The sequence below is a fragment of the Bradyrhizobium sp. SZCCHNR1043 genome, assembly GCF_032489675.1.
GTDB lineage: Bacteria > Pseudomonadota > Alphaproteobacteria > Rhizobiales > Xanthobacteraceae > Bradyrhizobium.
Genome location: NZ_JAUEYN010000008.1, coordinates 285,635 through 341,510, shown reverse-complemented (window position 1 = coordinate 341,510; position 55,876 = coordinate 285,635). Strand labels below are relative to the sequence as shown.

The following is a 55,876-nucleotide window of genomic DNA, read 5'->3' as shown; positions in this document are numbered from 1 at the left end:
ATCTCCGAGGTGAGCGCCGTGCGCACCGAGCGGGCATTGAGACGGGCGGCCTCGATGCAGTTCTTGATCGAGGACGGGTTCGACGGATTGAACGAGAGATATTCGACGACGTTCTGCTCGTTGGCCTCGGAGTAGTGCTCGTAGAAGCTGACATTGACGCCGGCGGTCATCAGCGCCGACTCCCACTCGTTGGTCTTGCCGATATAGGCCGCGGGAAGGGCGGTGACGCGCAAGGTGGCGTCGATGGTGCGGGCGAGATACTCGGCGCGCTCGACGTAGCGGGCCAGCCAGTACAGGTTTTCGGCGGTGCGCGACAGCATGGGCAATCTACAAGCTGCGGAGTGATCCCGCCTCGGTGGCGGGAAAGGCAAGTATGGATCGAAAGTTTGTGAGGCGAGGCTTACTCATCCAGCACCCATGTATCCTTGGTGCCGCCGCCCTGGCTGGAATTGACCACCAGCGAGCCCTCCTTCAGTGCCACGCGGGTGAGGCCGCCCGGCACGATGGTGGTGCGGTCGCGTCCGGTGAGCACGAACGGGCGCAGGTCGACATGGCGCGGCGCCAGCCCTGACGTGACGCAGGTCGGGCAGGTCGACAGCGCCAAGGTCGGCTGGGCAATGAAGCCCTCCGGCTCGCGCTTGAGCTTGTCGCGGAACGCCTCGATGGTCGCCTTGGTGGCGGCCGGGCCGATCAGCATGCCGTAGCCACCCGAGCCGTGCACCTCCTTGACCACGAGCTCGCCGAGATGGTCGAGCACGTAGGACAGATCCTGCGGCTCGCGGCAGCGCCAGGTCTGCACGTTCTTCAGGATCGGCTCCTCGCCCAGATAGAACTTCACGACGTCCGGCATGTAGGAGTAGATCGCCTTGTCGTCGGCGATGCCGGTGCCGACCGCGTTGGCGAGCGTGACGTTGCCGGCGACGTAGGCCGACATCAGGCCGGGCACGCCGAGCGCCGAGTCGGGGCGGAAGGTGAGGGGGTCGAGGAAGTCGTCGTCGACGCGGCGGTAGATCACGTCGACCCGCTTCAGCCCCTCGGTGGTGCGCATGAACACCTCATCGTTCTTGACGATGAGGTCACGGCCCTCGACCAGCTCGATGCCGAGCTTGTCGGCGAGAAAGGAGTGCTCGTAGTAGGCGGAGTTGTAGATGCCGGGCGTCATCAGCGCCACCGTCGGCTCGGCCGAGGCGCTGAGCGGCGCGACCGAGCGCAGCGCCGACAGCAACTCGTCCGGATAGCGCTCGACCGGCGCGACGCGGTGGCGCGCGAACAGGTCCGGAAACAGCCGCATCATGATCTCGCGGTTTTCCAGCATGTAGGACACGCCGGACGGCGTGCGCGCGTTGTCCTCGAGCACGATGAAGTCGTTGGCGTCGACGCGGACGATGTCGATGCCGGCAATGTGGACGTAGACGTCGTGCGGCACGTCCTGCCCGTTCATCTCCGGGCGGAACACGGGATTCTGAAAGATCAGGTCATCCGGCACGACGTTGGCGCGCAGGATGTCCCGGCCGTGATAGATGTCGCGCAGGAACATGTTCAGCGCCTTGACGCGCTGCTTCAGCCCCTTTTCCAGCAGCGCCCATTCCTTGCCCGACAGGATGCGCGGAATGACGTCGAACGGGATCAGCCGCTCCTGCGCCTCCGCCTCGCCATAGACCGCGAAGGTGATGCCGATTCGCCGGAACAGCAGCTCCGCCTCGTGGCGGCGATACTCCAGCGCCTCCGGCGGCGTTTCCTTCAGCCACCGCGACAGCTCCTGATAAGCCTGACGGACCTCGCCGCCCGGCTCGTTCATTTCGTCGAACGCAACTGCCATAGATGCCCGTGTGTCCCAGCCTCGCCATACACTGCATGACTCTGCATGACGGTAGCAAGGGCCGGGCCAGCGCGATATGCATTCTCCTGCGGCATTTCGTGGGGGTTGCTGAAGCCATGCCCGAAAAACCGGCTGCGTCGTGCTCAAATCCGCGGCATAGACTGCGACGTTCCGGATGACATTGGCGCCGTGGCGGGCCAAAAGAGACGGCAGATGCGAGGAGAGACCATGAGCGAGATCGTCACCGCGGGGTTGCTGGTCATCGGCGACGAGATCCTGTCCGGCCGGACCAAGGACAAGAACATCGGCTTCATCGCCGAATACCTCACCAATCTCGGCATCGACCTCAAGGAAGTCCGGGTGGTCTCGGACGACGAGCCGGACATCATCGCGGCGCTCGACGCGCTGCGGCATCGCTACACCTATGTGTTCACCACCGGCGGCATCGGTCCGACCCATGACGATATCACCGCGGATGCGATCGCGAAGGCGTTCGGCGTCGGCATCGACCACCATCCCGAGGTGGTGGCGCGCTTCCGAGAGCGCTGGAGCGAGCAGGAGCTCAACGAGGCGCGGCTGCGCATGGCGCGCATCCCCGACGGCGCCGAGCTGATCCAGAGCGCGACCATCCTGGCGCCGGGCTTCAAGCTCGGCAACGTCATCGTCATGGCCGGCGTGCCCTCGATCATGCAGGCGATGATGGACATCGTGGCGCCGAAGCTGAAATCGGGCGTGCGGATGCTGTCCGAGACGGTGCGCGCCAATGCGCGCGAGGGCGACATCGGCGGTCCCTTGCGCGAGATCGCCAAGGTGCACCCGGACACCATCATTGGCAGCTATCCGTTCATCGACGAGGACCAGAAGCCGAATACGCATCTGGTGGTGCGCTCGCGCGACCAGGACAAGCTGTCGGCCGCGATGGCAGCGGTGAAGGAGATGCTCGCCGGGCTTAACGTGACGCGCTAAAGCAGGGACAGCTTTCGAGAACCCACGGACGAGATGAGATGCCAGACAAGACTTTGAGTGCAGAGGAGCGCGCGGGCCGGGCCTTCCCGGTGTCCTGGGACCAGTTTCATCGCGATTGCCGGGCGCTGACCTGGCGGCTGAACGAGATCGGGCCGTTTCATGCCGTGGTGGCCATCACCCGCGGCGGACTGGTGCCGGCGGCGATCGTGGCGCGCGAGCTAGGCGTGCGGGTCATCGATACGATCTGCATCGCGAGCTATGACCACACCAAGCAGGGCGAGCTTCAGGTCCTCAAGGGGATTTCAAACGACACCGCGCAACTCGGTGGCGGCACCGGCAAAGGGCTCCTGATCGTCGATGACCTCGTCGACACCGGCAAGACCGGACGCATGGTCCGCGAGATTCTCCCCGACGCGCATTTCGCCACCGTCTACGCCAAGCCGAAGGGCCGGCCGCTGGTCGACACCTTCATCACCGAGGTGTCGCAGGACACCTGGATCTTCTTCCCCTGGGACACCGCGCTGTCCTTCGCGCCGCCGCTGCGCGACGGGGCGGCGTGAGGAGGGCGCGAATGGCGGATAGGGAGTAGCGAATAGGGAATTCGGGTGGGCGAGGCGTTCGCTATTCGCTACTCCCCATTCGCTATTCGCCAGCCGAAGGCTCGCCATGCCGCTGCAGAACCGCGTCACGCCGATGGGCGATATCGTCGCCGCGCCGCATCGCGGCCTCTTCACCGGAAATCGCGGCATCATCCACGACCCCGCGACGAAGACGCTGCTGAACCGGCGCTGGTCGAGTCCCGCCTGGCTGGTCTGCCTGTGCGAGTTTCGCGGCAAGCGCCGCAAGGTCATGGCAACGCAAAGCTGGACCGAGCTGTTCTTCCTTGACGAGGCGACCGCGCTCGCCGCCGGTCATCGCCCCTGCTTCTACTGCCGCCGCGACGACGCCAAGAGGTTTCGCGCGGCGTGGGAGGAGGGCAACGGCGTCAGATCTCTGCGCGTCTCCGAGATCGATCGGGTGCTCCATCGCGAGCGTCTCGATCGCGGTCGCAAGCGCCTGCATCCGCTGCCGATGCCGCTCGCCGCCTTGCCCGACGGCGCCATGGTGCAGGCGGGCGAGGAGAGCTTTCTGATCCGAAAAGGCTGGGCGCTGCCCTGGTTGGCGGCGGGGTATGACGCTCCACGCGCAGGGATTACCGACGCGTTGCTGCTGACCCCGCCCTCGACGCTGCGCGCGATCAAGGCGGGCTACGCGCCGGTGCTGCATCCGAGCGCGATGACCTGACCGTCGGGTGATCGGGCCGCCGTACGGATGTGCTGCGCGGAGCTCCGCGCGTCACCACGTGTAGCGCACGATGCCCTTGCCGGCGTAGCTGCGGGTCACATCCGAGAACTCACCCTCGAAGCTCGCGCCGGCCGACCAGCCGTTCCGCCACTTCATCTCGGCAGAGACCGTCGTCAGCGCCGAATTCTGCGCCTGCCGCGCGCCGTTGACGACGAAGGATGCGCCCGGAAGGGCCTGGAACGTGGCCCCGGCCGACCGGCTGGGGTTGAAGTCATAGGCCCAAGCGAAGCGGCTGCGCAGCGTGAATACGCCGTCGGACACCGCATAGGATTTGTCGGTGCGCAGGCCCAGCTCCGACCGCGTATCGGTGACGTTCTGTGATCCGAAGCGGAGCGCGAAGGTATTGGCGCCGGCGACCGCATTCTCCGCATAGCCCGGCAGGCTGAACGTCGTGAACTGCGCCGCGGCGTAAGGCGTGATCCCGAACCCCATCCAGGGCGACACGAAGCGATAGCCGCCTTCCAGCCGGCCGGCAAAGGTGTTGGCGTCGAAATTGGCGCGCAGCTGGTCGACGCCGGCCACGGTCACAGTGCGGTTGGTGGTGATGTTCTGCCAGCCATACGCCAGTGCCCCCGAGATATAGCCTGCGCCGATATTGTGCCTGACGAAGGCGCCGGCCTGGAACAGGTCGGACCGGCCGCTGCCGCCATTGGCGACGCTGAACGTGGTGCCGCCGCCGGCCATCGAGAAACCGGCGATGGTGAACGGCGAGAAGCGATAGTCGGCGCCGACGGCCGTGCCGTAGAGGTTGCTGGTCGTGTTGTTCGAGCCCAGCGCGGTGCTGCCGTCGGTGGTCTGCGAGCCGCCAAAGCCGGCCGCCCATACGCTCCAGCCCGGTCTGGCCACGGGCGCGGCCGGCGCCTTGGTGTAGATCGCGGCCAGGGCGTCGTTCGGATTGCGCTTGCTGGCATAAGCGAGCGTCTCCTCCGCATAGCCGATTGCTCCGCCGGGCGCAGATCCCGAGTCGCCGCGACCGGCAACGAACGGGTCGGTCATGACGCCCATGAACTGCGTCATCGCGTTGAACGTCGTCTGCTGCGAGCCGGTCGAGGTCTCGCCGGAGATCTGCGTCAGTCCCGTTGGTGTCAAACCGGTGAAGACTACGGGGATGCTGCCATTCGTGTTGAAGTAGTTGGTGAGCGCGTTGCTGACGTTCTGCTGATTGATGTTCCCCGCCGGCGTGCCCATCGAGAGGTTGAGGAAAACATCGTTGCCATCATAGCTCAGCGTCGAGGTGAACCCGGCTGGGAGGTTGGTGTTGGTAATGCCGCCGAACGTGCCGCTGATGCCGCCGGTCGCGGTCAGAATGGTGTATTGTTTGGAGATGTAGCTGCCGTTCGCGAAGGTCGCGGTGACGGCGGCGCCACCGAGCGTCGCAGTGCCCGTCACGGCCGCGAACGACGCCGTGCTCGGATTCACCTGCACCAGATATTGCGCACCCGACTGGAACGCGAGGTTGCCGGTGATCGCCATGGAGGAGGCCGGGGTGCCATTGCCGGGCGAGAACGTGCCCGAGATCGTCGCGTTGGCGCCGGTGACGGTGCCATCTCCGCTCAGCGTGCCGAACGTCTTGTTGAAGCCGTTGAGATCCAGCGTGGCGCCGGACAGCACGCTGAACACCGTGCTGGCGCCGAACGCGCCGGCCGAGCCCGCGCGCAGCGTACCGGCGTCGACATTGGTCGCGCCGGTGTAGGTGTTGGTGCCCGAGAGCAGCAGGATGCCGCCGCCCGCCTTCACCAGGGTGCCGGCGGAGGCGCCGTCGCCGACGATGCCTTGCAACGTGGTCGTGGTCGCGCTGGCAATGTCGAGCGTCGACAGCCCGGCAATCTTGAAGTCGCGGCCGTTGGCGAACGTCGTCGTGCCGGTGACCGCCAATGTGCCGCCGTTGGAAATGATCACGTCGTTGGCGACGTTGCCGAGATTGGCGGTGGCGCCGACCGAGAGCGTGCCGGCGCTGATGTTGACGTTGCCGGTGAACGTATTGGTCGCCGACAGCACCAGCGTCCCTGCACCGGTCTTGTTGAGTGCCGTGTTGACGCCTCCGGTCGTCAGGCCGGTGCCGCCGATCGAGTCGCCATAGGTCACGGTCCCGCCGGACACGCTGATATTGGCCATCACGCCGCTCAGGAAGATGCCGGCGCCCTGCGCTGCGCCGGCCGCCGCTGAAAATCCGTTGATCGCGCTTGGCCCGATCCCGATGCCGGGGGTGCCGGCGGTGCCACCGGTGACGGTGTTGCCGGAAATCGGCGAGTCGAGAATCGTCAGCGTGCCGCCGGTGGCGACATAGATGGCACCACCATTGGCTGCGCCGCCATTGCCGCCGGCGCCGCCGTCGGAGCCGGGCCCAGGCCCGCCCGAGCCGCTGGCATTCGTAGCGCCGTCGCCGCCGGTGCCGCCGTTGCCGCCATTGGCGTTGCCGGTGCCGCCGCCATTGTTGTTGGTGTAGGTGTTGCTGTTGGTGGTGCCGGAGCCGCCGCCACCACCACCGCCGTCACCGAGCGCGGCGCCCGCGGTGCCGGTCGTGCCTTGCGTGCCGGTATGTCCGCCGGTGCCGCCCGCACCGCCGCCGCCGCTGGCGCCGCCGTTGTTCGCGGCACCGCCCGTGCCGCCATTGCCGCCGTTCACCGGGTCGGCTGCCGCGTTCTGTGCGCTGCCGCCGTTGCCGCCACTGCCGCCGGTGGCGCTGTTGCTGGTGAAGGTCACCGCGGCGATCGTGACGTTGGCGCCGCTGCCGACCAGCAGGCCGCCGCCGGCACCAAGACCACCGCCGCCGCCGCCGCCGGAGCCATAGGCCAAGCCGCCGCTGTAATAGCCGTTCTGTCCGTTCTGACCATTGCCGCCGATCGCTGCCATGTTGGCGATCGACAGGCTGGAGATGTTGACGGTCGGCGCGTTGGCACCGCTGACGACGATGCCTTGAAACGAGGAGGCGCCGTTGATGGTCTGGCCGTTACCGGTGATGTTCACCGTGACGTTGCTGTTGGCGGCCTGCAGTTGCGCAAGCGAGCTCGACAGCGTGAAGCCGCTGGTGATGTTGATGGTGACGGTCGAGTTGGCGCCAGCGGCGGCGACCGCTGCCACCGCCGCATTCCAGTCGGTCTGGTTGGCGACGTCGATCGCCAGGGCCTGGGTGCTCAGGAAAGTGCTTGCGCACAGGATCGATAGGGCCAGCCATCGCCGAGACTTTGATTTCGGCGCAGCAGTAATCGTTCTCGCAATGCAAGTCATCCCCATCCCCAGCAATGAAGGCAAACGTCAGATTTGAAACTGATGCAGGCGGCGGAAGCTCACCGCGTTAACAGGTAGTAACGAGATGAAATTCTCGTACACACATTGTCAAGAACGCGAAAGACACAGTGCTCTGCCAACGATGTTGCTGGGTATTTCGCTACCACGGTTGCCGAAGTTGATCACGACGAGATGTCGTCCCGTCGGCCGAGAGCAGCCCCAAACTAACAGTAAGGTGCACATGAGCGCTGCGCGCAGCGGGCGCAACGCTGCTGCTGATTCATCCGGAGTCTTACCGGCCGGTGCGCTCGCGCGAGCGCTCGTCAGCGTGCGAGAGGAGCCGACCGGGAGACAGACGGTGACCTGTGATGCTCCGGAGGCACCGCGTGAGTGGCGATGGGCGCCAGCATCGGTCGGCGTGCGCCGTCAATCGTGGCCGCTCAAGCGAACCGCTGCCGTGCCAGCTTTGCGCCGGTGCCGAGCGCCATCAGCTTGGCCTCGGCGATCTCGCGCCGCATCGGCGCCATGCCGCAATTGGTCGTGGCGATGATGTTCTCCTTCGGCACCACCTTCATGACGTCCTCGATGGTCTTGCAGACATCCTCGGCGGTCTCGATCGCGTCGCTGGCGACGTCGATGACGCCGGCCTGCACGATCTTGTTCTTGAGCAGGCCGAGCAGCTCGATCGGCACCTTCGAATTGCGGCATTCGACCGCGACCTGCTGGATGGTGCTGGCGTCGATGACCGGGAACGTCTCCTCATACTGCCGCCACTCGCCGCCGAGCGTCTCCTTCCAGTCGGTGTTGGCCTTGATGCCGTAGCCGTAGCAGATGTGCACGGCCGTCGGGCAGGTCAGCCCCTCGGCGGCGCGCTCCAGCGCCTTGATGCCCCAATCGCGCACCTCGTCCATGTAGACGTTGAAGGCGGGCTCGTCGAACTGGATCATGTCGATGCCGTCGTCGTGCAGCGCCTTGGCCTCCTGGTTCAGCAGCTCCGCGAAGGCGAACGCCATCTTGACGCGGTCGCCATAGTAGTTGTCGGCGATGGTGTCGATGATCGTCATCGGCCCCGGCAGGGTGAACTTCACGGCGCGCGTGGTGTGCGTGCGCGCGATCCGCGCCTCGTCACCATGGACGCGGCCCTTCAGCGACAACGGCGCCACGACCTGCGGCACCATCGCCTTGTAGCGATCCTTGCGGATGCCCATCTCGACCTTGTGCGCGAAGTCGATGCCCTCGACCCGCTCGAGGAAGCCGTGCACGAAATGCTGGCGCGACTGCTCGCCCTCGGTGAGGATGTCGATGCCGGAATCCTCCTGCAGCTTCAGCGCGAGAATGGTCGCGTCGCGCTTGGCGCGCGCAAGCTCATCGCCCTTCGACTTCCACGGGGCCCACAGCACGTTCGGCTCGGCCAGCCATTCCGGCTTCGGCAGCGAGCCTGCGATGGTCGATGGAAACAGCATGGTCGAACTCTCCGTCGGCGTATGGGGCGGTCAGGCTTGAGCGCCTGTCTGCCATGGCTTACCCTTCAGGTACAGAAGAACGAAGCCGCCTCGCGTGTTCCGCGGCGCGGCATAATGGTCCGGGGAAGGAATCGGGGAAAGCATGATCGATCTCCATTACGCGCCGACGCCGAACGGCTGGAAGATCTCGATCATGCTCGAGGAACTTGGGCTGCCCTATACCGTCATTCCCGTCGACATCCGCGCCGGCGACCAGTTCAAGCCGGAGTTCCTGGCGATCAGCCCGAACAACCGGATTCCGGCGATCGTCGATCATGCGCCGGCCGATGGCGGCGCGCCGTTCCCGGTGTTCGAGACCGGTGCCATCCTGATCTATCTCGCCGACAAGACCGGCCGTTTCCTGCCGCAGGAGACGCGGGCGCGCTCGCGCGTGATCCAATGGGTGATGTGGCAGATGGCGGGGCTCGGGCCAATGATGGGGCAGCACGGCCATTTCGCTCTGTATGCCGCCGAGAAGATTCCCTATGCGATCCAGCGCTACCGCGACGAGGTCGCACGGTTGTTCCACGTGCTCGAGGTGCAGCTCGGTAAGACCGGCGCCTATGTCGCCGGCGACGACTACACGATCGCCGACGTCGCCTGCTTTCCCTGGATGATGACGCACAAGGCCCAGGGCTTCACGCTCGACGACTACCCCCACACCAAGCGCTGGTACGCGACGTTGCGCGCGCGGCCGCAGCTGCAGGCCGGGCTTGCGATCGGCAAGTTCGTCAAGGAGCCGTTCAACGAGCAGTCGCGTCATGTGATGTTCGGCGCGCGCGCGAAGGAGATGATGGGGAGATCGTGAGCGAGCTCCGCGGCATCGCGAGGAGCATGGGGATAAGCGGGGATAAGCCATCCAGACCGTATGTTGCAGCCCCTGGATTGCTTCGTCGCTACGCTTCTCGCAATGACGGAGAGAGTGATGTGCGCCAACTGCCTCCGCCGTCATTGCGAGCGCAGCGAAGCAATCCAGGGGCGACACTAATGGTCTCAATGACTCCGTGGCGCTCTCGATGACGAACGCATCAAGACCTTGAGGAAACACACATGATCGAATTCTTCTTCGACTGCTCCAGCCCCTGGACCTATCTCGCCTTCCACAATATCCAGCCGCTCGCGCGCGAGTTCGGCGTCGACATCGTCTGGCGGCCCATTCTCGTCGGCGGCATCTTCAACACCGTCAATCCCAGCGTCTATGCGCAACGCGAGAAGCCGGTGCCGGCCAAGGCGGCCTACATGCTGAAGGACCTCGGCGACTGGGCGCGCTCGGCCGGGCTCAAGATCAAGATGCCGCCGACGGTGTTTCCGGTGAACAGCGTCAAGGCGATGCGCGGCTGCATCTGGCTTGGGCAGGACATGGTGCCGTTCGCGCGGACCGTGTTCGAGATCTACTGGGGGGAGGACCAGGACATCTCGCAGGATGCCGTGCTGACGGAGGTGTGCCGGCGTGTCGGCATCGACCCGAAGGCGTTCTTCGATGGGATCGCCCAGCAGGGCGTCAAGGACCAGCTGCGTATCAACACCGAGGAGGTCGTCAAGCGCGGCGGCTTCGGCTCGCCGACGATCTTCGTCAATGTAACCGACATGTATTTCGGCAACGATCGGCTGCCGCTGATCCGCGAGGCGCTGGCGAGGGCGAAGGGGCGCGCCAGCTGATGCCGCGGGCGATCGTCTGCCGCGAGCTCGGCCCGCCGGAGAAGCTGAGGCTGGAAAGCCTGCCGTCTCGTGTGTTGGCTGACGGCGAGGTGCGGGTGAGGATCCGCGCGGCCGGCATCAATTTCCCGGACATCCTCATGGCGGCGGGTGAGTATCAGCTCAAGCCGGAGCTGCCGTTCACGCCCGGCGTGGAGGCGGCCGGCGACGTCATCGCCACCGGCGCGGCCGTGACCGGCCATGCCGTCGGCGACAAGGTCATCGTTCGGATGCGCTTCGGCGCTTACGCCGAGGAGGCGTTGGTGGCAGGGAGCCAGCTCACGCCGCTGCCGTCGACCTTCGACTACGCGGAAGGCGCGACCTATCTCGTCGGCCATGGCACCGCCCATCACGCGCTGGTCGATCGCGGCCAGCTCAAGCCCGGCGAGACTCTGCTGGTGCACGGCGCCGGTGGCGGCGTCGGCCTCGCCGCCGTCGAGATCGGCAAGCTCTTGGGCGCGACGGTCATTGCAGCAGCGTCCTCGGAGGAGAAACTCGCGGTGGCACGCGCGCGTGGCGCCGATCATCTCGTGCTGTATGCGCGCGAGCCGTTCCGCGACGCCGTCAAGCGCATCACGGATGGGCGGGGCGTCGACGTCGTGTTCGACCCGGTGGGCGGCGAGGTGTTCGAGCACAGCGTCCGCTGCATCGCCTGGGGCGCGCGGCTGCTGGTGATCGGCTTCACCGGCGGCATCGGGCTCGCACGCACCAATTTGATCCTGATGAAGGGCGCCAGCGTGCTCGGCGTGCGCGCCGGCGAGGCCGTGCGCAGGGACCCTGAACTCGGAGAGCGACGCATGGCGGCGCTGCTGGCCTTCGCCGAGCAGGGCAGACTGCGGCCGAACGTGTCGCACCGCGTGCCCTTCGACAACTACGCATCGGCGATGCGGCTTTTGATCGAGCGCAGGGCGACCGGACGCGTCGCGCTGGTGATGGATTAGTTTGCAGGCGCCTGCCCAAAAATGTGGCGGACGGGTCTATGTATTTTTTTACCACTGGATTCATAGAATGATCGGACAGGTTGAGGCCGATCATGTTGAAGACGTCGAAGATACTTCACCGCATTGCCCTGTCTGCATTGCTGCCCATCCTCACATTGGCTGCGTTGGCGGCCTACGAGATCTCCACGAAATGGGCGGTGCGCGTCGAGATGACGCGCATGCAGCCGGTGGCGGAAGCCGTCGGCAAGCTCAGCCGTTTCGTTCATGAGCTGCAGCGTGAGCGCGGCATGTCGTCGGCGTTTCTCAGCAGCAAGGGCACGCAGATGCGCGCCGAGCTGGATCAGCAGCGCAGGCTGACCGATGGCGAGCGCGCGCATGCAGTCGCCGCGCTGGACGGGCTGCGCCGGAGCGGCGCGCTGGCCGAGGCGGCGCAGGCGAGCGAGCAGGCGTTGGCGCAGCTCGATCGCCATCGCGGCGACATCGACGCGCAAGCCATAACGCCGGCGGCGGCCGTCAGCGCTCTCACCGAGATTGTCGCCCGGCTGACCAGTCTGATCAGCAGCATGTCGACGCTGAGCGATGATGACGACATCTCCAAGGCGATCATCGCCTATGGCAACCTGACGGAAGGCAAGGAGCGCGCCGGCCTGGAGCGCGCGGTCGTGGCGGGAGGACTTGCCGCCGGTCGCTTCGAGCAGGCCGCCTATGCGCGTGCAATAGGGCTGGCTGCAGCGCAGGACAGTTATTTCGCGGCATTTCGCGCCGCCGCCTCGGCGAGAGGGCGTGCGGCGTTCGATGCGGCGATGACCGGACCGGCGATCGACGGCGTCGTTGCCATGCGCAAGGTGGTGGAGCAGGGCGGCGTCAGCGGTGATTTCAAAGGGCTCGCGAGCAAAGCCTGGTTCGATGCGGCCACGCTGCGGATCGATCTCCTGAAGCAGGTCGAAGACGCTCTGGCCGCCGAGCTGTCGGAGCTGATGGCCGGCAAGCAGGCCGCGGCCACGGCCAGCCTCGCCGCCGTCGGCGTGCTGCTGCTGCTCGCCTTGGCGCTGAGCCTCGCGATCGTCGTCGCGCTGGCGCGCAGCATCACCGGGCCGATCAACGCGCTGGCCGATACGATGACGCGGCTGGCGAAGGGCGATGTGAGCACCGCGATCGATGCGGTCGATCGGCGCGACGAGGTCGGCCTGATGGCGAGGGCAGTGCAGGTCTTCAAGGAGAACATGATTCATGGCGCCGAGCTCGCCGCCAGGGATGCGGAAGCGATGAGCCAGCGCGCCGAAAAAGCCAAGCGCGTCGGCGAGCTGACCGACCGTTTCAGCGGCGATATCGCGGCCGTGATCGATAGCGTGATCTCAGCCTCGGCACAGCTCGAATCGACGGCTGCCGTGATGAACCGGACGGCGAGCCGGACCTGCAGTGAAGCGAGCAGCGTCGCGCAGGCGACCGAGGCCGCATCGAGCAACATGCAGACGATGGCCGCGGCGACGGACCAACTGTCGAGCTCAGTCGCGGGCATCGGCGGTCAGGTGACGCAGTCGGCCGACATGGCGCAGAAGGCGGCCGCGGAAGGGCAGCGGACCAACGAGACCGTGCAGGGCCTTTCCAGCATGGCCGAACGGATCGGCGACATCGTGCGGTTGATCAGCGACATTGCCGGCCAGACCAACCTTCTCGCGCTCAATGCGACCATCGAGGCCGCGCGGGCGGGCGAAGCCGGCCGCGGCTTTGCCGTCGTCGCCGGCGAGGTGAAGCTGCTCGCGGAGCAGACCGCCAAGGCGACGGGCGAGATCCGCGCGCAGATCTCCGGAATGCAGGAGGTGTCGAGCGAGGCCGTGCGGGCCATCCGCGGCATCACCACGACCATCGGCGAGCTGAACGAGATCGCGTCGTCGATCGCGAATGCCGTCGAGGAGCAGGGCGCGGCCACGCGCGAGATGGCGCGCAACGTCCAGCACGCGGCCAAGGGGACCGACGAGATTTCGCAGAACATCCAGCAGGTCACGGCCGCCGCAAACGAGTCCGGCGTCACCGCCAGCCAGGTGCTCGGGGCGTCGGCGGAGCTGCTGCGCCAGTCCGAGAGCATGCGCCGCCATGTCGATGCCTTCATTCGCGGCATCAACGCGGCGTGAGCGATCGCACGCGATGGGATTGGCTGCTCATCGAGCGAAAGCGGCCGAGCGCGTGGCGCCGATGATCGTGGCGCTGATGAAGGAGTGACGCGGGCGCCACTCGCTGTCGTCCCGGCCTCAGCGCCGGGACCCATACCGCGTGATCCATCGTGCGGCACCCTGGACGTCGTTCCTCGCCAAACGGCATCCGGTGGCTGTTGATCCCGGATCGGCGCGCGCGTGCCGCGCGCTTGTCCGGGATGACAGCGTTCTATTTATACTCCCGCTCGTCCCACCACGGGAAATAGTCCGGCATGTCGGCGGTGACGGTGTTCTTGAACTGCGCCGGGCGCTTCTCCAGGAACGACACCACGCCTTCCTTGACGTCGTCGGAGCGGCCGCGCGCGTAGATGCCGCGGCTGTCGACCTTGTGCGCCTCCATCGGATCGTCGGCGCCCATCATGCGCCACATCATCTGACGGATCAGCGCGATCGACACCGGCGCGGTCTTGTCTGCGATCTCGCGCGCCAGGGCGCGCGCGGTGGGCAATAGTTCCTCCGGCGGCACCACCTTGCTGACGAGACGGCCGGCGAGCGCTTCCTGCGCCGGAAACACGCGGCCGGTGTAGCACCATTCCAGCGCCTGCGAGATGCCGACGATGCGCGGCAGGAACCAGCTCGACGCCGCCTCCGGCACGATGCCGCGCTGGGAGAACACGAAGCCGAACCGCGCGCCCTCCGAGGCGATGCGGATGTCCATCGCGAGCTGCATGGTGACACCGATGCCGACGGCCGGGCCGTTCACCGCGGCGATGACCGGCTTCAGCGACTTGAAGATGCGCAACGTCACCTGGCCGCCGCCGTCGCGCACCTGCGGATCAGAATAGTCGACGCGGCCATCGGCGTGGCGCTTCACCGGCCCGCGCTTGGCATCGCGATCGAACGTGTCGGCGCCGGAGGAGAGGTCGGCTCCGGCGCAGAAGGCGCGGCCCGCTCCGGTGACGATGATCGCCCTGACGCCGTCATCCTTGTCGGCGCGGTCGAAGGCGTCGATCAGCTCTTCCATCATGGTGCCGGTGAAGGCGTTGAGCTTCTCCGGCCGGTTCAGCGTGATGGTGAGGATCTTGTCGGCGACGTCGTAGAGAATGGTCTGATACGCCATGGGTGTTTCCTGATGTGTTATTGTTCTCGTTGTTAGAAACGTCATTCCGGACCGATGCGCAAGCATCAGGCCATGCGGCAAGTGCGTATGGTATTCCGTAGGGTGGGCAAAGGCGCGGCGCGCATCGCGCGCGGCGACGTGCCCACCATTTTCACCGATGGTCCGGCGGTGGGCACGGCGCCCGTCAGCAGCGGTGAGCGTGGATAGCGCCGTGTACGCGCCTTTGCCCACCCTACGAATCCGTCAGGGCGCCACCGGCCATGGCCGCTGCTCGCTGCGCAATCCTTCGAACGTCTTCGCCATCCCGAGCACGCCGACATCGTCGAAGCGGCGGCCGATGATCTGCAGGCCGATCGGGAAGCCGTCGGCGTCATAGCCGGCATTGACTGAGATCGCCGGGTTCTCCGACATGTTCCACGGCACGGTGTAGGTGATGTGCTCGAACGGCCTCTCGGGGTCGTTGACCGGCGAGGCGAGCTCGGCGGGGAATTTCACGCCGGGCGAGACCGGTGAGATGACGTAGTCGTAGTCGCAGAACAGTCTTGCTGCGGCGGCGCGCAAGGTCATCGTGACGTTGAAGCCCCTGATGACCTCGACGCCCGATAGTGCGGCGCCGCGCTCGGCCCATTGCAGGATGTAGGGCAGGGTCTTCGCACGCACCTCGGGCGCCAGCCGCGCCAGATCGTCCCACAGCCGCGCACGCCAGAAATTGTCGAGACCATCGAGCATCTCGCGCGTCAGGAAGCCCTTGACCTCGCTGATCACGGCGCCGGCGCCCTCGAACGCTTCGGCTGCCGCCAGCGTCGTCGTACGCACCGGCTCCTCGAGCGCCTGGCCGACGTCGCCGAGATCGAGCATCAGGCCGATGCGCAGCTTGCGCACCGGCTTCTCCGCGACCTTCCAGTGCAGGTCCGAGGGCGGCAGGCTGGTGCCGTCGCGCCTGTCCGGCTTCGACAGCACGCTCATCATCAGCGCAGCATCGTCGACGATGCGCGTCATCGGACCGGCGACGCGGCCGACATAGGGCGGGTCGATCGGCACGCGGCCGAAGCTCGGCTTGAGGCCGACGAGGCCGCACCACGACGCGGGCAGCCGGATCGAGCCGCCGATATCGGTGCCGACATGCAGCGGGCCATAGCCGGCTGCGGCCGCGGCACCCGCGCCGGCGCTGGAGCCGCCGGGGTTCATCCGCAGGTCCCACGGATTGCGCGTCAGCGGATGGAAGCTCGACAAGCCCGACGACAGCATGCCGTAATCGGGCATCGTGGTCTTGGCGAAGATGATCGCGCCGGCCTCGCGCAGCCGCGCCACCGGCGGTGCGTCGGCCGCCAGCGGCGCGCGCGTGACGCTGGCTGCGCCGAGCGGCATCGGCTGGCCCTTGGTGGCGATGTTGTCCTTCACCGTCGCCGGCACGCCGTCGAGGACGCCTGCCGGCTCGTCCTTGGCCCAACGCTCGGTCGAGGCCTTCGCTGCCGCCCGCGCCCCGTCGACATCGAGCAGATACAGCGCCTTGATATGCGGCTCCCACACTGCGACATGCGCCAGCACGTCGTCCATCACCTCGGACGGCGAGAACTGGCGCGCGCGATAGCCGGCGATCAGGTCGACGGCGGAGAGATCGTGCAGCGACGTGATGTCGTCAGAGGCGGGCTTGTGCATGCTGGTGCTCCGTTGCCGAAGTTCATCTCAATTCGCGCCCGCTCATTGACGTAGATCAGCGCTAAGCTGCCGGCAGACGAGTCTCGATGATGCGGGCGAACATGCTGGCGCCGATCGGCAGGATCTTGTCGTCGAGCACGTAGCCGGGATTGTGCACCGGCACCGAGCCGTCATGGCCGACCCAGAAATAGGCGCCCGGAATCGTCTGCAGCATGTCGGCGAAATCCTCGCTGCCCATCTTCGGCGTCGAGCGGGTCAGCACCTTGGACGGCTCGACCACGGTGCGCGCGACCTGCTCGACGACCTTGGACTGCTCCTCCTGGTTCACCAGCACGCTGAACGTGTCGCGGATGTCGACATCGATCTCGCAATTGAACGCCGCCGCCATGCCGGCGCAGATCGCGCGCATGCGCTCGCGCACCAGCGCGCGCACGGGGTCCGAGAACGCGCGCACGGTGCCGCACAGCCAGGCATCGCCGGGAATGACGTTGTAGGCCGAGCCGGCATGGATCTGCGTGATCGAGACAACGGCCGCCTGCAGCGGCTCGACATTGCGGCTGACGATGGTCTGGATCGCCTGCGCCACGCTGGTCGCGATCACCACCGCGTCCTTGGAGCGCTCGGGCATCGCGCCATGGGCGCCGTAACCGGAGATGCGGATGTCGAAGAAATCGGCGCCGGCCATGGCCGGGCCGGGCAGGATCGCGATCTCGCCATGCTCCAGGTCGGGCGCGTTGTGCAGGCCGTACAGTTCGTCGCACGGGAACTTCTGGAACAGGCCGTCCGTGATCATCGCCCGCGCGCCGCCGAGGCCTTCCTCTGCCGGCTGGAAGATGAAGTGCACGGTGCCGTCGAAATTGCGGGTCTCGGCGAGATAGCGCGCGGTGCCGAGCAGCATCGTGGTGTGGCCGTCATGGCCGCAGCCATGGAAGCGACCGGGGATCGTCGAGCGCCACGGCAGGTTGGTGTTCTCCTCCATCGGCAGCGCATCCATGTCGGCGCGCAAGCCGATCCTCTTGCCGCTATCGCCTTTGCCCTTGAGCACGCCGATCACGCCGGTGCCGCCGAGGCCGCGATGCACCTCGATGCCCCATTGCGCGAGCTTCTCGGCGACGATGCCGGAGGTCCGCGTCTCCTCGAAGCCGATCTCGGGATGGGCGTGCAGGTCGCGGCGGATGGCGGTGAGTTCGTCGGCGTAACCTTGGATGCGATCGATGGTGGGCATGGGTGCTTTTTCCTGGAGAGGTTTAAGCTTTGAACGCCGGACCGTTCGGCTTGAGGCGGACGCCCGGACGCAGGCTGGTCCAGGGCAAAGTGGAGGGATCGGCGGGCATCGCGCCGGGCGCGGCGCAGATCAGGAGATGTTCCGCGATCGGTTCGAAATCGGCGCGGAAATGCACTGAGCTCTTGTTGACGAGAATCGCCTGCGCGGTCGGCTCGATGCCGACGAAGCGGTACATTTCCTGGTCGGCGAGCTGGGACTTGTGCGAAGCCACGACGACGCGGACATCGCCAATGCGCAAGCACGCTGACGGTCCCATTTCCATCTTGCGGCCTCCGTAAAACGGACCCGGCGCGACGAAACGTCCATCGGACAGCTTCTCGACGATGAAGCTCTCCTCGAACGGCGCATCGCCGGGAATGCCGCTCTTGCCGCCGAGCGACAGCGTCACGGTGGCCCCTTCGCCGGCCGCGTGCGCGGCGAGCGCCGCTTGCGGATCGTAGATCATGCCGATCGCGGCGCGGCTGGCGCGGTTGCGCACCAGCGCGCGCAGCATGCCGGTCGTATCGGAATCACCGCCCGCGCCGGGATTGTCCTGGGTGTCGGCGATCACGATCGGGCGTGTCGCCGTCTTCGCCAGCGTCATCGCATGGCGCACGCCGTCATCGGGTGCGTAGATGCGGCCGTCGAAATCATCCTCGTGGCCCGCGACGATCGCCGCGATCGCATCCGCCGCGGCGTCCGCGTCGGCCTGCGTCCGGCCATAGGCGAACACGCTCGGGCCGCAATGCGCGAAATCGGCGGCGGGAAAGCCGGGCGCGAACGACAGCGTCGGCACGGCCTCGCTCTGCAGCGCCGCAAGCTTCTCGTAGATGCCCTTGGTCGGCTGGTCGTTGGTGCATTGCCAACTGATCGGGATCAGGAACGGCAATTGCCGGAAGGCTTTCGCCAGCGGCGCCTTTGCGCGCAGCAGCAGGGAGAGATGCTCGGCGCTGGCGCGGCCGGTGTCGGCCATGTCGGTGTGCGGATATTTCCGGTAGGCGATCAGCGCATCGGCATGTGCCATCATCTCGGGCGTGACGTTGGCATGCAGATCGAGGCTCGCGACCAGCGGCACGTTCGGGCCGATGACCTTGCGCACGCGCGCCAGGATCTCGCCTTCGCCGTCGTCAAGATGCTCGGCCACCATCGCGCCGTGCAGATCGAGATAGACGCCGTCGAGCGGGCCGGCGGCCTTGATGCGCTCGACCATCACGGTCGTGATGCGCTCGAACGCGTCCCTGGTGACATGCGCCGAGGGACTCGCCGCGCAGGCGATGGTGGGCACGACGTCCCAGCCGTAGGATTCCGCGACCGCCATGAAGCCGGCCTGGCCGGCATTGATGCCGCGCATCGTCGTGAGCACGGAGGCCGCATCGGCGATCGAGGCGCGGCCGCCGCCATGCATGAACGCGTCGTAGTCCGCTTTCGTCCGTGCGAATGTATTGGTCTCGTGCAGAAAGCCGCCGATCGCGACGCGCGTCATCACTCCGCCTCAGGCTGTTGGTGGTGCGATGACGTTAGACCGCGTATCGCGGCCCACGCAAGCGATCGAGCGATGCCGTTTTGCATGCGGGCCACGATGACGGCGCGTTGGCGCGGTGGCGTCTCGTCGTGGGTCCTTGCCGGCTCAGCGACGCAGTTCAGAGTCCCCGGGCCGCCTGGATTGCTTCGCTGCGAAGCAAGCCAGGATCCGTCTAGATATCCAGTCTGGATTGCTTCACCGCTTGCCGCGACGGCGGTGGGTGGCGTTGCTACGCCACTGCTTCCGACACCGGCCGGAAGTTGGCGAAGTCCCAGTTCCGTCCCGGCGCCGCTTCGAGCAGCGCGCGCGTGTAGGCTTCCTTCGGATGCGTCAGGATCTCGCCGGCCGGACCCTGTTCGACGATGCGCCCCTTCTGCATCACGACGACGTCGTCGCAGATCTGCGCGGCAACGCGCAGGTCATGCGTGATAAACAGGATGGCGATGCCGAGCCGGCGCTGGATCTCGTCGAGCAGCTCCAGCACCTGCGCCTGTACCGAGACGTCGAGCGCAGACACCGCTTCATCCGCGACAAGCACGTCGGGATCGAGCGCGAGCGCGCGGGCGATAGCGATGCGCTGGCGCTGGCCGCCGGAGAACTGGTGCGGGTAGCGTGAGATCGCGTCCGCGGGCAGGCCGACCAGCTCGAGCAGCTCGCGCGCCCGCGCCATCGCCTTGTCATGCGAGGTGCCGTAGTTGACCGGTCCCTCGGCGATGCTTTCACCGACGGTCAGCCGCGGGTTGAGCGAGCGGTAGGGATCCTGGAACACGATCTGGATCCGCTTGCGATGCGGCTGCAGCAGCCGGCGGGTCAGGATCGAGATCTCATGGCCGGCGAGGCGGACGCCGCCGGAGGTCGGATCGATCAGCCGGACGATGCAGCGGGCCACCGTCGACTTGCCGGAGCCGCTTTCGCCGACGATGCCGAGCGTGCGGCCCTTGCGCAGGGTGAGCGTGACGTTCTGCGCGGCGACGACTTCGCGCGCTTTGCCGAGGAACGAACGCTCGCGATAGACCTTGCCGAGCTCGTTGGTCTCCAGCACCACCGGCTCGGTGCTGTCCGGCCGCGGCGGACGCGGGATCAGGCTGGGCACGGAAGCGAGCAGGTTGCGCGTGTAGTCCATCTCGGGCGCCCGCAGGATCTTGTCGAGCGCGCCGGTCTCGACCAAGCGTCCCTGGCGCATCACCGAGACGCGATCGGCGATCTCGGCGACCACGCCCATGTCGTGGGTGATGAACAGCACGGCGGTGCCGTGATCGCGCTGCAACTCGCGGATCAGCGAGAGGATCTGCTTCTGCGTGGTGACGTCGAGTGCGGTGGTCGGCTCGTCGGCGATCAGGAGTTTCGGCTCGAGCACCAGCGCCATCGCGATCATGATGCGCTGGCGCTGGCCGCCGGACAGGCGATGGGGATAGGAGCCGAAAATGCGCTCGACGTCGGGCAGGTGGACCTGCTCCATCATGTCGAGGATGCGCTTGCGCCGCGTGCGCGCATCGAGGGACGTATGCGCGCGCAGCACCTCGTCGATCTGGCGGCCCACCGGCACGACCGGATTGAGCGCGGTCATCGGCTCCTGGAAGATCATCGCCATCCGGGTGGCGCGCAGCTCGCGCAGCCGGCGATCGCTCGCGGTGAGCAGCTCTTCGCCGACCAGCTTGACGCTGCCGCCGACGGCATGCAGCGCGTTCTTCGGCAACAGGCCCATGGTGGTCAGCGACGTCACCGATTTGCCGGAGCCGCTTTCGCCGACGACGCAGAGCGTCTCGCCCTTTTCGACCTTGATCGAGACGCCGTCGATGATGCGCGGGCCGTTCGGGTTCTTCGTCTTGCCGACGGTGACGACGAGATTGTCGATGTCGAGGATGGTGTCGGTCATTTCAAAGCTCTCTGTGTCGTCGTTCCGCGATGGTCCGAAGGACCAGACCCGGAACCTCGAGATTCCGGGTTCGCGTCTCCGACGCGCCCCGGAATGACGTCGTCGTTTTTCGGTTCGCCCCAGGCATAGCCGTCACTTGCCGGCCTCGCGCTGCTTCATGCGCGGATCGAGCGCGTCGCGCGCGGCGTCGCCGATCAGGTTGATCGAGAGGATGGCGATCGACAGCAACAGGCCGGGCCAGAAGATCAGCGATGGCTTGATCTGGAAGTAGGAGCGGCCCTCGGCCATGATGTTGCCCCAGGTCGGCGTCTCCGGGCTGATGCCGGCGCCGAGAAACGACAGGATCGCCTCGGTGAGAATGGCGGCGGCGCAGATGTAGGTGCCCTGGACGATCAGCGGCGCGATCGTGTTCGGCATCAGATGCCGCCACATGATCTTGGGCATCGACGTGCCCAATGAAATCGCAGCTTCGACATAGGGCTCCTCGCGTGCCGTCAGCACGACCGAGCGAACCAGGCGCGCGACGCGCGGGATCTCGACGATGGTGATCGCGATCATCACGGTGCCGACGCTGGCGCCCGACAGCGAGACGACGGCGATGGCGAGCAGGATGCTCGGGATCGCCATCAGGCCGTCCATCACGCGCATCAGGATGGCGTCCACCCAGCGGAAGAAGCCGGAGACGAGGCCGATCACGAGCCCGATCGCGATCGAGATGATCGCGGCGCCGACGCCGACCAGAAGCGAGATGCGGCCGCCATAGATCGTGCGCGACAACAGGTCGCGGCCATAGGCGTCGGTGCCGAGGAGGTGTTGCGCGCTCGACGGCTTGAGCCGCTGCGCCGGAGCGAGCAGCACGGGATCGTGCGGCGCCAGCAGCGGTGCCAGGATCGAGATCAGCACGATGAGCGACAGGCAGACGGTCGCCACGGCGATGATCGGGGTCGAGGTGAGAAAGCCGAACCGGGGACCCAGTCGCGTGGTGACCGGGATCGACGGCTCAGGGGTGGTAACGATCGCCATCGGATGAGGGCCTCAGTAGCGGATGCGTGGATCGAGCAGGGTGTAGGCGAGGTCGATCAGGAGATTGACCGCGAGATAGATGAACGAGGTGAGAAGGATCATGCCCTGGATGACCGGATAGTCGCGCGCCAGCACGGCGTCGACGGTGAGGCGGCCGATGCCGGGCAGGTTGAACACGCTCTCGGTGACCACGACGCCGGAGATCAACAGCGCGAAGCCGGAGCCGATCACGGTGATGACGGGCACGGCCGCATTTCGCAATGCGTGGCGCAACAGCACCGCGATCTCGCTGACGCCCTTGGCGCGCGCGGTGCGCACGAAGTCCTCGCCGAGCACGTCGAGCATCGCGGCGCGCGTCATGCGCGCGATCAGCGCGACGTAGATGAAGGACAAAGCGCAGGTCGGCAGGATGATGCGCTCGAAGAACGGGCCGAAGCCGGCGCTGAGACTCTTGAAGCCCTGGACAGGGACCCAGCGCAGGTTGATCGCGAACAACTGGATCAAGATGTAGCCGATGACGAATACCGGCACCGAGAAGCCGATCACCGAAAGCGCCATCACGAAACGGTCGATCCAGGTGCCGTGCTTCCAGGCCGCGATGACGCCGAGCGGGACGGCGACGAGGATCGACAGGATGATGGTCGAGATCGCGACCGAGATCGACGGCTCGATGCGCTGGCCGATCATCTGCAGCACCGGCACCTTCGAGATCAGCGATACGCCGAGATCGCCATGCAGCAGCTGATTGATCCAGGTGAAGAACTGGATGTAGAGCGGCTCGTTCAGTCCGAGCGTGGTGCGGATGCGCTCGAGCTGCTCAGGGGTCGCGTTGTCGCCGGCGAGAATCGCGGCGGGATCGCCCGGCGTCAGCCGCAGCAGGAGAAAGACGAACAGCGCCACCACGCCCATCACGGGGATGGATGCGAGGATGCGGCGAAGCAGATAACCGATCATCTCGAGAGAACCGCCTTCATGGTGCTGGGGCGACGCGCGCAACGTCGTGAGAGAGTGTGCATGTCACCGATATCCATCGCTTTCAAGGTCTCCGGTGTTCGCTCATCTGCTCGTGCACACGGGACGACACGGTGTTCGTGATCCGCGCGAACCGTCGCATTTGCGAACAAAGTCGCAGCACTTTGCGGCGAACCTTCGCGCGGAAACTTTGCAAGCCGCATGCCATCATGCGCGCGCCGTGGAGCCGTTGTCTACTCACCGTGCTGGTCCCGGAAAATGAAACCGTGCTGCTGCGCAGCAGGCGGTGCGTAGCCGGGAGAGCGAAGCGACCCCGGAGTCTCGCGCGTTGCGGCGATGACCCCGCATGACGCTGCGCTCATGCGGGCTACGAGATCTTGCCCGGAGGCAATCCTACGCCAGGGTCGCGAGCAGCCCCGCCATCAGGCGGCCACGCTCGGCGAGGCTGTCGATCTCGATGTGCTCGTTCAGGGTGTGCATGTCGGTGCCGCGCACCCCGAGGCCATCGAGGGTCGGAATGCCGAGCGCGCCGGTGAAGTTGCCGTCCGAGCCGCCGCCTGCCGAGCCGTGCGGCAACGCCATGCCGAGCTGCTCGGCGATGCCGCGCGCCTTCTCGTACAGCGCCATGGTTCCGGAATCCGGCTCCCACACCGGCCGCGTCACGCCGCGCGTCACCTTGAAGGTCACGTCGTCGGCGGTGCCGGACAGGGACAGCATGCGCTCCACGCCGCGATCGAGGTCGGCCTGCCGCTTCGCCATGCTGAGCGCTTCGCCGGTGGCGGTGGTGGCGACGCAGTTGACCCACTGGCCGCCATGAACGATGCCGACGGAGAAGGTGCAGTCCTCCGTTGTCATGCCGTCGATGGCGAGGATCTGTCGCGCCATTTCCCGGATGGCGGAACGACCCGCGCCGAGCCGCGCGCCGGCATGGCTCGGGCGCCCGATCGCCTCGAGATTGAAGCGGGCGATGGCGTAGCGGCCGGTCACCACGCCATTATCCTGACGGCCCGGCTCGGGCACCAGCACGTATTTGTTGCGCTGCGCCTCGGCTTCGATGATGTCGCGGGTCGAAGGCGTGCCGACCTCCTCGTCCGGCGTGAACAGGATGGTGATCGGCAGCGGCGTCGCAATGGAGGCCTTGATCAGCTGGCGGATCGCTTCCAGCGTGAGATAGTTGCCGCCCTTCATGTCGCAGATGCCGGGCCCATAGCATTTGTTGCCCTCGCGGCGCCAAGGCAGCTTGGCCAGCGTGCCGACGGGGTGAACGGTATCCATGTGGCCGGCGATCAGGATGCCGGGCTCACCCTGCCGCGGGTGCGGGAATCGGGCGCGCACGCAGCCGGCGAAACCCTGGCGCCCGGCGATGCGCTCGATCGTCGCACCCAGGATCGCCATGTCGCGCGCGGCGAGATCCAGCATGCGCTCCACCGCGGCGGCGTCCCAGGTCGGACTTTCGCACTCGACCCAGCCGCGCAAGCCCTGCAGCATGATTTCGGTATCAAAGGGAAGATGGGCTGGATTCATTGGTGCTCTCTCAAGGCATTGTCGCGATCTCATGACACGAGACGCAGGCGGGCGCGCTTTGTAAAGCGAAAGCTATGCAGACGTTAACGGCATTGTCAGCCACGGGCCGCATGCGCTGAATGCGGATTGACGCGAAAGGCGACCTCTGCAACTGTCGAAAGCTTGCGACTTACAGCATGTTAGTTCGCACAAGGATTGATCTGCACGCCCAACGAATGATCTGGATCTGATCAGTTTCAGGTCAAACCATCCACTCAGGAGACCTCGTAATGTTCCACAGCCCGCGCTGGAAACGTCTGACGCTCGCGACGAGCCTCGCCGTTTCCGTGCTTTCGCTCTCGACGGCGCTGAGCACCCAGGCCATCGCAGCCGGCAAGAAGACGATCACGGCGGTGATGCATTCGGATCTGCGCGTCATCGATCCCGGATTCACGACGGCCTACATCACCCGTGACCATGGCTACATGGTTTACGACACGCTGCTGGCGACCGATTCGAATTTCAAGGTCCAGCCGCAGATGGCGGACTGGAAGGTCTCCGACGACAAGCTGACCTACACCTTCACCCTGCGCGACGGCCTGAAATGGCATGACGGCACGCCGGTGACCGCCGAGGACTGCGTTGCTTCGCTGAAGCGCTGGGGCCGCAACGACGGCATGGGCCAGAAGCTGATGGACTTCACGGCGAGCCTGGAGGCGCCCGATGCCAAGACCATCGTGCTCAAGTTGAAGGAGCCCTATGGACTCGTCCTGGAGTCGATCGCCAAGCCGTCCTCGCTGGTGCCGTTCATGATGCCGAAGCGTCTCGCCGAGACGCCGCAGGGCCAGCAGATTTCCGAGCAGATCGGCTCGGGCCCGTTCAAATTCGTCAAGGCGGAATTCCAGCCGGGCGTGAAGGCGGTGTACGAGAAGAACACCGACTACGTGCCGCGCAAGGAGCCGGCGAGCTGGACGTCCGGCGGCAAGGTGGTGAAGGTCGACCGCGTCGAGTGGGTCACGATGCCGGACGCACAGACCGCGGTGAACGCGCTGCAATCGGGCGACATCGACTTCATGGAGAACCTTCCCTACGACATGCTGCCGGTGCTGGAGTCGAACTCCGAGCTCAAGATCGACGTGCTGAACAAGTTCGGCTACCAGACGCTCGGCCGCATGAACTTCCTCAACCCGCCGTTCGACAACGTGAAGGTGCGCCGCGCGGCCTTCCTCGCGCTGAACCAGAAGGACGTGCTCGACGCGCTCGTCGGCAACGACAAGTATCAGAAGATCTGCGGCGCCGTGTTCGTGTGCGGCACGCCGCTCGAGACCGATGTCGGCGCCGAGACGCTGATCAAGGGCAACGGCATGGCGGAAGCCAAGAAGGCACTTGCCGAGTCCGGCTATGACGGCACGCCGATCGCGATCATGGCGCCGGGCGACGTCACCACCTTGAAGGCGCAGCCCGTGGTGGCGGCGCAGCTGTTGCGCGAGGCCGGCTTCAAGGTCGACCTGCAGGCCACCGACTGGCAGACGGTGGTGACACGGCGCGCCAGCCAGAAGCCCGTGAAGGAGGGCGGCTGGAACATGTTCTTCACCAACTGGGTCGGCGCCGACGTCGCCAATCCCGTGGCGAACGTGTCGATCGGCGGCCGCGGCACCAAGGGCGGCTGGTTCGGCTGGGCCGAGGATGCCGAGATCGAGAAGCTGCGCGACGCCTATGCGCGGTCCGCCTCGCCGGAGGAGCAGAAGAAGATCGCCACCGAGATCCAGAAGCAGAACTACGAGAAGGTGATCTACATCCCGCTCGGCCAGTATTTGCTCCCGAGCGGCTGGCGGAAGTCGCTGACCGGAGTGCTCGACGGCCCGGCCACGCCGGTGTTCTGGAACGTCGACAAGAGCGAGTAAGGCCGCGCGCCGAACTCGTGACGCAACGAGAGACGCGGTGAAGCGGAGACTTCGCCGCGTCTCTCTCTTGTTCTTGCGCTCGCCTTGTGCATGAGCCGCGCGTCAGCAGTGCGGATCGCGGACCGCTTCCAGACCGTCGACCATCAAGGGCGGGCTGGTCTGATCCTGGGGTGGCGTCTTGCCGGTGCGGATAGGTGCGGTCGGACGTCGGCCATTATCCCGCGGTTCGGTGACTTCATTCGGCATCGTCAAGCTCCTTGCTGGTGCGCATAACGGACCAGGTGCAGCCGAGTTCCAGATGGCGGGACGCCATCGTCGCAGCCGCGCCATGTGCATCCGTGCGATGCGGTGACCCATGCGCCCATGGCGATTGACCTGCGATGGAACTGCTGCAAGTCTCCTTGCCGAGACTCTTTGCTCCGCGTTTGCAGACGCGACGCAAGACGCCTCGTCAGGCCTTGATCGGTATCAGGGCCCTCGGATGGAAGCCACGCCAAGAGAGATCGCATGTCACATACTTCGCGCCGGACCTCATCCGCGCTCGTTTCATGGTTCGTCGCCTCGGTCATGGCCGTGTCGATGGCGGGCGTAACGACCCAGGCCCTCGCCGCCGGCAAGAAGATGATCACGGCGGTGATGCATTCGGATCTGCGCGTCATCGATCCCGTGTTCACGCCGGCCTACATCACGCGCGACCATGGCTACATGGTGTACGACACCTTGCTCGGGACCGACGCCAAGTTTCAGGTCCAGCCGCAGATGGCGGAGTGGAAGGTCTCGGACGACAAGCTGACCTACACCTTCACCTTGCGCGATGGCCTGAAGTGGCACGACGGCGCGCCGGTCACCGCCGAGGATTGCGTCGCTTCGCTGAAGCGCTGGAGCCGCAACGACAGCATGGGCCAGAAGCTGATGGAGGCCACGGCCTCGCTGGAGGCCACCGATGCCAAGACCATCACCTTGAAGCTGAAGGAGCCTTACGGCCTGGTGCTGGAGTCGATCGGCAAGCCGTCCTCCTACGTGCCGTTCATGATGCCGAAGCGTCTCGCCGAGACGCCCGCGAACCAGCAGATTTCGGAGCAGATCGGCTCCGGACCGTTCAAGTTCGTCAAGGCGGAATTCCAGCCGGGCGTGAAGGCGGTCTATGAGAAGAACGCCGACTACGTGCCGCGCAAGGAGCTGCCGAGCTGGACGGCCGGCGGCAAGGTGGTGAAGGTCGACCGCGTCGAGTGGGTCTCGATGCCCGATGCGCAGACCGCGGTCAACGCGCTGCAGGCGGGCGACATCGACTTCATGGAATTCCCGCCGCTCGACCTCGAGCCGGTGCTCGCCGCTAATCCCGATCTTTCGATGAACGTGCTGAACAAGTTCGGCTACCAGACCCTGGGACGCATGAACTTCCTGTTTCCGCCGTTCGACAATGTGAAGATCCGCCGTGCGGCGTTCCTGGCGCTGAACCAGAAGGATGTGCTCGACGCGCTCGTCGGTAACGCCAAGTACTACACGATCTGCGGCGCCGTGTTCGGCTGCGGCACGCCGCTCGAATCCGACATCGGCTCGGAGACGCTGGTGAAGGGCAACGGCATGGAGCAGGCCAAGAAGCTGCTGGCCGAGGCCGGCTACGACGGTACGCCCGTCGTGATCCTCGCGCCGGGCGATGCGATCACCCTGAAGGCGCAGCCGGTGGTCGCCGCGCAGCTGTTGCGCGAGGCCGGCTTCAAGGTCGATCTGCAGACGACGGACTGGCAGACCGTGGTGACGCGGCGTGCCAGCCAGAAGCCGCCCAAGGAGGGCGGCTGGAACATGTTCTTCACCAACTCGGTGATCGCCGACTCCGGCAATCCGATCGGCAGCACCTTCGTCGGCGCACGCGGCCAGAAGAGCCCGTTCGGCTGGCCCGACGATCCCAAGATGGAGGAGCTGCGCGACGCCTTCGCCAAGGCCACGAAGCCGGAGGACCAGAAGCGGATCGCCGCCCAGATTCAGCAGGAGGTGTACGACCAGGTGATCTACGTGCCGCTCGGCCAATGGTTCATGCCGAGCGCCTGGCGCAAATCGATCACCGGCGTCCTGGAAGGGCAGGCCGTGCCGGTGTTCTGGAACGTCGACAAGAGCGAGTGACGAGATGTCGGCCGCGGCCCGTAGCCGCAGCCCGGATGAGCGATAGCGACATCCGGGTTCAAACGCGCTGTGGAGGAGACCCGGATGTCGCCGCGCTCATCCGGGCTACGCGACTGCCGACGGGGCCGGCTCTCTCGCCGTCATTCCGGGGCATCGCGCAGCGATGAGCCCGGAATCCATATCCACGCGCCGTCATGTGGCGAAGACAAGCGCCACGGCCATCTCGCACCACGCTCTGTCCTGTGGCTATGGATTCCGGGCCCGTGCTGCGCACGCCCCGGATGACGCGCGGATGGAGTGACGTGACGTCGGCAGCAGCCTCGTAGCTATGAGGCCCTGATCTCGTCCAGCGCCGCCAACACCTCGCTGGAAGCGACCTCGACCTTGCCGATCTCGTTGAGGGCTTCATCGATGCGCCCTGAGCTGAACAGGCGCGCGGCTTCCTTGCCGTGGCGATGCACCGCCTCGTGAGGGCGTTCGAGGTTGCGAAATGCCGGATCGCCGGCCAGACGCTGGCCGCCTTCGCCATAGTACCATTTGCCGAGCCGGCACGTGTGATGATCGGAGAGCTCGTCGGCGCGAAGTTGCAGCCGGCCGACCGACATGTCCACCAGCCGCTTCTTCCAGATCACGTGATCGGCCTTGGCCAATCTCACCACCTGGTTGTCGAGCGAGAGCTTGGCGATCTCGCCCAGCATCTTGCCGACCTTTGCGCCCGTCTTGCCCATGGTGTCCGCGAGCGACATCACCTCGTTGGCATTGGCGGTCGCGAGATCGGCGATGATGGTGATGCCCTGCGCGACCTCGTCGGTTGCGGCGGACTGCTCGGCGAGAATGCCGGAGATCTCGTCCATCTTGGTGCTGACCACCGCGGTCCGGGTGCCGGCCTGATCGATCGCCTGCGCCAGATCGTTCATCTCGGACATGCCGACCTCGACCGCCTTGGCGCCGCCGGCCATGGCCTCGACGATGCCGCTCATCTCGGCCTGCAGCCGCTCGATGCGACCCTTGATGTCCTCGGTCGCCTTGGTGGTCTGCTGCGACAGGTTCTTGACCTCGGCTGCGACCACCGCGAAGCCCCTGCCGAATTCGCCGGCGCGCGCCGCCTCGATGGTGGCATTGAGTGCCAGCAGGTTGGTCTGATTGGCGATTGCGTCGATGGTGCCGACGATGGATCCGATCTCGGCGGAGGCGGCGCTGAGATCGGCGATCTTCGCCGAGGTGTCGCGCACGGAGCTGGCGATGCCGTTCATCGTCTGCAACGTCCGTTGTACCGCGGTCACGCTGTTCTCGACGGCCCGGCGCGTCGCGGCGGCCTCGGCGGCGGCTTCGGTCGACGTCGACCGGATGGAGTGTACGGAGGCCTGCATCTCGACCGATGCGGAAGCGAGACTCTGGCAGCGTTCGGACTGATTGTTGGAGGCGCCGATCAGGCGCGCCGCGCTGATCGAGGCTTCGTTGCTGTTGATGCAGAGGTCGACGACCGAATCGAGATCCTGGGACGCGCGGGCCGCGAGCGCGGTGCCGAGACGATGGATGGCCTCGATCAGTTGCGGCTTGAGCTTGGCGCGCAGCGCGGCAGCATCGACGCCTCCGATATCGCGATTGAGCTTGCCGTCCGCCCAGTCGCCGAGGCACTGCGCCAGCGCGTCCTGGAAGGCGTCGTGTGCGGAGGTGTCGGACGCAAGCGGGGCGTCCGATGGTTCGTTCTTTCGGCGGAATCCCAGCATCGTGCCTCTCATTGATGGCGAGCCCGGCTGGCCTGAGCGAGGTCACACGCAGTGACCGGCCCGGACGCCGGCGGCCGTTGGTTCCACCCTCGTCGGTTGTGGTTAATGGCGGGTTTCTTCCTGCAACCGGTGGTGGCGAGATCTGCTGGATCAGGCTCTCGCGTTCCCCGACCTGCCGCCCTTGACCATTATGTAAGTCGCGGCTTACAGTAAGCTATGGCTTACGGAACGGCGCTGAACGTGTTGGCGGACCCGACGCGGCGGGAAGTGCTCGAGCGGCTGCGCGGCGGGCCGCGCCCGGTCCATGCGATTGCGGCCGGGATGCCGGTGTCGCGGCCGGCAGTATCGCAGCATCTGAAGGTGCTGAAGGATGCCGGGCTGGTCGAGGAGCGCAGCGAAGGCGTGCGGCGCATTTACTCGTTGCGCCGTGAGGGGCTGGCCGAGCTCCGCGACTGGCTCGACAGCTTCTGGGACGACGCACTGCTCGCCTTCAAGATCGAGGCGGAGCGCACGCATCGGCAGACGAAAGGGAGGATCGATGAGTGAGGGTGCCGTGATCGCGCCGGTTCGGAAGCTCGTCCATGTCCGGGCGCCGATCGACCATGCGTTCGACGTTTTCACGCGCGGCCTGACGCGCTGGTGGCCGCATACGCATGGGGTCGGCCGCAAGCCGATCGAGAAGGTGCTGCTGGAGCCGAAGCTCGGCGGTCGCTGGCTCGAGATCGCTGAGGACGGCACGGCGACCACGGTCGCGACCATCACGCTATGGGAGCCGCCGCATCGCTTCGTCATGCTGTGGCAGATCGATGCGCAGTGGAAGCCGGACGCGGCGATGCGCTCGGAGGTCGATGTGCAATTCGTCGTCGAAGGCGCGGACGTGACCCGCGTCGAGCTGTTGCACCACAAGTTCGAAACCATGGGCGGCGAGGCCGGCGCATCGATGCGCCGGGACGTCGAAGGCGGCTGGCCGGGGCTGCTGCAGCGTTTCGTGGCCGAGGCCGAGCGGCCGCCGACGTCATCCTGAGCAAATCATCATAAGAGTGGAGAGACCGTGATGTCCGAGTTCGTGGTCCATTCCGTGCCGGGAAGCCCGTTCGGGCGCAGCGTGCTGATCGCGCTGGAGGAGAAGGGCGCGCCGTATCGGCTCGCCGCGCTGGCGCCGGGGGACTCCAAGGGAGCGGCGCATCTGGCGCGTCATCCCTTCGGGCGCGTGCCGGTGCTCGAGCATGACGGCTTCGTGTTGTACGAGACCCAGGCGATCCTGCGCTATCTCGACCGCATGCTGCCCGAGCCGGCCCTGACGCCCGCGGACGTCAGGCAGGCCGCGCGTATGGACCAGGTGATGAACATCAGCGACTGGTACCTGTTCCAGGGCGTCTGCAACGTCATCATCTTCCAGCGCATCGTCGGCCCGCAATTCTTCGGCACGACCACCGACGAAGCCGCGATCGCACGCGCGATGCCGCAGGCGAGAGCCGTCATCGCCGAGTTGTCGCGGCTGCTCGGCGAGCAGCCGTTCATGGTCGGCGACCATCTGTCACTGGCGGATCTGCAGGCCGCGCCGCAGGCGAGCTTTCTGTCGTTGACGCCGGAATGGGCGGAGCTGACCGCCGGCCACCCCAACCTCGTCGCCTGGATCGACCGGCTGGAGACGCGGCCGAGCTTCAGATCCACCACCATGGCGGAGCTGACGGCGCGAGCGCAGGCGGCGTAGCCTCCGCAGGTCGTTTAGGTGCGACGAGCCGAGCGGGCCTGCCGCCGCGGAACAAGCCGCCGGTCGCGCCGTCATCGGCGAGCAGGGCTTGCCCCACGCCGGAGCCGTAGATCAGATCACTGCAGATCAGATACTGATGGAGCGACGTTGCGTTCACGTCGAATCAGGCGGGCGTCAGCTTGTATCGCGCCGCTGATCCGAGTCCGCTGTCCTGTTCGGGACAAAGCCGGGCCGTATCGGCCTCCTGAACGAGGCTGCAGGACTGCTCTTTCTCTTTCGCCAGGTCGGCTCTCTCATCCTCATCGTCGCGGAGTTCTCACCTTGATTGTCGCCGCGCTCGCGCGGTGATGTGGCCGGGGGAGAGGTTCCGGGGGCAGCCTGTTGAAGAGTTCGTTCCCCCTTGGTTTCGTGGCGCCAATAAGGAGGGCCTTGATCGACAGCTCAGCGACGAATCGGAGTTTCCGTAAGGGGTCTTCATGGAGCATCCCGAATCCTTCCCGATATGGGATGCGCAATATGTCTCGCCGTTTGGCGATGCGCTGCAGAAGCGCATTGGACTGGTGCGGCTTGCTCTCTACAATCCGCGCGTAAAGTGTGAAGAAGAGTTGGACAAGTACGCAGCGAGGACAGTCGGATATCCAGATTTGACGAAGAGCAAGCTGAGCGCCACGGCCGGTATCGATGGCGAGATTCGATCTTGCGAACGTACGCGGACCCCGAAAAGACATTGCAGATATTTGTTGGCTCGGCGGACAAGGCAAACTGCAAAGTTTACTGAAAGAGGTCAAAGTCATTCCAAAGGAGTGACGTCGAGTGCAATGGGTTTGAGACGCAATAGGAGCACGCCAGAATGGGTTTTCGGTGAGGTGAAGGCGACCCCGCACCCGGTTCATCTATTGGCGCGATCGCTACGACGCTGGCCATCGAGGGCTATTAACGACACTCTGCGTCGCGATGGTAAGCTGGCGCGTGAGAAATGGCGCTACGGCCTCGATGCTGGGATCGCCTGTCCGAGTATCGAATAGAGAATTTGTTGGTCGATGGCGGACGTAGGTCCGGCGCTGGATCCAGGTGTCGGTCGACCCATACTTAGTATCAGAGTATTTGTATCCTTGCGCGTGCCTGAGAGGAAATTTCCCGAGGTGGGTGCCGTCACCCGCACCAATTTCCAGGTCGGTGTGACGCTTCCCGTCAGCGTTATATAGAAATTGACTGTTTCACTTATGGTTGACACCGGATCGAAGACCGCCGGGCCTTCTCTCTTCTTTTCCTCCTGTATCTTCTTCGTCTCAACCAAACAGGTGAGCATGGCGTCTCTCATCGTATTCGTGGCGACGACGACCTTGTCGCGGGCCTCAATCAATTTCTTGAGATCAGCCGCGGATTGCTCCGCGGCTTCCTTCAATCTTTCCTCGTCCGCTTTAGATGGAGGCGCTGCGCTCGGATGATCAGAAGTGAGTTCGGCCGCCTTGTCGATATTGATAACGAACGTCGAAACGTTGGCTGATTGTGCAATGGCCTCAAACTGCGCTTCAGCGACCGGCTTTAGGCACGATCCGTCGAGCGCTCCCTGCGCAATACTGTAACGAGGCTTCACCACATTGTTTATGATGGCCTGTGTCTTCGTCTCGATGCGGGTGGCTTCGGCCGAGTTCGCAAGAATCTGTTTGATCCGTTCCGCGCTTTCATTCTTCGGCGACGGTGCCTCCGTCAGCTCCTTGGTGGTCTTATCCGCCAGTTCAGGAATGTTGAATTTCTGAATGAGCTGAGTTGAAAATTGCCTCATCTTTTCGGACTGGGCCGCAATGGTTCGTATGGAATCCTCAGGTATGGCCTTCGGATCGACCTTTCGCCGTTCGGCAACGATTGTCGGGAGGTCCAGTTTGGGAATGGCAGGCGGCGGCGATGCGCCCGGTCCAAAATTGTTGCCCGGTCTCAAAACGCCGGTCTCGACCGGCTTGAGAGCCGCGTCAATGAGGCGGTCTAAACCCAGATCGCTCTCGAGCAGCAATCCAGGATCGGGACGACAGAAGTCGTAGAGCCCGGTCTTCAGACGTCCGCTGTCGTTCTCCGCATCGAGATCCCTGAACGACATAAGAAACTCTACGTCCTCCTGCCTGATCGCTTGCGTCGTCAAACCACCTCCCGCGCCGATCGTGAAGGTTTGGGCGACATTGTTCACGGTGCGGAGTGGCTGCGTGTACGAGGCTCCCGGATTGATCTGGAAGCTATCGTCAATGGCGACCGTCAGTCGAATCTTGGCAGCCCACGAGCGCAAAAAGAGGAAGGGCTGCCGCCGTTCGGGTAGCTTTTCTTCCGGGAAGAGTGAGTACGCCTTATCCAGAACAGCCCTGTTAAGGTCGCACTTAATCCGTTTGACGACAGCATTGACGTCCACGGCAGCGATCCCATCCCGGCGCGGGACCTGCACGCAGCTACTGGCGGCGCATGCAAAAACAATCAATCCCGAGGCAGTAGCAAGCAAAATTGTGCGCAAGGTGAGGCCCCCCGGTCCCACGTCCCGAACGAATGGAAAACCACTCGATGCATTTGGCTAGTACAATTCGTCCCGCAAAGGTTGTAACCTGCTGCGCGTAGACGAGGAAGTCAATCCGGCCGCGCGTATGGACTAGCGACTAGTACCTGTTCCAGGGCGTCTGCAACGTCATCATCTTCCAGCGCATCGTCGGCCCGCAATTTTTCGGCACGACCACCAACGAAGCCGCGATCGCACGCGCGATGCAGCAGGCGAGAGCCGTCATCGCGGAGTTGTCGCGGCTGCTCGGCGAGCAGCCGTTCATGGTCGGCGACCATCTGTCACTGGCGGATCTGCAGGCCGCGCCGCAGGCGAGCGTCCCGTCGTTGACGCCGGAATGGACGGAGCTGACCGCCGGCCATTCCAATCTCGTCGCCTGGATCGACCGGCTGGAGGGGCGGCCGAGCTTCAAGTCCACCACCATGGCGGAGCTGATGGCACGAGCGCAGGCGGCGTAGGCGCCAGCCGCGTCGATCATTGCTTGGGCGTGAGATCCGCGTCCAAACGACTGATCGCGCCGTGAAGGCCGCCGGGGCGGACGAATGCGCGACTTTCAGCCACGTCATTAATCCAAGTTATATCGCTGCGGACCGGTTCCATCTTAGCTGTCAGGCATGCCGGAGGCTTCGGCATCCGCTCACTCGGAGCGGCCGCCGCTGCGTGCCGACGGCCGCGCGACGAAGCCGGCCCTGCGGACAGATTGGACACAAGCACCCCCCTTGATGCTGCGATCAGACCCCGATCTAGCCGCCCGCTGCGTCTCCTGCACTCACCTCAATTCCGGATTCTGTGCCGCGCTGTTCAATGCCTGCGGCGAGCAGTCGGCGCTGCCGCGGCTCCATCAGCAGTTCTTCACCGTCCGGGCGGGCCAGCAGATCAAATGCCAGAGCGAGGCGCGCGACGAAGTGCTCGTGCTCTGCACCGGCTGGGCATTCCGTTACATCCAGTTGTCGGATGGCGGCCGCCAGATCCTGCGCTTCCTGCTGCCGGGCGACATCTTCTCGCCGGCGGCGATCTTCGCCAAAGGCATGAGCTTCTCGGCCAAGGCATTGACCCAGGTCCAGGTCAGCCGGCTCGATGGCGAGGAGGTCCGCAAGCAGTGTCGCGCCGACGAGCTGGTCATGATGGAGGTGTTCCGCTCGCTCGGCGACAACGGCCGGGCCTCCTACGAGCTCATCACCGTTCTCGGCCAGCGTCCGGCCGAGCGTCGGATCGCACATCTGCTGCTCAGCCTGATGCGGCGCGTCGCGGCGCACAGCGTTATGCAGAATCACCGCTATCCGTTTCCCTTGAAGCAGCAGCACATCGCCGACGCCGTCGGCCTGACATCGGTCCATGTCAGCCGCGTGCTGGCGCTGTTTCGCGATCGCAAGATCCTGACGATCTCGGAGGGCACGCTGGAGGTCACCGATCTCGCCGAGCTCGAGCGGCTGGCGGCGTTGAACTGAGCCGGGCAGGGCGGTCAAGGAAGGCGCGCATAGCGCTGGTGCGGACGGTGGGACTCGAACCCACACGACGTTGCCATCGAGGGATTTTAAGTCCCTTGCGTCTACCGATTCCGCCACGTCCGCGCTTTGATTTCAGAGACCTGGCGCACCATCCGGCGAGGCCGGACGAGGTTGCACTTTGGTTCTGAAGCTCATCCTCTGCTTAAGCCAGCGAGAGCGCCTTGGTAAAGCCTCAATCCGGCCGTCACCAGCTGCTTTGAGATGCCTTCGCGTTGAAGCGCTTTGCCAAGTCTGGGATCACGTGGTGCAAGACATGGACGAAGCGGCCGTTGTAAGGCACGGACCCATCACGAGAAAACGATTCGGATCCGCATGCCTTGCGGACCGGTCGCTGGGCGAGGTGAGCGTGACGAATCCGAAGACCATCGCAGAGGCGAACACTGCCGCCGTTCGCGGCCGATCGGCCCACAATTGCGTCGACGTCTCGAGGCCGCCGCATGATCGAGGCTGCATGACCACCGATCGCCTTCGTTCCCGTCGCCTCGCGCTGGCCGCGGGACTGTTCGTGTTGGGTGGGCTGCTCTCAGGCTGCGCAGGCATGAGCGACAGCGTGTCGACGGCCTTCGCGGATCCCGCCAAATACGATCTCTACGACTGCAAGCAGCTCGAAGCCGAGCGCAAGGCGCTCGCGGCGCGCGCGGCCGAGCTGCAGGGCCTGATGGCCAAGGCGGAGACCGGAGCCGGCGGCGCCATCGTCGCCGAGGTCGCGTATCGCAACGATTATGTCGCCATCAGGGGCCAGTCGCAATTCGCCGAAGAGGCCTGGCGCCGCAACAAATGCGTGGAAACGCCGCCGGCGCCGGTGGCCGCGAAGGGTGGCAAGCCGGTCAAGCCGGCGCGCAATGCGCGGCCGATGGCCTCGAGCAATTCCGGCGCACCATCGATCTTGCCGCGCGACGGCTCGGTCTACTGACCGCAGCCGCAGCGGCAATCTATAGCCGCCAGTCGTAGATCCAGCTCTGCCGCGCCGACAGGCGCTGCGGGCCGAGCGCCTTGATGCTGAGGTCGCGGGCCAGCGCCAGCGGCCCGGTCATGTGATAGAGGCGGCCCTGATTGCGCGCGGTGCGCTGCACCTGGCCGACGCGCGGACGGCGCAGCTTGGCGTAGCGTTTGAGCGCAGCCGGGATCGCGCCGGGACCGTCCGGGCGTGCCTCGCTCAGGCTCTTGGCGAGCACCACCGCATCCTCGATCGCCATTCCCGCGCCTTGCGCCGCAAAGGGCAGCATGGCATGCGCGGCATCGCCCAGCAGCGCGACGCTGCCGTCGGTCCATTCGATGCCTTCGGGGACGCCGAACAGCGCCCATTTGCGCCAGCCGTCGACCGCGTTGAGCAGCAGGCGCGCCGTCGCAGGCCAGCGCGGTGGGGCGAACGCCGCCTTCAGCTCGCTCGGATCACCCTCCGTGCTCCAGCCCGGCCGGTTCCAGGTCCCCGGCACCACCGCGACCACGTTGACCTGCCGGCCGGCAGAAATTGGATAGGCGACGAGATGGGCCTCGGGACCCATCCACAGCTGCACCCGTGCTGCGGTCAATTCGCGTGGCAATTGCCGGGCGTCGAGCGTGCCGCGCCAGGCGATCAGGCCGGAAAACGCGGCGCGGACTTGCGGAAACAGATGGTGCCGGACCGCCGACCACACGCCGTCGGCGCCGATCAGCGCCAGCGCCACGTCCTGGCGGCGCTCATTGCCGCGGCGATGCACGACGGTCAGGCCCTTGGCGTGGGCGGCGACGTCCTCGAACTGGCAGCCGAGCCGCAGCTCGACGTCCGGATGCGCCATCACCTCCGCGGCCAGCGCCGCCTGCAGGTCGGCGCGGTGGATGACCCAATAAGGCGCGCCAGCCGCCTGGCTCGCGGCCTCGCCGAGCGGCAGGCGAGCGATCTCGCCGCCGGCCCGCGCGCTCATGATGCTGACGGCGTCGGGCACCACGGCGCGCGCGGTCAGCCGCGGCCCCAGGCCGAGATCGAGCAGGATGCGGCTGGCATTGGGCGACAGCTGCAGGCCGGCGCCGACTTCCTCGAGCCGTTCAGCCTTCTCCAGCACGACGACGCGGAAGCCCTTGGTGGCGAGCGCGAGCGCAGCCGTCAGGCCGCCAATCCCGGCTCCAGCCACATAGACGGTACGCGATGCCACGACACGCCGATCAGGCAACGTCCTTCAGCACGCATTCCGGCGGCCGCGCTTCGCCCGCGGCGAGGTCCGGCGCATAGCGGTACAGCGTCGAGCAGTACGGGCAGATGATTTCCTTGTCGTTGCCGAGATCGAGGAACACGTGCGGATGATCGAACGGCGGATTGGCGCCCACGCACATGAACTCATGCGAGCCGATCTCGATGACGGGGACACCGGCATCATTGTGGAAATGCGGGACGATGTTATCGGCCATCGGTATCACCTCGCGTGGCAACGGGAGCGTATGCGGTCAGCACGACGGAGCAGGACGGGACTGAGGTCGCAGGGCCGCACGCGTCGAAAACGGCGCGACCATACTGAGCCTTAAGGCCAATTCCTAGTGTTGGGAACCCGCGTTTGGTGCAACGCACGCCGTTATGTTGTGGCCTGTGGATTCGACACAAACTCAGGCCCGCCGAGAAGCCCTTCTTTCGTCGGGGCCGTTGTGTCAGGCACGGGACATCCTATGTCTTTCGGCATCGTCCCCGCGAAAACGTGAAGGCGGCGTGATCTCGAAGCGAATCAAGCTGGGAATCAGTCTGGCGCTGGCCGGGCTTGCCGTCAGCGCCGCGGTCGGCGCTGCGATATGGCCGCACGCCTATGGGGCCGGAGCCATCATCGTGGCGCAGGATGATCCGGCGAGGCTGTCGGAGCTTCAGATCGCGTCCGTTCTGCAGAACGATCCGGCGCGGATTGCTCGCAACATCGAGGATGCGCTCGCGGCTGGCGATCCCGATCTGGCCGAGAGTTTCGTCGCGCTCGCACAGGATCATCGCGTTGCGCTCGACGAGGCGCTGATCCAGCGGGTGAGCGATGCCGTGGCCGCCGAGAAGGCGCCGGGGAGTGTCGCCAAGCGCTTCGCCAGCGGGCTCGTCACCGGCCAGGCCGATGACGTCGCGAGCCTGTCCGGCACCGTGGCGGGCGACCTCTTCGTGTTCGGCGACATCCGCGACGCGGTGCGCGAGGGCAAGCATCTGGTGATGGGCGAGGAGACCGACCGGCTGGTGCTGGGTCTCGCGACTGCGGGCCTTGCCGTCACGGCCGCGACCTATGCCTCGGTCGGGACTGCCGCGCCGGTGCGGGCCGGGCTGACGCTAGTCAAGGATGCGCGGAAAGTCGGCCGGCTCGGCGAGGGGCTCGCCGCCTGGGCCGGGCGCTCGGCGCGCGAGGTGGTCGATGCGCCGCTGTTGCAGCAGGCGGTGGCCTCGGGCTCGGTGCTGCGGCCGGGCCAGACCGCGACCGCGATCCGGGCTGCGTTCCGCGCCGAGAAGGCCGGCGCGCTGGTGCGGCTCGCCAAGGATGTCGGCCGCATCACCGAAACGGCCGGCACACGTGGCGCGCTCGATTCGCTCAAGCTTGCCGAAGGGCCGAAGGACATTGCCCGTGCGGCCCGCCTGGCCGAGGCCAAGGGCGGGCAGACCCGCGCGATCCTGAAGCTGCTCGGTCGCGGCGCGCTGCTGCTGACCGCGGGCGCATTCAATCTCGCGCTGTGGCTGTTCGGCGCGTTGATGACGCTGCTCAGCTTCGTCGCCTCGCTCAAGGCGATGGCCGAGCGGGCCACCCAGGCCTGGCTCGACCGGAGCAAGCGGCGCCGCCTGCGCCAGATGCAGGCCGCTGCGGTCCGTCCCGAACTGGTCGCGGCCGCGCCCTGCGGCTAGACTGCGGCTCAAGATCAATCCTTGCACATTCCGGGATCCGCGACCGATGCCGAGCTTTCACAACGGCGCTGTTGAAATTGCCTTCATCGACGAGGGGGAGGGCGATCCGATCGTGCTCGTCCACGGCTTCGCCTCGACCAAGACCGTCAACTGGGTCTATCCGTCCTGGATCTCCGAATTGCGCAAGGACGGCCGCCGCGTGATCGCGCTCGACAATCGCGGCCATGGCGATTCGGCCAAGCTGTATGATCCCGCGCTGTATTCGATCGCGGAGATGGCGAGCGACGTCACGGCGCTGATGGATCATCTCGGCCTCGCCAGCGCCGACGTCATGGGCTACTCGCTCGGCGGCCGCATCGCCGCGCATATTGCCTTGAGCACGCCACAACGCCTGCGCTCGGCGATCTTCGGCGGCATCGGCATGGCGATGATCGAGGGCGGCGGCCCCGGCGAGAACGTCGCCTCGGCACTCGAGGCGCCGTCGATCGACGACGTGACCGATCCCGTCGGCCGCACCTTCCGCGCCTTCGCCGACCAGACCCGCTCGGACCGCCTGGCGCTGGCCGCCTGCATGCGCGGCTCGCGCGGCCTGATCTCGCGGGAGGAGGCGGGCCGCATCGCGGTGCCGGTGCTGGTCGCGGTCGGCACGACGGACGAAGTGTCGGGCTCGGGGCCCGCGCTCGGTGCGCTCATCCCGGGCGCAGAGGTGCTCGACATTCCCAACCGCGATCACATGCGTGCGGTCGGCGACAAGGTCTACAAGGCCGGCGTGGTGGATTTCCTGGCGCGGCGCTGAACGCGAAGCCCGGGCGAGCGGAGCGCCCCCGGGTTCTCAGGAGCAGCGCGTGTGAACCCGCATGTCGCTTTCGCCGAAGCCTCGCGGCTTCGGCTGTCGCTCATGCGGGCTGCGGGGCCCTCATGCCGTCGGCACGTCCGCACGCTCGCCGCCGAACCAGCGCGCGGCTGCGATCAGCGCCGTGAAGGTGGCGATCCACACCAGCCGCGCGCCATAGCGGTCGTGCGGGCCGGAGATCACGCCGCAGATCACGGCGTTGCCGAGCAGCGCGAGCGTCACGGTGCTGGCGAGCAGGGCGACGTCGTCGCGCCGCCGCCGCCAGATCGCGTGAGCGGCAATCGCTGCTGCCGCGAGCATCGAGCCCAGCGCGACCGGCACGTGCAGCCAGTTCACGACGGCGAAATTGATCTCCCAATGCTGCTGGTGCGCCGCACGCATCTCCCGGACCTGCGAGGGGATGTAGCGCTCGATGATGCCATAGGTGTGCGGCACCCAGCCGCTGGTGCCTTCACCGGTCGCCACATGTATCAACTGCTCGGCCGTGGCGACCGCGGCGGCCTTGGCCTGCCACAGCGGGTAGGCCGCGAGCGACTGCTTCACGATGAAGCCCATCTCGTCGTTCATGCCCTCGAAGCGGCCGAGCTTGTTGAACATGCTGTTGCCCCACAGGAAGTCGTCGGCGGTGGGCGGCAGCTCGTTGCGATAGGGGCAGAGCTTCAGCTTCTCGCGGGCGCAATGATCCTTCAGATATTGCGCCACGATACCGTCCTGGAGCATGCGGCCGAAGGCGACGCCGGTGCCGCCCGGCGTCCACGCCAGCTGGCCGGACAGGGCAAAGTTGGCCGCGAGCAGCATCGCCGCCCCCGCGACGATGGTCATGCTGGCCTGGACGAGGCCCGAGAGCGCGATCTGCCGGCGCAGCCGGGGATAGGCGATCCAGCCGACGCAGCACAGGCCGAACAGGACGCCGAGCGTGGCGCTGTGGGTGGCGGAGGCGAAGGCCACGAAGCCGAACAGCGCGCATTTCTCCAGCACGGAGGTCCGGCGTGCCTGCGTGACCATGATGTACAACGCCAGCACCGACAGGCCGGCGAAGATGTCGGTCAGCAGCATGCTGGCGAGCCAGGGCAGGGCGGTGGTCAGGACCAACAGCAGGCAAATCCAGAGCAGGCGCAGCGGCTGGGCCAGTCCCAACACGCGCAAGGTGAGCTGCAGGATCCAGAGCGTTGCCAGCGCCTGCAGACCAAGATTGAGCCAGAAGCTCGAGCCCTCGCCCCAATGCAGATAGAGCCCGAACACGGTCGAGCGGCTCGGCACCAGATAGCCTTCGTACCAGCGCGCGAGGTAGCCCCCGGTGTCCCACTGCAGCAGCGGGTAGCCGTTCCACAGCGCCGGCGCGACCAGGAAGAGCGGGATGACGATGACGGGGAGCCAGGCCGATCCGGCCTCGGTCGTGCGTTCGTCCAGGATCTGAGTGTTACTGATACCCGTGTCCCCCCGATCAGGAGCACCATGGCCGCAATATGGTCAGGGCGATATTCACTAGTAGACGCAGAGCGATGGATGGTAAAGCCGATCCCGGGATTGAACGGGGGAATGGTCGGCCTTCTGTGCCCGGGTGGTTCCTTTTGCCGCAGCCACGGTGTCCGCCGCTTCTTCCGCCACGATCGTCTTGATTTCGGGTTCCGGCTGCCCACCTTGAGCCGACACGGTGCCGAACGGCATGGCGGCGCAACCGGGACGTCACCGGCGGGGCGTAACGGAAATGTCTCAATCCCGTGTTCTCTGGGAGGCGGGCTGGCTGGGATGGATCGCCGGCCTCGCGCAGCCCGCGGAGGACATCGTTCCCAGCGCCGTGCTATAAGGCCCGCCCACTGAAACTGCGAGAAGCAGCCATGGCTATGCACCAGACCAATCCGCAGCAGGGCAGCAAGCTGGCGACGCTTGATCCGATCTGGGATCGGATCCGCCACGAGGCAGAAGAGATCGTGCGCCGCGAGCCTGAACTCGCGACCTTCATCTATTCAACCGTTCTGCACCATGGCCGGCTCGAGGATTCGGTCGTGCACCGGGTTGCCGATCGTCTCGATCATTCCGCGCTGTCGGGCGACCTGATCCGCCAGACCTTCGACGATGCGCTGCGCGACGAGCCGGACCTCGGCCATGCGTTTCGCGCCGATCTCGTCGCCGTCTACGATCGCGATCCCGCCACCTCGCGCTTCATCGATCCGTTGCTCTACTTCAAGGGCTTTCACGCGCTGCAGACGCACCGGCTGGCGCATTGGTTGTATCGCAAGAGTCGCAAGGATTTCGCGTTCTATCTGCAGAGCCGCTCCTCGGCCGTGTTCCAGACCGACATCAATCCGGCGGCGCGCATCGGCCGCGGCATCTTCCTCGATCACGCCACAGGCTTCGTCTGCGGCGAGACGGCCATCATCGAGGACAACGTCTCGATTTTGCATGGCGTGACGCTCGGCGGCACCGGCAAGGAGAATGAGGATCGGCATCCCAAGATTCGTCACGGCGTGCTGATCGGCGCCGGCGCCAAGGTTCTCGGCAACATCGAAGTCGGTCATTGCGCGCGCATCGCTGCCGGCTCCGTCGTCGTGAAGCCGGTACCGAACAACGTCACCGTCGCAGGCGTGCCGGCGAAGATCGTCGGCGAGGCCGGTTGTGCGGAGCCGTCGCGCACCATGGATCAGATGATCAACGCGATCGGGATCTGAGCCGCGAGCGCGTCGGCGACAGCGAAGTCAAGACCTTCTCATCCAGGGAAATTCGTGCCAACACATCGGCGTCTGTGGATTTGACGATCCGCCGTTTGTCTTGGCGGAGTGAATGTGAGATCCACGGCGTCCCTTTCAGGTCGTTCGACATCGCCAGCTCGTCTTGCCTCGATCGGTGGGCCGGAATGTCGAAATCACAATGTCGAAATCACAAGGACACGGACGTTCGCGCTGCAACGTCCTCATCATCCGCAAACCTCGCTGTCGATTGGAGATCACCGTGGACGTTCAGGAAGTCAGGAAGCTCGACGCGTATCTGAAGCGCGTGTTTGGCAATCCCAAGATCCGTGTAGTGCCGCGGCCGAAGAAGGAGGACTCCGCCGAAGTCTATATCGGCGAGGAGTTCATCGGCGTGCTGTTCGTCGACGACGAGGACGACGATCGCTCGTTCCAGTTCCAGATGGCGATCCTGGAAGACGATCTGGTGGAGTAAGTCCTAGAGCGCGTAGCCCGCATGAGCGCAAGCGACATGCGGGTTCACACGCGCTGGGCGAAAGACCCCGGATATCGCTGCGCTCATCCGGGCTACGACTGACTACTGACTACTTCGTCGCATGCATCTGCGCCGTCAGCCGCTCCATCGCGGCGGCGACGTCCTGCCACTGTGACAGCCAGCTGCGCGGAAACCGGAAGATCAGATCCGCGCCCTCGACGCGGCGTTCGCTGAGGCACATGCCGGGCGTGGCGGCGTCACGCGTGCAGCGGGCGACCAGCAAAGGCTGCTCGGCCGTGAACAGATCCTCCACGTCGTACGGTGTGCCCGCGCGGAAGCTTCGCATGCTCAGCCCGTCCTGCACCGACACGGCAACTGGATTGAGGTAGCGCGGATAGATTGTCTTCAGTCGCGTCTCGGGCGACATCGCGTCGTGATGCGCCGATATCGAGACGAAGATGCGATCGATCGGGTGCGGCGCCTGATCGATCTGGTCGGCGCTGACGTGATGCGGCGCCTCGGGCGGCGTGAGCGAGGGATATTCGAAGCCGAGATCGACGCGCTCCTGCGGGCCGGTGTGGCGCTGGACCTTCACCCGGATGGCGGCCGCCGGCACGTTGAACACGGTGCTGCCGATGCTGACCGGCAGGCGCTCGGGCCCCTTGAAGGTGCTGGCGCGCCAGGTCGGCCAGAGCAGGTAGGCAACGAGGGCGATCGCCGCCGCCGCCAGCACGCAGCCCAGGATGATCGGCACGGCATGGCCATGTCCGTTCGAAGGGCGGGCACTGCGGACCGAAAACATCGTCATGGCGGGCAGGGGATCTCAAGGCCGAATCAGCGGCGACTATGCCACGGCGATGCGGCATTCTGCAGAAACTTACCTGCAGGGAGCCGCGCACCGGCTGCGGCCGCCGTTAACCGTTCCTTAAGGATAATGTGGCGGGCGCGAGCACTTTTTGCCAAACCAGCATCGGGCTGTTCTGCAAGTGTGTGAGTGCGTACGATGTCGGCAGAGGCGTTCAATTCCCTGTTCTCGCTCCTCATCGGTTTCGCCTTGGCCGGTGCCCTGGCGAGCGGCTATCAGGCCTATGCCGAACGTCCGCCGGGCTTCGAGCTGCTGCAGGAGGGCGTCACGCCCCGGCGCTTCGCCGCGGTGCCGTTCCTGGTGTTCGCCGCGCCCTTCATCATCATGCGCAACACGCTACGCGGCGCGCGCATCGAGCGCCGCCGCTTCGAGTTCGTGATGCTGGCGACCGTCATCGCCGGCTTCTGGAGCATGATGTCCGGCACCTTCGTGGTGATGACGCTGCGCGCCGCGGGCGTGCTGACCTAGTTCCCGTGCCGGGCGCCGCCGCCGCGGTTGCTTGAAATCGCTCTGGCGGCTGTGCCAAGGTCACCTGCGAACGGGAGACCTCGATGGCCATCTACGAACTCGACGGGCAGGCGCCCGAGCTGCCGGCGGACGGCAACTACTACATCGCCGACAATGCCACCGTGATCGGCCGGGTGAAGCTCGCCAAGGAGGTCACCGTCTGGTTCGGCGCGGTGATCCGCGGCGACAATGACTCGATCGAGATCGGCGAAGGCTCCAACATCCAGGACAACGCCACCTGCCACGTCGATCCCGGCTTTCCGCTGCGCGTCGGCCGCAACGTCACGGTCGGCCACAATGTCATCCTGCACGGCTGCACGGTCGAGGACGACGCCCTGATCGGCATGGGCTCGATCATCATGAATGGCGCGCACATCCGCCGCGGCAGCGTCGTCGGCGCCGGCGCCATCATCACCGAGGGCAAGGATTTTCCGGAATACTCGCTGATCATCGGCGCGCCCGCGCGTGTCGTGCGCACGCTGGAGCCGGCGCAGGTCGAGCGCATGGGTATCGCGGCCAAGGCCTATGTCGCCAAGGGACCGCGCTATACCAAGGGCCTGAAGAAGATCGGCTGACCTCGCCGCCGATCGAACTGTCGGGCTATCGGAGATCCCTCACGTCCCTTCGGACTCGCCAGCTTCGGCTGCGCTGGCGACACGCTCGTGGCCGCTCGCCCACAGCGCATGCTGCTCGCTGCCGTCGTGATAGGGATTGGCCTCGGCCGGAATGTTCTCGCGCGCGGCGCGCTCGCCCTGCTCGAAAGGATCGGGGTCGGTGCTCATGCTGATGCCCTGCTTCTCTGCTTCGGTTTGCGCTTCGACTGGTTTCTGGACTTGTCGTCGGTCTCGCTTTTCCGTTTGCGCGCAGGCTTGCCTGTGCCATCGCCATCCTCCGCAGCGCTCTTGCGCAGCGCGTCCTTCAGATCCGCCGGTACGCCGTGCTTTTCCAACAGGTCCATGAACGCCTCGTCGGCGAGATCCTGCAGACTCAGCATCTGATCGCGGCCCAGCTGCTTGAGCTTGCCGAACGTGTCCTCGTCGAAGGCGATCAGCTTGCGCACGGCTCCTCGGTCTCCTCGCCCCATCAATCCTCTCCGATCAACATTCGTTCCGGAACGCGGTCCGCCCGGTCGGGTTGAAGCGTAAAGGGAGACGGTCACATGGCCAGATTTTCGTTGGGCACTTTGATCGTGATTGCAGGCCTCAGCACGCCCACAGCGGTGTTCGCGCAAGGCGGTCCGGGCGGTGGAGGAGGCGCTGGCGGCGGCGCGCCGGGTGCGGGGGCCGCCGGCACCGGCACGACCGGTATCGCCGCAGGATCAGGGGACGCCGCCGGTCTCGGCAACGCGCAGAACGGAGCCGGAAGCGGCAACAATCCCTCGCGGCTGTCGCAACCGGGGGCGGCAGGCACCAACGGGACTAACAGCCTCGGCACGGCGCAGTCGTCCGGTTCCGGCGCGAGCGGGTCGGGGTCGAGCAATTCCGGCGTCACGACCGGCACGGGTCGTGGAGCGGCGGGAGGCACCGCGGCAACGGGACCGAACCGCGCCGGTGATGCGACCGATGAGCAGATTCAGCAGGAGAACAAGACGGTCGACCGGAAGGTCAAGAGCATCTGCCGCGGTTGCTGAATATTGCCCGCGGCTCCGGACGTCACGCAACGACATCGAGATCGCGCAGATGTGAGCGGGGTTGCCCCCGCGCCGTTCCAAATTCGGCTTAGAGACATCCGGCTGAGAGTACCGAGTGCAATGACATTGTCATGCCGGTTGAATTTGGAGACGGATCGATGCGCAAGAGATTGATGGGATTGCTGGTGGGTGCCGTGATCGCGGCGGCGATGGTGCCCGGCATGGCATCGGCGCGCGGGCCGGGCGGCTTTCATGGCGGCGGTTTCCATCACGGATTCGGTTATCATCATGGCTTTGGTCCAGGCTTCGGAATCGGGTTCGGCTTCGGCTATCCCGGCTACTACGGTTACGGAGGCTATCCTTACTACTACCCGTACACCTACGAAGATCTCGGCGGCTGCTACGTCGCCCGCAAGCGCGTGCGCACGGCGCACGGCTGGCGCTATCGGAACGTCGAGGTGTGTGAATGAAGCTTGGGCGAGGTGACCGGCCGATCCGGTCACTTCGCCTTAACGACATCTCGTCACCTTTTGTTGGCGCTCCGATCGGGGGCGCACAACGGAGAAGTAGCTGGCGCAACGCTTGCATGGGATCCAGGCATGATGAACACACTCACATCCCCTGAACTCACGTTGGTCTTCATGGGCGTCGTCGTCGGCCTGGGCGCAGCGCTGGTCTGGATGGCCTGGGAGCTCGAGCAGGGCGGCAGGCAGCTGGCGAAGATCCGTCGCGACGATCATCGCCTGCGCTAACCGCCGACAGCCCCGAGCCCGCATGAGCGCAAGCGACATGCGGGACGTCTTGCGGGGGCAGTCTTCCCCGGTTCGCTCGCCCGGGCGGCGGCCGTCAGCTCAGCACGCCATATTTCTTGAACCACGCCTGCATCTGCACCCAGCCGTCCTCGGCGGCGTCCTTGCGATAGCTGGGGCGATAATCGGCGTGGAAGCCGTGCGGCGCGCCGGGATAGATCTTGAACTCCGCGGTCTTCTTGTTGTCGGCGAGCGCGGCCTTCATGGCCTCGACGCTGGCGACGGGAATACCGGTGTCGGCCTCGCCGTAGAGGCCGAGGACGGGCGCCTTCATCTCGGGTGCAAGCTGCGTCGGGCTCTTCGGCCAGGCCGGATTGGGCGGATCGATCAGCGGGCCGTAGAACGCGACGCCCGCCTTCAGCACCGAACTATGCGCCGCATATTCCCACACGTTGCGGCCGCCGCGGCAGAAGCCGACGATGCCGAGGCGCGAGGTGTCGCCGCCCTGCGACTTGGCCCAGGCCACGGTCGCGTCGAGGTCCGACATCAGCTCCGCGTCGGGCTTGGCATTCACGATCGGCAGCAGGTCCTTGATCTCGGTGATCTTGGTGAGGTCGGTCCCGCTGCGGAAGTAGTAGTCCGGCGCCACGGCCAACGCGCCGAGCTTGGCGAGACGGCGGGTCACGTCCTTGATGTACTGATGCAGGCCGAAGATCTCCATCGCGACCAGCACGACGGGCGGGTTGCTGGCGCTGGCGGGGCGGGCGAAATAGGCCGGCATGTCGCGGTCGCCGACCTTGATCTTCGCATCTCCGGCATTCAGGCCATTGCTGTCGGTGGTGATGACCTCGGCCCGCACCGGGCCGGCAGCCAGCGTGTAGCCGGCCGTCACGGCAGCGGACGCGGTCATGAAGCCGCGGCGTGAGAAGGGGGCGACCGTGGTCAGCCCGATGACATCGGAGGTCAGTGCTGGATCGGCGGACATGGGGGCTCCTCTGCGTCTTGCGGGCGCATTGAGCCGAGAATTGGCTGGGAAAAGCAAGTCACCAGCCGGAGAGCCGCGGCAGTCGGGTCCGTTCCGGGCGGTCGAACGCGATCCCACAAAGAACAAGGCCGTCGGCGCAGTATGGCGCCAACGACCTTGCCAGCCCCGGATATTGAAATTGGCCCTGTGCCATCCTGAAATTGGCTCGCCATCCGGTGAAGGCAGGATGGCGTGACTCCAGGTTTCAATCTGTGAAGCACTTCACAGGGGCCCGGGAAAATTCGGCGGGAAATTCTACGAGCAGGTGTCAGGACCGGCCATATCAGGACCGGTTGCGGCGATGCCGATGGCCGCTGCGGCTGGCATGGGCGCGGGCGCGGATGCTGCGGTTGCGCGGGGCCGGCGCGGCCTGCTCCGAGCTCTGGGTGCTGGCGAAGGACTGGCGCAGGCCGTCGATGGAGTCCTTCAAGGTCGAGACCTGGTCCGAGAGCCGCTTGGTGTCGGCCTGCTGGGCGGCGAGCAGGCGGCGCATGCTCTGCATCTGCTCCTGCATCATCTGCAGCTGGTCGATCGATTCCTGCTGGGTGGCTTCCAGGCCCTTGGTCTTCTCCACCAATTGCTCGGACGCCTGCACAGTGCGCGCCTGCAATTGCCGCGTCACCGCGCCGCGCTCGGCTTCCGGCGCGCCCCCATGGGCACGCCACAACATGATGCCGCCGATGCCCGCGACGAGCACCACGAGCGTCGCGGCTGCGAGCGCGATCGGCTGGGCGCCCTTGACGGGGCTCGGGCTGAGCTTCTCGGGGTAGCGTCTGGTGTCGCGCGTCACCGGATTCATCACGAAACCACCCAAATTGAAAAAGCTTCGGATGCTCCTCCCGAAAACTGGGAGAGGCGAAAACTCGAGCAGAGAACGCTGTTCGCCCAGCCCACAAATCGAGCGTCTGACGGACGAACCAAGTCGTCAAGGTTTGATTAGGAAATCCGACAAAAGCGAGGCCTGCAAGTCCGAAAGCGCGCCGCCGCGCCATGCACCATGCCGGTTCCGTGCGGCGGTCGCGACCAGCCGAAAAATGCGGCGGGACAGATGCTTACTGCGTTGCGCTGCAGTTCCGGCAGATCGTGAGCTTCTGCTTGAGGCGGGCCTCGTCGGCGAGGTCGGCCGCCTGTTCCTCCTCCCAGCTCATCCGGCCCCGATAGCCGGAGCTCGACTGCGCGGACATCACGTCGACCCGCGAGTCGCCACGGCGCTTGGCGCCTTTGCGCGGCGTGCCGATGTCCGGCTCCGTCGCAATCTCGGTGTCGGCGTCGGAGGTGGCGACACGGCCGTCCCAGTCGGCCGCAGCGCTCGTCGGCTGCGCGGCAATCACGGCGGGCGCAGCGGCCATCGCCGGCGTGGCTGCAGGTGCGCCGGCCGAGGCCAGCGGTCCCGAGCAGCCGGTGCCGGACATGCAGCAGTTCGCCAGCGTCAGGGCCGCGGCCAGCAGGGTCGCGCTTCGCAGGATCATCATCATGCCGACAACCTAAACCCGACGGTCAAGGGAAAACAAGGTTGGCCGGCCATTGCCGCGCCCCGCCTGCGACATATCGTCAAAGCAAGGCCAAAAAAAGTTGCGCATCGAGACGGCCTTACGCGAGGCGATGACGTGCCTCCCACCGTCCGCGACCCACGGCACGACGCCGAACTACGAAGTCCGCGACCCCGCGCCGCGGGGCTTTTTTTGTTCCGGCAGCTCACCACGGCTTGTCGGAAACTCGGCTTAGATAAGTATAAAAATACCGCTATTGATTGCGTCAGACTCTGAATTCAATCTTAAGTCGATTTTTTTGCGCGTGACGGCCAACCATGTGGTATTTGCTAACCGTTGTTCCGGCCGGCAGGGGGCGCGTGCGTGCGTGATGGGCACAAACTTCGGTTGTTGATCTATATTGCCATGATCGTTGTATCGGGCTGCCTGGCGGCTCCGATCGCATATAGCGGCAGGGGGATCTCGATCGCGGGATGCAAGCCGGCGCCGGAGCCTGATCAGTTCATCAGCTACTGTAGTGCGCGCCGATTTGGAGACTTCGAGCATGCTGCGTTTTGGTTCGGGATCGAGCGCAGGGCGCTTGCCAACCTGAAGGCAGCCGATGTGGTCTTTACTGGGTCGAGCCGCACGATGTTTGCTTTCAGCACGGCCGAAGTGCGGTCGTATTTTGCCGCACGCGGTCTACGGCAGTTTAATCTCGGATTCGGCTATGAGGACCAGCAGACGTTCTTCTCTGCGCTTGCGGTGAAGCACCATCTGCGTCCGCGTGTGCTGGTGATTGGCGTCGATCCCTATTTCAACGATCGGGTAAGCGAGCCCGCCCTGGCCGCGCTGCATGATGGATGGGAGCTCGGGCGGGCTCTGGTCAAGAAGGGGGAGATGTGGGCCCAGCCAGCCCTATGCAATTTACGGTTTGTCGACTGCGAAATTGCGCCGACGGCCTTCAGATCCTCAGTGGATGGCTATTTTCGTTGGCGGGATGTGCTGATGGCGGATCGCCAGCGTCCGCGAGTTCGTCGGAGCCAGTTGCGGGACTTTCAGGTCAATGTGCCGCTCTCGGCGATCGAGGCAAACAACTTCTTGAAGCGAATTGGCATGCCTGCCGACTGTGTCGTCCTGGTCCCGATGCCGACGACCGAAATCTGGCCAAAGCCGGATCCGACCAAGCAACTCGCCGAGACGATCGGGGCGATGTATATCGATGCTGATACCGGCGACGATCTCACCTTCGTCGACGAGGCTCATCTGTCATTTGACAGCTCGAAGCGGTTCTCGTCGGAGTTTGTTCGCGCGTTCGACCGACTGCCGCAGACGTGCTTGAACAATGGTCCATTGCCGGCTCAAGCCTCCGTGCTTCCTGGCGGGTGATGGAGCTAGGACGGTCGAGATCGCCGCTGGCCTCTAACGGCGGACGCTTGCATCTGCTCTCAGCACGGCGTCGTGGAGAGATTCACGGTGACAGTCGATCGTGCCCGACGCGCGAGAGATCCTGGCCGCAGCCTTTGCCACGGCCTGGTCGATTGAAGGCGCGGCTGCGCCCGATGGCAGACACTGATGCCAGCTACGCTTCTCTGGCATCACAATTCGAGAAACGGTAGGCCACTTTTCGCTATGGCAGCCGGACGGGGGCGCGCGCGCTCCCACGCAGCAGAGCGTAGTTCTTCTGCAGCCAGCGGATAAGGCGGGGGCTCACCGTTCTGCCGAGTTCCGACTCAAGCGCCTCGATGCGATCCTGCAACTGGAGGAGGTCGCTGTAGCGAGCTCGCATCCTTTCGCTCAGTTGGCTGTGGGTCGTAGCGATCTCGAGCGAGGGGCGGAACGCCTGGTCGATCGTCTTCCGCAGGACGACGTGCAGATTGAGCTGGGGGACGCGATTGTTGTCGGCGAGATGGGCCGGCTCATTCAACATCGTATCGCCGCCGAGACAAGTGATGCCGAGAGCGTCGATCCGGTTTTCGCCCGCATGGGTGACTGCGAGGCACTCGATCTCGTAGCCGTTGGCCTGGGCAAGCTCCCGGAAGAAGAGCGGCGTGTAGCAGAAGTATCCGTGGTCGAGATAGCCGCTCGCTGGCAGCTGATGGTAGATCACGCCGCCGACCTTCATGGCGTCATGCATCACTTCGAAACAGTTCCACTGATTGACGATGTGCTCGGTGGTACCGAAGTTGAGAACCACGTCGAAATGGCCACGGAGCTGCGAAGGGAGTTCGTCGAAGTTGAGATCCAGGATGTTGGTGTTCTTCAGCCCGGGACAAACATCGATCGCCTCATATTCGATGTTTGCGAGATCCGTGATCTCGGAAAGCATCGTCGTTCTCTCGTCCGCTCTTGGCGTCGAGAAGTGGACGAGCCGATCAACGGTTATTGCGTCAGGACGCGGCTGTCCCAGGCGCTCGACGATTTCCGTGATCTGCTCGGCGCGTGCGAAATAGATGGTCTGCGGCCCGATATCGAGAATTCTGTTTTTGCTGCCGGTCAGATGTCCGTTCCGCTGCAAGTAGATCACGGCATCGAGGTTCATCCCCATAGCAATGCCCCGCGCTAAAGTGGAAGCACTCTAGCACCACAGTCTCAGCGCGATCAATCTTCGCGTGTTGATTTGGAACGCAGCTGATCTTGGATTGTATGGCGGGGCTGCAGCAGCCGCCAACTCCTCAAAAAACGAGTATACTGAAAGACTTGCGCCTCGCGTACGGGCTCGAGGAACTGCGCGATCAGGTCAGTCGGGCCTGGCCCGAGCGGCCGAAGTGACGGGTGGATCGGCGAGCGGGACCGGAACGGTGCTGCCAAGCCGTGGAATTCAAGCGGTTTTCGTGAATTTCGGCTGGCTCAAAAAAGTTGCGGCCAGGCCTTGGGGGAGGCCTGGCCGCGCGCGAACCGGTCTGGGACGGGGAGGGGTGGGGATGTGACCGGGTCGCGTAACTCGAATTCGTGTCTCGCCTCTCTGATCAGCGTTCGCGGACGCCTTAGCGTTCTCTTGCGCTGGCGGTGGCCACTGCCGGGCGACCGTCGCCGAGCGAGACCCAGACGTTGGGATCGCCCTGCGACTGCCGCTTGACGAAGCGGTAGCCGGTCTCGGTCCAGGCGACGACGCTCTCGTTCTGATTGTCGAGCACGTATTCGCCCTTGTCGGTCTTCACGGTGAGGACGGCGTGTCCTTCACCCTTCTTGTCGCGCACCACCGTGATCAGCAGCGCCTCGCGGGGCCAGCCGGCATCGATCAGCAGCTTGCGCTTCAGCAGCACGTAATCCTCGCAGTCGCCGTAGCCGTCCGTCGGCAACGACCATTTCTCGACCACGCCCCAATGGTCCATGTCGGTGATGGGCTTGACGTTCTCGTTGACCCAGCGATTGACCTTTAGCAGATCGCGCCAGGCGGTCTGGGACAGCACGATGTCGCGGGGCTGCGACGCGCCGCCGCGGCATTCCTCGGGCGTCTCGGTGCAGAACTCGACCCAGCCGATCGGCGCCCGTGCGGTGTCGCCAAGGCTCGCATAGAGCACCCGGTCATCGCCGGCATGCGCCATCCCGCCCATCGCCATCAGGAAGGCTGCGACCGCCCACCCTTTTGCCTGTCCCGTCCGCTTGACCATTTTTGGCCCCCCGTTTTCGTTGGGACCATGTGTCTCATAAAGATTTTTCGCTGCCGCTAAATCGCCACGATGGATTTGACGCAAATCCAAGTAAAACAAAGGGCTTATTCGACTTTCACTTGAATCGAACTTAGCTAAAATTTGAATCGTTCGGGGTTGAATCGAATGCGCGGCATTAAGCCGGGAACCGCTGCCGTTGCAGGGTCTGCCGCGCTTTGCCCGCCAGCCATTAACCGCGCCAGACCACCTGTGCGCTGGCCGAACGCCACACGGCGCCCGCGGTGGCGGACGCCGTGTGCTCCGTGAAGTTGCGGGATTTCAGAGGCTTGCGGCTTTACCGCGCGGTAACGCTGTCTTCGAGCGTTTCGGCGATCTGGGCGTGCAGGAACTCGATCGCGAAGCCGCCTTCGAGATTTCGCACCACGCGCGCCTGCACGCGGCCGAGCATGACCTGCGATTTCAGCGGCGGCCGGGTCTCGGCCGCGATCGCCGCGCCCGACAGCGACATGTCGATGATGCGGCAGGTCATCTTGGTGCCGTCCTCGAGCGTCAGCACCGCGATCGGGTTGCGCGGAATGATACGGTCGTGGCGGCGATCCTCCGGCAGGTTGAGGATGTCGCGGTTGGCGAGCCAGGTCAGCTGCGCGGCGAGCTTGTCGCGCTTGCGCGCGGTGGCGCCGATCGTCATCGCAAAACCGTTGTCGATGATGCGGGTGATCTTGCCTTCGACGCGGCCGATATGGTCGAGATAGGCGATCACGCGGTCGCCGACATTGCCGATGCCCGGCGCGAGCAGCGCGAGGCCGCCCGGCGACATGTTGATCACCTGGCAGGGAAACTCACGGCGGTCCGGCAGCATGTAGCGGCCGAGCAGGTGGACCTTGACCCGCTGGAAACGGCGGCGCTCCTCGGCGGCCGGAAGAGAGAGTTTTTTGTTCGGCAACGCCATGTTTCGCCACTCAAAGCCGGCTCTTAGCGTGCCGGATGATCCAGTGTTGAAACTAAGTCCTGCACGGTTAATTCAGCGTTACGTTGTGCTCCTGCAGCACGCTGCCACGGCCTTTGACGAGCTGATAGAATGGGCAGGCGCGGCATCGCGCCAATGACACCAGTGAAGACGGGAGAGACGTTCATGCGGAGTTGGTTGGGAGCCGTGGCAGTCGTGGTCTGCGCAGCGGTTGGATCGTCGCCGGCCGCGGCGGCCGAGATGAAGGTGACCCTGCTCGGGACGGGCACGCCGACGCCGCGCCTGTCGAGCTTCAGCGCCTCCACCCTGATCGAGGCCGGGCCGGAGCGGCTGCTGTTCGACCTCGGACGCGGCTCCACGATCCGCCTGTTCCAGAAGAACATCCCGCTCGGCAGCGTCACCGCGCATTTCCTCACCCATCTGCATTCCGATCACGTGGTGGGGCTGCCGGACATGTGGCTGAGCGGATGGATCGGCACGCCCTGGGCCTCGCGCAAGGGGCCGATGGTCGTGTTCGGACCGAAGGGAACAGTGGCGATGACGGAGAATCTCACCAAAGCCTTCTCCGAGGACATCCGCATCCGCATCGATGACGAGCACTATCCGCCCGAAGGCGTCGCCTTCGCCGCGGCCGATATCGGGCCGGGCGTCGTCTACGAGCGTAACGGCGTCAGGGTCAGCGCCATCGAGGTCAATCACGGCGAGAAGATCAAGCCGGCGCTCGGCTATGTCGTCGAGTTCGACGGCAAGAAGGTCGTGCTGTCCGGAGACACCAAGCCCGATCCGCGGGTGGAGAAGGCGGCGAAGGGGGCCGATCTTCTGATCCATGAGGTCGCCGTCATCGATCCGGAGCTGCTGAAATCCTACCCGAACTACCGCGCCATCGAGGACCACCACACCTCGCCCGAGGAGGCCGGCAGGATCTTCAGCGAGGCGAAGCCGAAGCTCGCAGTCTACTCGCACATCGTGTTTGCGACCGTGAAGCCGGTCCAGGACGTGCCGGAGGATGCGCTGGTCGCGCGCACGCGCACGGCCTATCAGGGCCCGCTTGTCGTCGGGCGCGATCTTACTTCGTTCGTCATCTCGGATCATGTCGCCGCGTTCGCT

Annotated in this window: 54 protein-coding genes and 1 tRNA gene (2 of these 55 cut by a window edge); 26 read left to right on the top strand and 29 right to left on the bottom strand. The window is 65.5% G+C overall.

Annotated elements, in window-relative coordinates; all coding sequences use genetic code 11:
* Nucleotides 1-320: the start of an alpha-E domain-containing protein gene (locus QX039_RS16510; protein ID WP_315737453.1), read on the bottom strand. It extends 625 nt beyond the left edge of the window; the window shows 320 of its 945 coding nt (coding positions 1-320); its start codon is at nucleotides 318-320; its stop codon lies off the left edge, out of view.
* Between the two features lie 80 nt (nucleotides 321-400).
* On the bottom strand, nucleotides 401-1,819 hold the full coding sequence (locus tag QX039_RS16505; RefSeq protein WP_315759532.1) for a circularly permuted type 2 ATP-grasp protein: 1,419 nt from the start codon (nucleotides 1,817-1,819) through the stop codon (nucleotides 401-403).
* Between the two features lie 228 nt (nucleotides 1,820-2,047).
* Here QX039_RS16505 and QX039_RS16500 point away from each other — a divergent pair, with 228 nt between their 5' ends.
* From QX039_RS16500 to QX039_RS16490, 3 genes are all read left to right on the top strand, one after another.
* Nucleotides 2,048-2,785, top strand: coding sequence for a competence/damage-inducible protein A (locus QX039_RS16500; RefSeq protein WP_315771079.1), 738 nt, complete (start codon nucleotides 2,048-2,050; stop codon nucleotides 2,783-2,785).
* A gap of 38 nt (nucleotides 2,786-2,823) precedes the next feature.
* Complete coding sequence (gene gpt, locus QX039_RS16495; protein ID WP_315771080.1) at nucleotides 2,824-3,345, top strand: xanthine phosphoribosyltransferase; 522 nt, start codon at nucleotides 2,824-2,826, stop codon at nucleotides 3,343-3,345.
* Between the two features lie 106 nt (nucleotides 3,346-3,451).
* Entirely contained in the window at nucleotides 3,452-4,069 is a 618-nt protein-coding gene (locus QX039_RS16490) for a hypothetical protein (protein WP_315771082.1), read from the top strand.
* 51 nt (nucleotides 4,070-4,120) lie between these two features.
* Here QX039_RS16490 and QX039_RS16485 read toward each other — a convergent pair whose 3' ends face one another.
* Nucleotides 4,121-7,210: an autotransporter domain-containing protein gene (locus tag QX039_RS16485; RefSeq protein ID WP_409998838.1), complete on the bottom strand. Its 3,090-nt coding sequence runs from the start codon at nucleotides 7,208-7,210 to the stop codon at nucleotides 4,121-4,123.
* Nucleotides 7,211-7,797: 587 nt separating this feature from the next.
* Nucleotides 7,798-8,820: a methionine synthase gene (locus QX039_RS16480; RefSeq protein WP_315737459.1), complete on the bottom strand. Its 1,023-nt coding sequence runs from the start codon at nucleotides 8,818-8,820 to the stop codon at nucleotides 7,798-7,800.
* A gap of 142 nt (nucleotides 8,821-8,962) precedes the next feature.
* On the opposite strand from QX039_RS16480, the gene QX039_RS16475 reads away from it, so the two are divergent.
* From QX039_RS16475 to QX039_RS16460, 4 genes are all read left to right on the top strand, one after another.
* Entirely contained in the window at nucleotides 8,963-9,667 is a 705-nt protein-coding gene (locus tag QX039_RS16475) for a glutathione binding-like protein (RefSeq protein WP_315737460.1), read from the top strand.
* A gap of 242 nt (nucleotides 9,668-9,909) precedes the next feature.
* Nucleotides 9,910-10,518, top strand: coding sequence for a 2-hydroxychromene-2-carboxylate isomerase (locus tag QX039_RS16470; RefSeq protein WP_315737461.1), 609 nt, complete (start codon nucleotides 9,910-9,912; stop codon nucleotides 10,516-10,518).
* Complete coding sequence (locus QX039_RS16465) at nucleotides 10,518-11,495, top strand: NADPH:quinone oxidoreductase family protein (protein WP_315737462.1); 978 nt, start codon at nucleotides 10,518-10,520, stop codon at nucleotides 11,493-11,495. The genes QX039_RS16470 and QX039_RS16465 overlap by 1 nt, the downstream gene beginning before the upstream one ends.
* 92 nt (nucleotides 11,496-11,587) lie before the next feature.
* A complete protein-coding gene (locus tag QX039_RS16460; RefSeq protein ID WP_315737463.1) occupies nucleotides 11,588-13,627 on the top strand; it encodes a methyl-accepting chemotaxis protein in 2,040 nt (679 codons plus the stop codon).
* A 250-nt stretch (nucleotides 13,628-13,877) separates the two neighbouring features.
* On the opposite strand, the gene QX039_RS16455 is transcribed toward QX039_RS16460, so the two are convergent.
* The 8 genes from QX039_RS16455 to QX039_RS16420 form a co-directional block, all read right to left on the bottom strand.
* Complete coding sequence (locus QX039_RS16455) at nucleotides 13,878-14,768, bottom strand: crotonase/enoyl-CoA hydratase family protein (protein WP_315737464.1); 891 nt, start codon at nucleotides 14,766-14,768, stop codon at nucleotides 13,878-13,880.
* 243 nt (nucleotides 14,769-15,011) lie between these two features.
* Nucleotides 15,012-16,427, bottom strand: a complete 1,416-nt coding sequence (locus tag QX039_RS16450; RefSeq protein WP_315737465.1) for an amidase — start codon at nucleotides 16,425-16,427, stop codon at nucleotides 15,012-15,014.
* A gap of 61 nt (nucleotides 16,428-16,488) precedes the next feature.
* The gene (locus QX039_RS16445; RefSeq protein WP_315737466.1) at nucleotides 16,489-17,652 is read right to left on the bottom strand and encodes a M20 aminoacylase family protein; all 1,164 of its coding nucleotides are present in this window, start codon (nucleotides 17,650-17,652) and stop codon (nucleotides 16,489-16,491) included.
* Nucleotides 17,653-17,674: 22 nt separating this feature from the next.
* The gene (locus QX039_RS16440; protein ID WP_315737467.1) at nucleotides 17,675-19,174 is read right to left on the bottom strand and encodes a M81 family metallopeptidase; all 1,500 of its coding nucleotides are present in this window, start codon (nucleotides 19,172-19,174) and stop codon (nucleotides 17,675-17,677) included.
* A gap of 268 nt (nucleotides 19,175-19,442) precedes the next feature.
* Entirely contained in the window at nucleotides 19,443-21,089 is a 1,647-nt protein-coding gene (locus QX039_RS16435) for an ABC transporter ATP-binding protein (protein WP_315737468.1), read from the bottom strand.
* A gap of 132 nt (nucleotides 21,090-21,221) precedes the next feature.
* Nucleotides 21,222-22,112, bottom strand: coding sequence for an ABC transporter permease (locus QX039_RS16430; protein ID WP_315714711.1), 891 nt, complete (start codon nucleotides 22,110-22,112; stop codon nucleotides 21,222-21,224).
* Nucleotides 22,113-22,124: 12 nt separating this feature from the next.
* A complete protein-coding gene (locus tag QX039_RS16425) occupies nucleotides 22,125-23,066 on the bottom strand; it encodes an ABC transporter permease (RefSeq protein WP_315737469.1) in 942 nt (313 codons plus the stop codon).
* A 411-nt stretch (nucleotides 23,067-23,477) separates the two neighbouring features.
* Nucleotides 23,478-24,608 (bottom strand): M20/M25/M40 family metallo-hydrolase, encoded by a 1,131-nt coding sequence (locus QX039_RS16420; protein ID WP_315771086.1) that lies wholly within the window; start codon nucleotides 24,606-24,608, stop codon nucleotides 23,478-23,480.
* A gap of 269 nt (nucleotides 24,609-24,877) precedes the next feature.
* On the opposite strand from QX039_RS16420, the gene QX039_RS16415 reads away from it, so the two are divergent.
* Nucleotides 24,878-26,491, top strand: coding sequence for an ABC transporter substrate-binding protein (locus QX039_RS16415; protein WP_315737471.1), 1,614 nt, complete (start codon nucleotides 24,878-24,880; stop codon nucleotides 26,489-26,491).
* Nucleotides 26,492-26,593: 102 nt separating this feature from the next.
* Here QX039_RS16415 and QX039_RS16410 read toward each other — a convergent pair whose 3' ends face one another.
* Nucleotides 26,594-26,737 (bottom strand): hypothetical protein, encoded by a 144-nt coding sequence (locus QX039_RS16410; RefSeq protein WP_315737472.1) that lies wholly within the window; start codon nucleotides 26,735-26,737, stop codon nucleotides 26,594-26,596.
* A gap of 261 nt (nucleotides 26,738-26,998) precedes the next feature.
* Here QX039_RS16410 and QX039_RS16405 point away from each other — a divergent pair, with 261 nt between their 5' ends.
* Nucleotides 26,999-28,612, top strand: a complete 1,614-nt coding sequence (locus QX039_RS16405) for an ABC transporter substrate-binding protein (RefSeq protein WP_315737473.1) — start codon at nucleotides 26,999-27,001, stop codon at nucleotides 28,610-28,612.
* 326 nt (nucleotides 28,613-28,938) lie between these two features.
* On the opposite strand, the gene QX039_RS16400 is transcribed toward QX039_RS16405, so the two are convergent.
* Complete coding sequence (locus QX039_RS16400) at nucleotides 28,939-30,342, bottom strand: methyl-accepting chemotaxis protein (protein WP_315737474.1); 1,404 nt, start codon at nucleotides 30,340-30,342, stop codon at nucleotides 28,939-28,941.
* Nucleotides 30,343-30,558: 216 nt separating this feature from the next.
* On the opposite strand from QX039_RS16400, the gene QX039_RS16395 reads away from it, so the two are divergent.
* The 3 genes from QX039_RS16395 to QX039_RS16385 are packed head-to-tail and all read left to right on the top strand — an operon-like array spanning nucleotide 30,559 to nucleotide 32,056.
* Complete coding sequence (locus QX039_RS16395; protein ID WP_315737475.1) at nucleotides 30,559-30,888, top strand: metalloregulator ArsR/SmtB family transcription factor; 330 nt, start codon at nucleotides 30,559-30,561, stop codon at nucleotides 30,886-30,888.
* A complete protein-coding gene (locus tag QX039_RS16390; RefSeq protein ID WP_315737476.1) occupies nucleotides 30,881-31,366 on the top strand; it encodes an SRPBCC family protein in 486 nt (161 codons plus the stop codon). Before QX039_RS16395 ends, QX039_RS16390 begins: the two co-directional genes overlap by 8 nt.
* 30 nt (nucleotides 31,367-31,396) lie before the next feature.
* Nucleotides 31,397-32,056, top strand: a complete 660-nt coding sequence (locus tag QX039_RS16385) for a glutathione S-transferase family protein (protein ID WP_315737477.1) — start codon at nucleotides 31,397-31,399, stop codon at nucleotides 32,054-32,056.
* Between the two features lie 982 nt (nucleotides 32,057-33,038).
* On the opposite strand, the gene QX039_RS16380 is transcribed toward QX039_RS16385, so the two are convergent.
* Complete coding sequence (locus QX039_RS16380; RefSeq protein WP_315737478.1) at nucleotides 33,039-34,454, bottom strand: hypothetical protein; 1,416 nt, start codon at nucleotides 34,452-34,454, stop codon at nucleotides 33,039-33,041.
* Between the two features lie 245 nt (nucleotides 34,455-34,699).
* Between QX039_RS16380 and QX039_RS16375 the strand changes: the two genes are divergently transcribed.
* Complete coding sequence (locus tag QX039_RS16375) at nucleotides 34,700-35,050, top strand: glutathione S-transferase family protein (protein ID WP_316219516.1); 351 nt, start codon at nucleotides 34,700-34,702, stop codon at nucleotides 35,048-35,050.
* Between the two features lie 264 nt (nucleotides 35,051-35,314).
* Complete coding sequence (locus tag QX039_RS16370) at nucleotides 35,315-36,040, top strand: Crp/Fnr family transcriptional regulator (RefSeq protein WP_315737479.1); 726 nt, start codon at nucleotides 35,315-35,317, stop codon at nucleotides 36,038-36,040.
* A 36-nt stretch (nucleotides 36,041-36,076) separates the two neighbouring features.
* Here QX039_RS16370 and QX039_RS16365 read toward each other — a convergent pair.
* Nucleotides 36,077-36,163, bottom strand: a tRNA-Leu gene (locus QX039_RS16365).
* A 388-nt stretch (nucleotides 36,164-36,551) separates the two neighbouring features.
* Between QX039_RS16365 and QX039_RS16360 the strand changes: the two genes are divergently transcribed.
* On the top strand, nucleotides 36,552-37,013 hold the full coding sequence (locus QX039_RS16360; RefSeq protein WP_315737480.1) for a hypothetical protein: 462 nt from the start codon (nucleotides 36,552-36,554) through the stop codon (nucleotides 37,011-37,013).
* A 19-nt stretch (nucleotides 37,014-37,032) separates the two neighbouring features.
* Here the strand turns inward: QX039_RS16360 and QX039_RS16355 are convergent, their stop codons facing one another.
* Both QX039_RS16355 and QX039_RS16350 read right to left on the bottom strand, forming a co-directional pair.
* On the bottom strand, nucleotides 37,033-38,232 hold the full coding sequence (locus QX039_RS16355; RefSeq protein WP_315737481.1) for an FAD-dependent monooxygenase: 1,200 nt from the start codon (nucleotides 38,230-38,232) through the stop codon (nucleotides 37,033-37,035).
* Nucleotides 38,233-38,242: 10 nt separating this feature from the next.
* The gene (locus QX039_RS16350) at nucleotides 38,243-38,485 is read right to left on the bottom strand and encodes a zinc-finger domain-containing protein (RefSeq protein ID WP_006611181.1); all 243 of its coding nucleotides are present in this window, start codon (nucleotides 38,483-38,485) and stop codon (nucleotides 38,243-38,245) included.
* A gap of 292 nt (nucleotides 38,486-38,777) precedes the next feature.
* On the opposite strand from QX039_RS16350, the gene QX039_RS16345 reads away from it, so the two are divergent.
* Nucleotides 38,778-39,929: a hypothetical protein gene (locus tag QX039_RS16345; protein ID WP_409998839.1), complete on the top strand. Its 1,152-nt coding sequence runs from the start codon at nucleotides 38,778-38,780 to the stop codon at nucleotides 39,927-39,929.
* Nucleotides 39,930-39,975: 46 nt separating this feature from the next.
* Nucleotides 39,976-40,725: an alpha/beta hydrolase gene (locus tag QX039_RS16340; protein ID WP_315737482.1), complete on the top strand. Its 750-nt coding sequence runs from the start codon at nucleotides 39,976-39,978 to the stop codon at nucleotides 40,723-40,725.
* A gap of 120 nt (nucleotides 40,726-40,845) precedes the next feature.
* On the opposite strand, the gene QX039_RS16335 is transcribed toward QX039_RS16340, so the two are convergent.
* The gene (locus QX039_RS16335) at nucleotides 40,846-42,042 is read right to left on the bottom strand and encodes a hypothetical protein (protein WP_315737483.1); all 1,197 of its coding nucleotides are present in this window, start codon (nucleotides 42,040-42,042) and stop codon (nucleotides 40,846-40,848) included.
* A 225-nt stretch (nucleotides 42,043-42,267) separates the two neighbouring features.
* The gene (locus QX039_RS16330) at nucleotides 42,268-42,450 is read right to left on the bottom strand and encodes a hypothetical protein (protein WP_315737484.1); all 183 of its coding nucleotides are present in this window, start codon (nucleotides 42,448-42,450) and stop codon (nucleotides 42,268-42,270) included.
* A gap of 170 nt (nucleotides 42,451-42,620) precedes the next feature.
* Between QX039_RS16330 and cysE the strand changes: the two genes are divergently transcribed.
* Nucleotides 42,621-43,451 (top strand): serine O-acetyltransferase, encoded by an 831-nt coding sequence (gene cysE, locus QX039_RS16325; protein ID WP_315737485.1) that lies wholly within the window; start codon nucleotides 42,621-42,623, stop codon nucleotides 43,449-43,451.
* Nucleotides 43,452-43,731: 280 nt separating this feature from the next.
* On the top strand, nucleotides 43,732-43,944 hold the full coding sequence (locus QX039_RS16320) for a DUF3126 family protein (protein WP_006611186.1): 213 nt from the start codon (nucleotides 43,732-43,734) through the stop codon (nucleotides 43,942-43,944).
* Nucleotides 43,945-44,053: 109 nt separating this feature from the next.
* Here QX039_RS16320 and QX039_RS16315 read toward each other — a convergent pair whose 3' ends face one another.
* The gene (locus QX039_RS16315; RefSeq protein WP_315737486.1) at nucleotides 44,054-44,752 is read right to left on the bottom strand and encodes a hypothetical protein; all 699 of its coding nucleotides are present in this window, start codon (nucleotides 44,750-44,752) and stop codon (nucleotides 44,054-44,056) included.
* Between the two features lie 195 nt (nucleotides 44,753-44,947).
* Here QX039_RS16315 and QX039_RS16310 point away from each other — a divergent pair, with 195 nt between their 5' ends.
* Complete coding sequence (locus tag QX039_RS16310) at nucleotides 44,948-45,277, top strand: DUF6949 family protein (protein ID WP_172115419.1); 330 nt, start codon at nucleotides 44,948-44,950, stop codon at nucleotides 45,275-45,277.
* An 83-nt stretch (nucleotides 45,278-45,360) separates the two neighbouring features.
* Nucleotides 45,361-45,891, top strand: a complete 531-nt coding sequence (locus QX039_RS16305) for a gamma carbonic anhydrase family protein (RefSeq protein WP_315737487.1) — start codon at nucleotides 45,361-45,363, stop codon at nucleotides 45,889-45,891.
* 39 nt (nucleotides 45,892-45,930) lie between these two features.
* Here QX039_RS16305 and QX039_RS16300 read toward each other — a convergent pair whose 3' ends face one another.
* Both QX039_RS16300 and QX039_RS16295 read right to left on the bottom strand, forming a co-directional pair.
* The gene (locus QX039_RS16300; protein ID WP_315737488.1) at nucleotides 45,931-46,098 is read right to left on the bottom strand and encodes a hypothetical protein; all 168 of its coding nucleotides are present in this window, start codon (nucleotides 46,096-46,098) and stop codon (nucleotides 45,931-45,933) included.
* Complete coding sequence (locus QX039_RS16295; protein WP_316162965.1) at nucleotides 46,095-46,376, bottom strand: hypothetical protein; 282 nt, start codon at nucleotides 46,374-46,376, stop codon at nucleotides 46,095-46,097. The genes QX039_RS16300 and QX039_RS16295 overlap by 4 nt, the downstream gene beginning before the upstream one ends.
* A 99-nt stretch (nucleotides 46,377-46,475) precedes the next feature.
* On the opposite strand from QX039_RS16295, the gene QX039_RS16290 reads away from it, so the two are divergent.
* The 3 genes from QX039_RS16290 to QX039_RS16280 all read left to right on the top strand — a co-directional run bounded on the left by QX039_RS16290 (nucleotide 46,476) and on the right by QX039_RS16280 (nucleotide 47,698).
* Nucleotides 46,476-46,946: a hypothetical protein gene (locus QX039_RS16290; RefSeq protein ID WP_315737489.1), complete on the top strand. Its 471-nt coding sequence runs from the start codon at nucleotides 46,476-46,478 to the stop codon at nucleotides 46,944-46,946.
* Nucleotides 46,947-47,104: 158 nt separating this feature from the next.
* Nucleotides 47,105-47,416 (top strand): hypothetical protein, encoded by a 312-nt coding sequence (locus QX039_RS16285; protein WP_315737490.1) that lies wholly within the window; start codon nucleotides 47,105-47,107, stop codon nucleotides 47,414-47,416.
* A 129-nt stretch (nucleotides 47,417-47,545) separates the two neighbouring features.
* Entirely contained in the window at nucleotides 47,546-47,698 is a 153-nt protein-coding gene (locus QX039_RS16280) for a hypothetical protein (protein WP_315737739.1), read from the top strand.
* Between the two features lie 94 nt (nucleotides 47,699-47,792).
* On the opposite strand, the gene QX039_RS16275 is transcribed toward QX039_RS16280, so the two are convergent.
* From QX039_RS16275 to QX039_RS16265, 3 genes are all read right to left on the bottom strand, one after another.
* Nucleotides 47,793-48,605: a dienelactone hydrolase family protein gene (locus tag QX039_RS16275; RefSeq protein WP_409998846.1), complete on the bottom strand. Its 813-nt coding sequence runs from the start codon at nucleotides 48,603-48,605 to the stop codon at nucleotides 47,793-47,795.
* A 397-nt stretch (nucleotides 48,606-49,002) separates the two neighbouring features.
* Nucleotides 49,003-49,518 (bottom strand): hypothetical protein, encoded by a 516-nt coding sequence (locus tag QX039_RS16270; protein ID WP_315737492.1) that lies wholly within the window; start codon nucleotides 49,516-49,518, stop codon nucleotides 49,003-49,005.
* Nucleotides 49,519-49,771: 253 nt separating this feature from the next.
* A complete protein-coding gene (locus QX039_RS16265) occupies nucleotides 49,772-50,194 on the bottom strand; it encodes a hypothetical protein (protein ID WP_315737493.1) in 423 nt (140 codons plus the stop codon).
* Nucleotides 50,195-50,596: 402 nt separating this feature from the next.
* On the opposite strand from QX039_RS16265, the gene QX039_RS16260 reads away from it, so the two are divergent.
* Nucleotides 50,597-51,577, top strand: a complete 981-nt coding sequence (locus QX039_RS16260) for a hypothetical protein (RefSeq protein WP_315737494.1) — start codon at nucleotides 50,597-50,599, stop codon at nucleotides 51,575-51,577.
* A gap of 241 nt (nucleotides 51,578-51,818) precedes the next feature.
* Here QX039_RS16260 and QX039_RS16255 read toward each other — a convergent pair whose 3' ends face one another.
* The 3 genes from QX039_RS16255 to QX039_RS16245 all read right to left on the bottom strand — a co-directional run bounded on the left by QX039_RS16255 (nucleotide 51,819) and on the right by QX039_RS16245 (nucleotide 54,751).
* Nucleotides 51,819-52,730, bottom strand: coding sequence for a methyltransferase domain-containing protein (locus QX039_RS16255; protein WP_315737495.1), 912 nt, complete (start codon nucleotides 52,728-52,730; stop codon nucleotides 51,819-51,821).
* A 445-nt stretch (nucleotides 52,731-53,175) separates the two neighbouring features.
* Entirely contained in the window at nucleotides 53,176-53,802 is a 627-nt protein-coding gene (locus QX039_RS16250) for a transglutaminase-like cysteine peptidase (protein ID WP_315737496.1), read from the bottom strand.
* A gap of 334 nt (nucleotides 53,803-54,136) precedes the next feature.
* On the bottom strand, nucleotides 54,137-54,751 hold the full coding sequence (locus tag QX039_RS16245; protein ID WP_315737497.1) for a PilZ domain-containing protein: 615 nt from the start codon (nucleotides 54,749-54,751) through the stop codon (nucleotides 54,137-54,139).
* Nucleotides 54,752-54,934: 183 nt separating this feature from the next.
* Between QX039_RS16245 and QX039_RS16240 the strand changes: the two genes are divergently transcribed.
* Nucleotides 54,935-55,876, top strand: the 5' portion of a protein-coding gene (locus QX039_RS16240) for an MBL fold metallo-hydrolase (protein ID WP_315737498.1). Its footprint extends 42 nt past the window's final position; 942 of the gene's 984 nt are visible here — the first part of the coding sequence; its start codon is at nucleotides 54,935-54,937; the stop codon falls past the right edge of the window.

Excerpts from the sequence above, each read along its gene's own strand:
- QX039_RS16505 (WP_315759532.1), bottom strand. The coding sequence starts at position 1,819 with ATGGCAGTTGCGTTCGACGAAATGAACGAGCCGGGCGGCGAGGTCCGT.
- QX039_RS16500 (WP_315771079.1), top strand. The coding sequence starts at position 2,048 with ATGAGCGAGATCGTCACCGCGGGGTTGCTGGTCATCGGCGACGAGATC.
- gpt (WP_315771080.1), top strand. The coding sequence starts at position 2,824 with ATGCCAGACAAGACTTTGAGTGCAGAGGAGCGCGCGGGCCGGGCCTTC.
- QX039_RS16490 (WP_315771082.1), top strand. The coding sequence starts at position 3,452 with ATGCCGCTGCAGAACCGCGTCACGCCGATGGGCGATATCGTCGCCGCG.
- QX039_RS16480 (WP_315737459.1), bottom strand. The coding sequence starts at position 8,820 with ATGCTGTTTCCATCGACCATCGCAGGCTCGCTGCCGAAGCCGGAATGG.
- QX039_RS16475 (WP_315737460.1), top strand. The coding sequence starts at position 8,963 with ATGATCGATCTCCATTACGCGCCGACGCCGAACGGCTGGAAGATCTCG.
- QX039_RS16470 (WP_315737461.1), top strand. The coding sequence starts at position 9,910 with ATGATCGAATTCTTCTTCGACTGCTCCAGCCCCTGGACCTATCTCGCC.
- QX039_RS16465 (WP_315737462.1), top strand. The coding sequence starts at position 10,518 with ATGCCGCGGGCGATCGTCTGCCGCGAGCTCGGCCCGCCGGAGAAGCTG.
- QX039_RS16460 (WP_315737463.1), top strand. The coding sequence starts at position 11,588 with ATGTTGAAGACGTCGAAGATACTTCACCGCATTGCCCTGTCTGCATTG.
- QX039_RS16455 (WP_315737464.1), bottom strand. The coding sequence starts at position 14,768 with ATGGCGTATCAGACCATTCTCTACGACGTCGCCGACAAGATCCTCACC.
- QX039_RS16450 (WP_315737465.1), bottom strand. The coding sequence starts at position 16,427 with ATGCACAAGCCCGCCTCTGACGACATCACGTCGCTGCACGATCTCTCC.
- QX039_RS16445 (WP_315737466.1), bottom strand. The coding sequence starts at position 17,652 with ATGCCCACCATCGATCGCATCCAAGGTTACGCCGACGAACTCACCGCC.
- QX039_RS16440 (WP_315737467.1), bottom strand. The coding sequence starts at position 19,174 with ATGACGCGCGTCGCGATCGGCGGCTTTCTGCACGAGACCAATACATTC.
- QX039_RS16435 (WP_315737468.1), bottom strand. The coding sequence starts at position 21,089 with ATGACCGACACCATCCTCGACATCGACAATCTCGTCGTCACCGTCGGC.
- QX039_RS16430 (WP_315714711.1), bottom strand. The coding sequence starts at position 22,112 with ATGGCGATCGTTACCACCCCTGAGCCGTCGATCCCGGTCACCACGCGA.
- QX039_RS16425 (WP_315737469.1), bottom strand. The coding sequence starts at position 23,066 with ATGATCGGTTATCTGCTTCGCCGCATCCTCGCATCCATCCCCGTGATG.
- QX039_RS16420 (WP_315771086.1), bottom strand. The coding sequence starts at position 24,608 with ATGAATCCAGCCCATCTTCCCTTTGATACCGAAATCATGCTGCAGGGC.
- QX039_RS16415 (WP_315737471.1), top strand. The coding sequence starts at position 24,878 with ATGTTCCACAGCCCGCGCTGGAAACGTCTGACGCTCGCGACGAGCCTC.
- QX039_RS16410 (WP_315737472.1), bottom strand. The coding sequence starts at position 26,737 with ATGCCGAATGAAGTCACCGAACCGCGGGATAATGGCCGACGTCCGACC.
- QX039_RS16405 (WP_315737473.1), top strand. The coding sequence starts at position 26,999 with ATGTCACATACTTCGCGCCGGACCTCATCCGCGCTCGTTTCATGGTTC.
- QX039_RS16400 (WP_315737474.1), bottom strand. The coding sequence starts at position 30,342 with ATGCTGGGATTCCGCCGAAAGAACGAACCATCGGACGCCCCGCTTGCG.
- QX039_RS16395 (WP_315737475.1), top strand. The coding sequence starts at position 30,559 with ATGGCTTACGGAACGGCGCTGAACGTGTTGGCGGACCCGACGCGGCGG.
- QX039_RS16390 (WP_315737476.1), top strand. The coding sequence starts at position 30,881 with ATGAGTGAGGGTGCCGTGATCGCGCCGGTTCGGAAGCTCGTCCATGTC.
- QX039_RS16385 (WP_315737477.1), top strand. The coding sequence starts at position 31,397 with ATGTCCGAGTTCGTGGTCCATTCCGTGCCGGGAAGCCCGTTCGGGCGC.
- QX039_RS16370 (WP_315737479.1), top strand. The coding sequence starts at position 35,315 with ATGCTGCGATCAGACCCCGATCTAGCCGCCCGCTGCGTCTCCTGCACT.
- QX039_RS16360 (WP_315737480.1), top strand. The coding sequence starts at position 36,552 with ATGACCACCGATCGCCTTCGTTCCCGTCGCCTCGCGCTGGCCGCGGGA.
- QX039_RS16350 (WP_006611181.1), bottom strand. The coding sequence starts at position 38,485 with ATGGCCGATAACATCGTCCCGCATTTCCACAATGATGCCGGTGTCCCC.
- QX039_RS16340 (WP_315737482.1), top strand. The coding sequence starts at position 39,976 with ATGCCGAGCTTTCACAACGGCGCTGTTGAAATTGCCTTCATCGACGAG.
- QX039_RS16330 (WP_315737484.1), bottom strand. The coding sequence starts at position 42,450 with ATGCCGTTCGGCACCGTGTCGGCTCAAGGTGGGCAGCCGGAACCCGAA.
- cysE (WP_315737485.1), top strand. The coding sequence starts at position 42,621 with ATGGCTATGCACCAGACCAATCCGCAGCAGGGCAGCAAGCTGGCGACG.
- QX039_RS16315 (WP_315737486.1), bottom strand. The coding sequence starts at position 44,752 with ATGACGATGTTTTCGGTCCGCAGTGCCCGCCCTTCGAACGGACATGGC.
- QX039_RS16310 (WP_172115419.1), top strand. The coding sequence starts at position 44,948 with ATGTCGGCAGAGGCGTTCAATTCCCTGTTCTCGCTCCTCATCGGTTTC.
- QX039_RS16305 (WP_315737487.1), top strand. The coding sequence starts at position 45,361 with ATGGCCATCTACGAACTCGACGGGCAGGCGCCCGAGCTGCCGGCGGAC.
- QX039_RS16300 (WP_315737488.1), bottom strand. The coding sequence starts at position 46,098 with ATGAGCACCGACCCCGATCCTTTCGAGCAGGGCGAGCGCGCCGCGCGC.
- QX039_RS16290 (WP_315737489.1), top strand. The coding sequence starts at position 46,476 with ATGGCCAGATTTTCGTTGGGCACTTTGATCGTGATTGCAGGCCTCAGC.
- QX039_RS16285 (WP_315737490.1), top strand. The coding sequence starts at position 47,105 with ATGCGCAAGAGATTGATGGGATTGCTGGTGGGTGCCGTGATCGCGGCG.
- QX039_RS16280 (WP_315737739.1), top strand. The coding sequence starts at position 47,546 with ATGATGAACACACTCACATCCCCTGAACTCACGTTGGTCTTCATGGGC.
- QX039_RS16275 (WP_409998846.1), bottom strand. The coding sequence starts at position 48,605 with ATGACCGCGTCCGCTGCCGTGACGGCCGGCTACACGCTGGCTGCCGGC.
- QX039_RS16270 (WP_315737492.1), bottom strand. The coding sequence starts at position 49,518 with ATGAATCCGGTGACGCGCGACACCAGACGCTACCCCGAGAAGCTCAGC.
- QX039_RS16265 (WP_315737493.1), bottom strand. The coding sequence starts at position 50,194 with ATGATGATGATCCTGCGAAGCGCGACCCTGCTGGCCGCGGCCCTGACG.
- QX039_RS16255 (WP_315737495.1), bottom strand. The coding sequence starts at position 52,730 with ATGAACCTCGATGCCGTGATCTACTTGCAGCGGAACGGACATCTGACC.
- QX039_RS16250 (WP_315737496.1), bottom strand. The coding sequence starts at position 53,802 with ATGGTCAAGCGGACGGGACAGGCAAAAGGGTGGGCGGTCGCAGCCTTC.
- QX039_RS16245 (WP_315737497.1), bottom strand. The coding sequence starts at position 54,751 with ATGGCGTTGCCGAACAAAAAACTCTCTCTTCCGGCCGCCGAGGAGCGC.